Source organism: Flavobacterium difficile (assembly GCF_011392115.1).
GTDB lineage: Bacteria > Bacteroidota > Bacteroidia > Flavobacteriales > Flavobacteriaceae > Flavobacterium > Flavobacterium difficile.
On the sequence record NZ_JAAJBT010000011.1, the window covers coordinates 1 to 45,979 of the forward strand.

Sequence of the window (45,979 nt, forward strand, 5' to 3'; positions counted from 1 at the left end):
GGAGTAATTTTCGGTATACATAAGTTTCCAGTCGTCTGTATTTCCAGTAAAACCTTTGCTTTTTTGGTTGTGACGTATGATTCGTTCTTCTAAGTCAGAAGTGTAACCAATATAAAATTTGTTCTTAGCAGAACTGTAGATGATGTAAACGATAAATGGCATATAAATATAATTTTGGCATAAAAAAACTCCTTAATTTCTTAAGGAGTTAAATTGGTGGGCGATTGCTTGTTCCGATATTTCGGAAAGGGGTTCGAACCCCCAACCCTCCCGATAAATCGGGATGCACTGAACCAGCAGAGCTATTTCGAATTAGAAATTAATTCTTGAATTTTAATTCGACTTTTCCAAGATTTGATTTGTTTTTCTCTCGCTATAGCTTCTGACTTGATGGAGTAATTTTCGGTATACATAAGTTTCCAGTCGTCTGTATTTCCAGTAAAACCTTTGCTTTTTTGGTTGTGACGTATGATTCGTTCTTCTAAGTCAGAAGTGTAACCAATATAAAATTTGTTCTTAACAGAACTGTAAATGATGTAAACGATAAATGGCATATAAATATAATTTTGGCATAAAAAAACTCCTTAATTTCTTAAGGAGTTAAATTGGTGGGCGATGAGGGGTTCGAACCCCCGACCCCCTCGGTGTAAACGAGGTGCTCTGAACCAGCTGAGCTAATCGCCCCAATAAATCGCGCTACTTCCGTATTGCGAGTGCAAATATACAGCAGTTTTTTGTAATTGCAAATAAAACTTCAAAAAAATTAAATTATTTCTGCAACTACAAATGTACTTCCGCCAATATAGATAAGGTCTTCTGAGTTAGAATTAGCTTTTGCTTTTTTATAAGCAATTGAAACAGAGTTGTATGTGTTTCCAATTAAATGATACACTTTCGCTTTTTCTTGTAAAATTTTTGCGTCTAAACCGCGCTGAACTTTTGGCTTACAGAAATAATAAATTGCATTTTTTGGGAATAATGGTAAAATAGAATCTAAATCTTTATCATTTACAACACCTAACACAATGTGTAAATGATTGAATTTTTCTTTTTTTAGTTGGTTCATTACAATTTGTAATCCATGCGCGTTGTGAGCTGTATCGCAAATTGCTTTCGGATTTTTTTGTAAAATTTGCCATCTTCCCTGTAAGTTGGTGTTTTTAACTACATTTAGAATTCCGTTTTTGATGTTTTCCTCAGTAATAATAAAATCCGAATTCAAATTTCTAAATGTTTCAATTACAGTTTTTTTATTCTTTTTTTGGTAATCGCCTAAAAGTCCACAAACATAATCTGGATGTATCTCGTCTTGGGCAAAATGAATATTCGAATGGTTTTGTTTTGCGATTTCTAAAAACACAGGTTTTGTTTCTGAAGTATATTCGCCTATAATTACTGGAATGTTAGATTTAATAATCCCAGCTTTTTCAAAGGCAATTTTTTCTAACGTATCACCTAAAAATTGTGTATGGTCTTTTCCAATATTCGTAATCACAGAAACTAAAGGTGTGATGATATTCGTAGAGTCTAATCTGCCACCCATGCCGACTTCAATAATTGCGATATCGACTTTCTTGTCAGAAAAATATTCGAATGCTAAGCCAACCGTCATCTCGAAAAAGCTTAATTGCGTGTTTTCGAAAAATGATTTATGATTCAATACAAATTGATGAACGTAGTTTTTCGATATCTTCTTTCCGTTTATCGTGATTCGTTCTCTGAAATCTTTTAGATGGGGTGAGGTGTATAATCCAACTTTATAGCCGGCTTCCATAAATACAGAAGCAATCATACTGCTAGTAGATCCTTTTCCGTTAGTTCCAGCAACATGTATGGTTTTGAAATTCTTTTCAGGATGTTTCAAGTGTTCTACTAGTAATAAAGTATTTGTTAAATCTTTCTTATAGGCAGAAGCACCTACATTTTGGAACATCGGTAACTGGTTAAATAGCCAATTTAAGGTTTCTTTATAGGTCATTTTGTACTTATTTTAAAGAATTTCGACTTCCCACAAAATAAAATCATCTTTTTTTAGTTTTATACTTTATAGAAAAATGTATCTTTAGTGCAAATTTCAAAAAATTAATTAAGAATAGTATTACTTATGATCGGATTTTTTTTACAAACTACTGTTGTTGATACGGTAGCACAAGCTGTAACTAATGCAAATGGTACCAATACACCAGCTCCTGCTGAAGGAATTTCAGTTTTGGAATTCATATTAAAAGGTGGTTTTTTTCTTATTCCAATTATTATATTGATGTTTTATACCATCTATTTAATAGTAGAACGTTACTTATATATTAGTAAAACTACCAAAAATGATGATTTTCTTTTGAAAGAAGTTCGTACACATTTAAATGGTGGAAATATGAATTTGGCTATCGGTGCTGCAGATAGAGTGAATAACGCTACAGCGAGAGTTGTGAAAGAAGGAATTTTAACTATAGGAAGACCTATTTCTGAAATTGAATCGAACATGGAACGTATGGCTCAAATTGAGTTAGGTGAAATGGAACGTAAAATGGGACAATTAGGTTTAATCGCAGGTATGGCACCAACGCTAGGTTTCGTTGGTACGATTGCTGGTGTAATTAAAATTTTCTATAGTATTTCTATTACCGAAAATATTAGTATTGGAAATATTTCTGGAGGTTTATACGAAAAAATGATTTCTTCTGGAGCTGGACTTATTGTAGGTTTAATAGCTTATGCAGGTTACCATTTATTGAATGGAAAAATTGACCATTTCATGTTGAATGTTCAAAAACAAGTGTTAGAATTTGTAAACATAATTCAGAGACCAAATGGCAATTAAAAGAAACAGACGATTTCATGCGGAAGTTCATGCGTCCTCTATGAGTGACATCATGTTCTTTTTACTGTTGTTTTTTCTGATCATCTCTACATTGGCAAACCCAAATGTAATTAAAATGACGTTGCCCAAATCGAAAACGAACGAAAAAACAAACAAACAATTTATAAGTATTTCCGTTACGGAAGACAAAGCGTTTTTCATTGACAAACAGCCTGTTAATTTTGACGAACTAGAAAAAGAACTGTTAGCTAAAATTGGTACGGATAAAGAACAAACGGTTGTAGTGCGAATTCCGTTTAATTTGCAAGTACAAGATTTAGTCGACGTGCTACAAATAGGAGTGAAGAATAACTTGAAATTTGTAATTGCGACTAATCCGAAGTAGTACATAAATTTATTGTCAATCTGAACTTGTTTAGCTTCGCTGAATCTTCGATTTCAGATTCTTTTTATCGTAAATGGAAACGTGTTATTTTTGAATTTTCAGAATAGCACGTTTTTTGTTTTACCCAATCTTCACTGAAGTCATACTCAACGAACCTGCCAATAATTTATCATTAAACAACTGAATATTTTCCGACTCGTTTTTCAAACCTAACGTATATAGTAAAGGTAAATAATGATCTGGCGTTGGTATAGCTAAATCAAACGCTTTTCCTTGTTTTTGATAGTTGATTAAATTCGCAAAATCGCCAGCAATAATATTTTTATTGATTTTTTCTCTGGCTTCAATCGCCCAATCAAAACCATAATTGTCTTTGTTAAAATTTGCCCAATCCACCATTCGTAAATTGTGCACAATATTTCCGCTACCAATAATTAAAATGCCTTTGTTTCGTAACGATTGTAATTTTTGAGCCAGTTCAAAATGCGCTTGACCAGTCAAACTATAATCAATACTCATTTGAATTACAGGAATATTTGCTTCTGGATACAAATGTTTAATCACACTCCAAGCACCGTGATCTAATCCCCAATCGTAGTCTAGTGAAGTTGCTGTTGGAAGGATTAATTCTTTTGTTAATTGTGCTAATTCTGGAGATCCTTTTGCTGGATATTGCACTTCAAATAACGCTTTCGGGAAACCGCCAAAATCATGTATGGTTTGCGGCATTTCCATAGCAGTAACTTTCGTGCCTTTTGTAAACCAATGTGCAGAAATACATAAAATTGCAGTTGGAGTAGGAATGGTTTTGGCAATAGTTCTAAAACCAGCCACGAATTCATTTTCTTCAATGGCGTTCATCGGACTTCCATGACCTAAAAACAAAACGGGCATTTTTGGTGTGTTAGGTAAAATGTCTTTATAACTAAATAATTCGTTTACTGTTCTCATCGCATATATTATTGGTGTCAAACTTAAAAGTCCTAAAAAATGTTTTCGGTTCATGACTTAATTAATATTTGTATATACAAATGTATGAAAATAAATTCAAATGATAGTTCAATTTCTAATTAAATCAATTTGGTAGCCTATACAATTTTAATTTCTGAAAATTTGTGTAATCTGTCTTTAAAAATTACTTTTGCATAACAACTCAACACACTATGTATAAATTACTTTTACGTCCCATTCTTTTCTGTTTCGATCCAGAAAAAGTGCATTATTTTACCTTTTCTTTAGTGAGATTTATTTCTAAAATCCCATTCGTAACTTCAATTATTAAAGCGATTTATGTAGTAGATGATAAGCGTTTAGAAAGGGAAGTTTTCGGATTGAAATTTAAAAATCCAGTAGGTTTAGCAGCAGGATTTGATAAAGATGCTAAATTGTTCAATGAATTATCTGATTTCGGATTTGGATTTATTGAAATCGGAACGCTAACACCAAAACCACAAGACGGAAATCCAAAGAAAAGATTGTTTCGATTGAAGTCTGATTCGGCAATTATTAACCGAATGGGATTTAATAATGGTGGAGTAGAAGCCGCAATTTTAAGATTAAAGAAAAATAATGGCGTTTTAATTGGTGGAAATATTGGTAAAAATAAAGTGACGCCAAATGAAAATGCTACCGATGACTATGTAATTTGTTTTGAAGCCTTGTATGATTATGTAGATTATTTTGTGGTAAATGTAAGTTCGCCAAACACTCCAAATTTGCGTGAACTTCAAGAAAAAGAACCGTTAACAAAATTATTGCAGACTTTACAAGATTTGAACAACACGAAAGTTAAAGTCAAACCAATTCTTTTAAAAATTGCACCCGATTTAACGAACGAACAATTAGAAGATATTATTGATATTGTAAACGAAACAAAAATCGCAGGTGTTATTGCTACAAATACTACTATTTCTCGTGAAGGGCTGACTTCTGAAAATAAAGTTGAGGTTGGCGGATTGTCTGGAAAACCATTAACCAAACGTGCTACGGAAGTTATTAGATTCTTATCAGAAAAAAGCAATAAATCCTTTCCAATTATTGGAGTAGGAGGAATTCACACCGCTGATGATGCTATCGAAAAGTTAAATGCTGGGGCGAGTTTAGTACAATTATATACAGGTTTTATTTATGAAGGTCCGCAGTTGATAAAAGATATTAATAAGAAGTTGTTGGTTTAATATGTCAATTCAACAATTAGTCAATATGACAATTTTGGTTTATCGGCACATTGAAAATTGACACATTGAAAATTAAATAATATGAAATTAGTCTTCGCATCTAACAACAAAAATAAAATAGCTGAAATTCAGCAGCAAGTCGGTTCGCAATTTGAAATTGTCTCTTTAGAAGATATTGGTTGTTTTGTGGATATTCCCGAAACGGCTGAAACTATTGAAGGAAATGCGATTTTGAAAGCCAATTACGTAACTGAGAATTACGGTTTGCCTTGTTTTGCTGATGATACAGGTTTGGAAATTGAAGCGTTGAATAATGAGCCAGGTGTATATTCGGCACGTTATGCTGGTGAACAAAAGAATTCAGAAGATAATATGAATTTGGTTTTACAGAAATTAGCAGATCAAACGAATAGAAAAGCACGGTTCAAAACGATAATCGCACTAAATATCAATGACCAACAATACTTGTTTGAAGGTGTTGTAAAAGGTGAAATTATTACAGAAAAGTCAGGAAATATGGGCTTTGGTTACGATCCGATTTTTCAACCAGAAGGTTATTCAACAACATTTGCCCAAATGACAATGGAACAAAAAGCTGTAATTAGTCACAGAGGAATTGCTGTTCAAAAATTGATAGATTTTCTTTCGCAAATTGGTTAAACTTCCAACTTCTGACTTCTATCTTCCAGATTGAAAATCCTAACTTTCTGAAAATCAATTACAAACAAATTAGTTTAATCCAAATTTTAATTCTACCTTTGCACCCAATTTAAAAATATATAATGAATAAATTTGAGCAATTAGGGTTAAACGAATCGTTGTTAAAAGCAATAAGTGATTTAGGATTCGAAACCCCGTCGGAAGTACAGGAGAAGGCAATCCCACTATTATTGGAAGATGACACAGATATCGTCGCTCTTGCCCAAACAGGAACAGGAAAAACCGCAGCTTTTGGTTTTCCGCTAATCCAAAAAATTGACCCATTCAACAAGCAAACACAGGTTTTAATACTTTCTCCAACAAGAGAATTGTGTTTGCAAATTACAAACGAGATTAAATTATACTCAAAATACATCGATGGTTTATATACTGTTGCAGTATACGGTGGCGCGAGTATTCATGATCAAGCGCGTGATATTAAGCGAGGCGCACAAGTAATTGTGGCGACACCGGGTAGAATGCAAGATATGATTAACAGAGGCATGGTGAATATTAAAAACATCAGCATCTGTGTTCTTGATGAGGCAGACGAAATGTTAAACATGGGTTTCTATGAAGATATTACAAGTATCTTATCAGACACGCCAAAAGACAAAAACACATGGTTATTCTCGGCTACTATGCCGCAAGAAGTAGCTAGAATCGCTAAAGAATTTATGAGAAGTCCGCAAGAAATTACGGTAGGTCATAAAAACTCTAGTTCAGTAAACATCTCTCACGAGTACTATTTAGTAAATGCACGTGATCGTTATGAGGCATTAAAAAGATTAGCAGATGCGAATCCAGATATCTTTTCGGTAATTTTTTGTAGAACTAAAAGAGATACACAAGCGGTTGCAGAAAAATTAATTGAAGACGGATATAATGCTGCTGCATTACATGGAGATTTATCGCAAGCACAGCGTGATGGCGTAATGAAATCGTTCCGTGGAAGACAAATTCAAATGCTAGTTGCAACGGACGTTGCAGCGCGTGGAATTGATGTAGATAACGTAACACACGTAATCAATTATCAATTACCAGACGAAATCGAAACCTATACGCACCGTTCAGGTCGTACAGGTCGTGCCGGAAAATCAGGTACTTCGTTTGTAATTATTACAAAAAGTGAAATTAGAAAAATTCACGCAATCGAGAGAATTATCAAAACTAAATTCGAAGAAAAACCAATTCCTTCTGGAATGGAAATCTGCGAAATTCAGTTATTACACTTAGCAAACAAAATTAAAGATCAAGAAACGGATCATGCAATCGATAATTATTTACCAGCTATTTTTGATATCTTAGGTGATTTAGATAAAGAAGAATTGATTAAGAAAGTAGTTTCTGTAGAATTTAATCGTTTCTTAAATTATTACAAAAAATCTAAAGATTTAGCTACTCAAAGTAGTTCAAGTGCTGCAATACCGTCTGATGGAACTGTGCGTTACTTTATTAACATTGGTGCAAGAGACGATTACGATTGGATGTCTTTAAAAGATTATTTACGTGATACGTTAGAAGTAGGACAAGATGATGTTTTCAAAGTAGATGTAAAAGAAGGTTTCTCTTTCTTTAATACGAATGCTGAGTTAGCAGAAAAAGTAATGGGTGTTTTAAATTCAGTTCATATTAACGGAAGAAAAATTAACGTTGAAATTTCTAAAAACGAAGGCGGAAGAAGTTCAGGAAGAAGAGATCACAACGGAAGAAGCGGCGGAGGAAGATCTGGCGGAAGCGGATTCTCTGGAAGACGTGAAGGTGGAAATTCTGCTAGTGGATACAGAGGAAATCGTGATGGTGGATTCAGAGGAAATCGTGAAGGAGGAAACCGAGAAGGTGGTAGCGGTTTCAGGTCAAGAACAGCGTCAACTGGTGGAAGCGACAGAAGAAGTTCAGATTCTCGCGATAGCGGAAGAAGAGGTGAAGGTCGTTCAACTGAAAGAAGAAGTTCTGGATTTGAAAGTGCTAGAAGAACGCCAAGAAGATCTAATGACTAATTTTTAGTTTAAGTATATTAATCCCGATTCGTTTTTTCGTTTCGGGATTTTTTTTGTTTTAAAATGAGCATCAAGATAAATACTAAGTTGTAGGTTAGCCAATTTTAGCACAAAAAAAAGTCCCGATTTCTCGAGACTTTCTTTACAAATAAATTAAATATTAAAAACAGTAATTATTTTCTGCGATTACTTTAGCGGCAATTTGCTCACGTAATTTCACTACGTTTGGCATGTTTACATATTTAGTATAACGGCGTAATCCCATTAACATCATACGTTGTTCGTCGCCTTCAGCAAAAGAAACAATACCTTCTTTTCCTTTTTGAGTTACCACGTCAACAGCATTGTATAAATATAACTGCGTCATAGCAATTTGATCTGCTACTTTATCTGCACCTAATTTCTTAGCCATTTTTTCCGTTCTTAATAAAGCACTTTCAGCCATGTAAATTTCGATTAGCATATCTGAAGCGGCCATTAGTAACTGTTGGTGACTTTCTAATTCTGGTCCGAATTTTTGAACTGCGGCACCTGCTACCATTAAAAAGGCTTTTTTCATTTTACCAACCATTTCTTTTTCTTCAGCTAATAATTCTGTATAATCCGGCACATCAAAAGATGGAATTCCCATTAATTCTTCAGCAACAGCCATAGCAGGACCTAATAAATCCACATGCCCTTTCATTGCTTTTTTTACTAACATACCTACAGAAAGCATACGGTTAATTTCGTTAGTTCCTTCGTAAATACGAGCAATACGAGCATCTCTCCAAGCCGCTTCCATTGGCGTATCTTCTGAGAATCCCATTCCACCGAAAATTTGAATACCTTCATCAGAACAATTTTGAACATCTTCTGAAACCGCAACTTTTAAGATAGAACATTCAATGGCGTATTCTTCCACTCCTTTTAATTCTGCTTCTTGATGCGTATTGCCTTCTGCTTCACGTGCTTCAATTCTGTTTTGAATGTCTCCAGCAGCGCGATAAGTAGCACTTTCATCTACATAACAATTCGTTACCATTTCAGCAATTTTTGCTTGAATCGCCCCGAATGAAGAAATTGGAGTATTAAACTGAACTCTTTCATTAGCATATTTTACGGCTGTAGAAATTACTCTACGTTGTGCATCTAAACAAGCAGCTGCTAGTTTAATACGACCCACATTCAAAGAGTTCATGGCAATTTTGAAACCTTCACCTCTACCAGCTAACATGTTTTCAACAGGAACTTTAGTTTCGTTAAAGAAAACTTGTCTTGTCGAACTAGCTCTAATTCCTAATTTATGTTCTTCTTCACCTAAAGTGATTCCGTTTAAGTTATCTCTGTCGTATTCTACGATAAATCCTGTAATGTTTTTATCATCTTCGATACGTGCAAAAACAATCATTACATTACAAAAACCAGCGTTAGAAATCCACATTTTTTGTCCTGAAATCAAATAATGCGTTCCATCAGCAGATAAAACCGCTTTAGTTTTTCCAGAATTCGCATCAGATCCCGCACCTGGTTCAGTTAAACAGTACGAACCAAACCATTCTCCTGAAGCTAATTTTGGTACATATTTTAATTTTTGTTCTTCAGTTCCGTACAAAGTAATTGGCATGGTACCAATTCCAGTATGCGCACCAAAAGCCGTAGAAAACGAACCTGTAGCTCCTGAGATGTAATCACAAACTAAAGCTGTGTTTACAAATCCCATTCCTAATCCGCCATAAGCTTCTGGAACAGCTACTCCTAAAAACCCTAAAGCACCTGCATTACGCATGGTTTGTTCCGTGTAAGCGTAATCTTTTTTCTCAAATTTTTCTTTATGTGCCCAAAGTTCTTTGTCTACGAATTCTTTTACAGAATCACGCATCATAATTTGCTCTTCGTTGAAATCTTCTGGTGTAAAAACGTTTTCACATTTTGTTTCTTTTACAAGGAATTGTCCTCCTCTAGTGATATCTTCCATTTTGTATATTATTTTAAAGTTTTTATTTTGAAACACAGATTCAAAAAATCAGAGAAATTTTTAAAATTTTATTAATTTCTCAAATCTGTGTCCCTTTAATTATTTTTACATCAATTCATAAATACCTGCAGTTCCTTGTCCTGTTCCGACACACATAGAAACAATTCCGTATTTTGATTTTCTTTGTTTCATTTCTTCAAATAATTGTACCGATAATTTCGCACCTGTACAACCTAGTGGGTGACCTAAAGCAATCGCTCCACCGTTTACGTTTATGATATCAGGATTTAATCCTAATTCGCGAGTAACTGCTAAAGCTTGAGAAGCAAAAGCTTCGTTCAATTCAATTAAATCGATATCTTTTAAAGTTAATCCAGCTTGAGATAAAGCTTTTGGAATTGCTTTTACTGGTCCGATTCCCATAATTCTCGGTTCCACACCTGCAGATGCGAAGTTGACTAAACGTGCAATTGGTTCTAAGTTTAATTCTTTCACCATTTCTTCACTCATTACTAAAACAAAAGCGGCACCATCACTCATCTGAGAAGAATTTCCTGCCGTAACTGAACCGTCAGCAGCAAAAACGGGTTTTAAATTCGCTAAAGCTTCAACTGAAGTTCCTAATCTTGGCCCTTCATCTTTAGAAACGACATACGATTTAGTCTCTTTTTTTCCGTTTTCGTTGATAAATGTTTGTTCGATATTTATAGGAACAATTTGGCTGTCGAATTTACCATCTGCTTGCGCTTTTAAAGCTTTCATGTGCGATTCGTAAGCAAATCTGTCTTGGTCTTCTCTTGAAATGTTGAATTGTTTGGCAACGGCTTCCGCAGTTAAACCCATTCCCCAATAGTAATCTTCATTACCAGCAGCTGCTACTTTATAATCTGGAGTAGGTTTGTAACCACCCATTGGAATATAACTCATGCTTTCTGCTCCACCCGCAATGATACAATGTGCCATTCCAGATTGAATTTTGGCTGTTGCCATTCCGATAGTTTCTAATCCAGAAGCGCAATATCTGTTAACTGTTACTCCAGGAACATCCGTCACTTTTAATCCCATTAATGAAATTAAACGCCCCACATTTAAACCTTGCTCTGCTTCTGGCATCGCGTTTCCAACCATAACGTCATCAATACGTGTTTTATCGAAATTTGGCAATTGCGCCATCATGTGTTCGATAGTTTCTGCCGCTAATTCATCAGGTCTTTTAAAACGAAATAAACCTTTTGGCGCTTTTCCTACTGCAGTTCTATATGCTGATACTATATATGCTGTTTTCATATTTTATATTTTTTATGGAACACGGATTGAAGAAATTCGAGAAATCAAAAAAAAATATTAAAATTGCTCTGATTTCTTTAATCTGTGTTTCGAAATTAATTTCTCAAAGGCTTCCCTTTAGTTAACATAAATTGAACACGTTCTAAAGTTTTTCTTTCTGTACATAACGATAAGAAAGCTTCACGTTCTAAATCCAATAAATATTGTTCAGAAACTAGAGTAGGTTCAGATAAATCGCCACCCGCCATAACGTAAGCTAATTTGTTGGCAATTTTTTGATCATGTTCTGAAATATATTGTCCGGCCACCATTTGGTCTGTTCCTACTAAGAACATTCCTAGTGCTTGTTTTCCTAATACTTTAATATCCGTTCTTCTTACTGGTTGCGTGTAGCCTTGATTGGCCATTTGAAGAGCGACTTGTTTTGCTGTAGCAATTTGTCTGTCTTTATTTACCACAACTATATCTCTTCCTTTTTGAAGTACACCGATATCGAAACCTTCATAAGCAGAAGTTGCGACTTTCGCCATACCAACGGTTAAGAAATATTCTTGTAAGACGTTTAATTCCACATCATTTTTTCTAAATAAATCGGATGCACGTAACGCCATTTCTTTAGAACCACCACCGCCAGGAATTACTCCAACTCCAAACTCTACTAAACCAATATAGGTTTCTGCTGCAGCAACCGCTCTATCTGAGTGCATCGTTAATTCGCAACCACCGCCAAGTGTCATCCCGTGAGGTGCAGCAATTACTGGGATTGAAGAATAACGGCAACGCATCATCGTGTCTTGGAACATTTTTATGGCCATGTTTAATTCGTCGTATTCTTGTTCAACGGCTAACATGAAAATCATAGCTAAATTTGCTCCAACAGAGAAATTTGTTCCTTGGTTACCGATTACTAAACCTTCGTATCCTTTTTCAGCCATATCGATAGCTTTATTGATACCTTGCAGTACACCAGCACCGATAGAATTCATTTTTGAAGTAAATTCTAAATTGATGATTCCATCACCTAAATCGGTAATAATACTTTCGCTATTATTCCACACTTTTTTGCTTTCGCGAATATTATTTAAAATGATAAAAGCATCCTGACCAGGAACTTTTTCAGATTCTTTTTTATCTATATTGTAGAAATAAGTTGCGCCTTCTTTTACAGAATAGAAAGATGTATTTCCAGAAGCTAGCATATCAGTAACCCAAGTTGCTGGTTGATAGCCTTCTGCTTGCATTAATTCAATTCCTTTTTGTACACCGATAGCATCCCAAATTTCAAACGGACCATTTTCCCATCCGAAACCAGCTTTCATCGCGTCATCAATTTTGTAAAAAGCATCTGTAATTTCAGGAATTCTGTTAGAACAGTAAGTAAACATTGAAGCGAAGTTTTTACGGTAAAACTCTCCTGCTTTGTCTTTTCCAGTGATTAACACTTTAAATCTATCAATTGGTTTTTCGATAGTTTTGGTTAATTCTAAAGTAGCGAAAGATGCTTTTTTAGCTGAGCGATATTCTAGTGTTTCTAAATCTAAAGACAAAATTTCTTTTCCTTCTTTTTTGTAGAAACCTTGATTGGTTTTGCTACCCAACCATTTATTTTCCATCATTTTGTTGATGAATTCTGGTAATTTGAATAATTCTAAAACTTCGTCTGTTTTACAATTCTCGTAAATTCCATTTGCTACGTGAACTAAAGTGTCTAATCCAACCACATCAACAGTACGGAAAGTGGCCGATTTTGGGCGACCGATAACTGGTCCTGTTAATTTATCTACTTCTTCAATAGTTAACCCCATTTCTTTTACTTGATGAAATAAGCTCATGATTCCGAAGATTCCGATTCTGTTACCAATAAAAGCAGGTGTGTCTTTAGCTACTACAGAAGTTTTTCCTAAAAACTTTTCTCCATAACCGTTAAGGAAATCAAGTACTTCTGTTGAGGTTTGTGGTCCTGGAATAATTTCGAATAATTTTAAGTAACGAGCTGGATTGAAGAAATGCGTTCCACAAAAGTGTTTTTGGAAATCTTCACTTCTACCTTCGCTCATAAAATGAATTGGAATTCCAGATGTGTTGGAAGTTACAAGAGTTCCTGGTTTACGGTATTTTTCAATTTGTTCAAATACTAATTTTTTAATATCTAAACGTTCTACAACCACTTCAATAATCCAATCGCAAGTAGCGATTTTTGCCATGTCATCAGTAGTATTTCCAGTAGAAATTCTACTTGCAAAACTTTGATGGTAAATAGGAGAGGGTTTAGATTTAAGTGCATTCGCTAGATGATCGTTTACCAATCGGTTTCGAACCGCTTTATTCTCTAAAGTCAATCCTTTTTTTGTTTCTGCTTCTGTTAATTCGTTTGGCGCAATATCTAAGAGTAAAACTTCTACTCCAATATTAGCAAAATGACAAGCAATTCCGCTTCCCATAATTCCTGAACCTATAACAGCAACTTTTTTGATATTACGTTTCATATATACTATATTGTGTTTATTTGTTTGATATGATATTTTTGTCGAAAATTTCTTTCTCCAAAATTTGTTCGTTTATGATTTCGGCAACTTCCATAAAGTTTTGAAGTTGAGCTTCTGTAATTTTAGATTTGATGACTTCATTAAACTGAAGTACAGTTTGCTTAGACAATTCGCGTTTTTGTTTTCCTTCTTCAGTTAAAAAGATTAAAACACCTCTTCCGTCTGCCGGATTTTTTTTACGAACTATTAGCCCGCGGTCTTCCATAGATTTTAAAGTTCTGGTTAAACTTGTAGCTTCCATTCCCATTCTCGGACCTAAAGCTGTTGAGGGAATGCCTTTATCTTTATCGATACTTAATAATGCAAATCCCGTAGCCATAGTTGCACCATATTTAGCCGCTTCTTCATTATACATTTTTGCAACAGTTTGCCATGTATATCTTAAAACGTAGTCAATTGTTTTATCTTGCATAGGATATTTTTTTCAAATATAGAAAAAAATACTATGCACGCATAGTATTTTTATAAAATTTTTCATTTATTTTAAAAAAAAATCATAATTGTAAATTTACATAAAAAACGAATGTAAAATGAAGTTGTCAAAATAATAAATTGTTAAATTATCGAAAACAATTTAAAATATGGGTTTTGGAAGTGGGTGAAAATAAAAAAAGGTAATCGAAAGATTACCTTTTTTTGAGCCAGTGGAGGGACTCGAACCCACGACCTGCTGATTACAAATCAGCTGCTCTAGCCAGCTGAGCTACACCGGCAAAAATTGCCTTATTGCAATATGATTATCCTTAAAAAAAAAGGAAAAAGGTAATCGAAAGACTACCTTTTTTTGAGCCAGTGGAGGGACTCGAACCCACGACCTGCTGATTACAAATCAGCTGCTCTAGCCAGCTGAGCTACACCGGCGACTCATATTGCGTTGCAAATATAGCCTTGAATTTTTAATTTGCAAAAAAAATTAAATGTTTTTTTTGGCTTTTTTTTAGTTTAATTCGTTCACTTTTGCAACAAATTGATTTGCAGCAACTTCGAATTCTTCTTTAACTAATTTGTAATGTGCTTTTTTATTTTCAACATTTTTTTGGTTTACTTTTACCATTAAAGCATCGAAAGTATCGTAAATATTTTCAACTAAAGCTTCAGATGATTCAGTTGGTTTTCCACCTGATGTCATTTCCCAAATGTATACTATGTTTAAGATATCTCCTAAAACGTAGTTTATTTCTTTTTTCAAGTTTTTAACGCTTGCCATTTTTGTTATTTTTAAAAATTATGGTGCAAAAGTAAACAATATATTGATACGCTGCTAATTAAATTGTAATTTCCAACAGAGAAGTTTCGCCTATAATTTCAAATTCTTTTAATACGGCTGGAATTAAAATAGTATCGCCTTTTTTAAAGTTTCCTTTAAAATTTTCGGAATTTAAAAGGAAACTTCCTTCTGTACACATAAATACAGTGAACGATTCCTTTTTCTTTTTCCATTGATACGTGCCTGAAATATCTAAAAGATTTGTTATAAAATATGGACAATCGACTAAATTCACGCTGTCGTTTGTTTTCTTGTTGTATTGAATTTTGGTATTTGTTTCTTCGTAATTGATAGCGTCAACCGCCAAATCGTTATGCAATTCTCTTCCAGCTCCATTTGAATCTATTCTGTCCCAATCGTATAATCGATAAGTGATGTCGCTAGTTTGTTGGATCTCAGCAATTAAAACTCCAGCGCCAATGGCATGAACTGTACCTGTTTCCAGAAAAAAAGTATCTCCTTTTTTTACAGTCGTTTCATTTAAAATAGTCAATAATGTTTTGTCTGCTAAATGGCTTAAGTAGTCTTGTTTGTTTGTTTTGCTTTTAAAACCAACTACTAATCTGGCATTAGTGTCAGCTTGCATTACATACCACATTTCTGTTTTGCCGAAAGAATTATGGCGTTGTTTAGCTAATTCGTCATTTGGATGTACTTGGATAGATAAATCTTCTTTAGCGTCTAAGAATTTGAACAAAAGGGGAAAATCTAAACCAAATTTTTCAATAGATTTTTCTCCTAAAATTTCATTTGGAAATTTTTCTATTAATTCGTTTAAATTTAAACCGGCAAATTCACCATTTGAAACTACACTAACATCGTTGGAAACTGTCGATAATTCCCAACTTTCTCCAATAGAATTTCCATCAAAAGATTTATTTAAATGTTCTTTCAATTTTGTTCCGCCCCAAATTCTTTCTTTAAAAATAGGTTCAAATGTTAGTGGATATAATTTCATTTATTCTCCTTTATAGCTTACGAAGTTTCTTGGTGTTTCATATAAAACTACTTCTAAATCTAGATTAGTTTCAATATAAACTCTTAATTTTTGCCAAATTACAACACAAATATTTTCTGCAGTTGGGTTTAAATTTTCAAAATCGGGAACATCTAAATTCAAATTCTTATGATCGAAAGCATTTTCAACATGTTCCTTTATCAAATCGGATAGAATTTTAACATCCATCACAAAACCTGTTTCTTGATCGATTTCACCAGTAACACTAACTATTAACTCGTAGTTATGCCCATGATAATTTGGATTGTTGCATTTTCCGAAAATGGCATTGTTTTTTTCCATAGACCAATCTTTACGGTATAATCTATGTGCGGAATTAAAATGTGCTTTTCTGCTTACTGTTACTCTCATATATCAATTTATAAATTTTCATCAAAATGATGATAAAATTCTTCAAAAATAATTTTAAACCATACGGTATACATGTCTGGATTTACAATCATGTCGTTTTTAACATCTTCAATTTTCATCCATTTCCAACTTTCTACTTCTTCTGGGTTAATTTTGGGAACATCATTGTAATAGCCTATCATTACATGGTCTAATTCGTGTTCGGTTAAACCATTGTCAAAAGGTGCTTTGTAAATAAAATGAAACATTTCTTTTAACTCTGTTTCAAAGCCCATTTCTTCTCGAAGGCGTCTTGTTCCAGCTTGAATATTGGTTTCGTTTTCTCGTTGGTGGCTACAGCAAGTATTGGTCCATAGTAAAGGAGAATGGTATTTATGATGTGCGCGTTGTTGCAACATCAGTTCTTTTTTATCATTCAAAATAAAAACAGAAAACGCTCTATGTAAAACCGCTTTTTCATGGGCTTCTAGTTTGTTCATTAACCCAATTGGATTGTCGTTTCTATCCACTAAAATAACTTTTTCTTCTACCACTCTGGAAAATTTAGATGTCAAATTTACAAAAAAAAATATTTTTATCGGCAAAGATATAACGAAATAAAGACTTTAACGCAATGTTAATAAAATTGGGTTGGTTATACCATAAATAATTGTATTTTTACGCTTCGAAAATTTTAAAAGAAAAAATGGGTAAAATCATTGCAATTGCCAATCAAAAGGGTGGTGTAGGAAAAACAACAACTTCTATAAATCTTGCCGCAGCATTGGGAGTTTTAGAGAAAAAAGTTTTATTAATTGATGCAGATCCACAAGCTAATGCTAGTTCAGGATTAGGAATTGATGTGGAAAGTGTAGAAATTGGTACGTATCAAATTTTAGAACATAGTAACAAACCTGAAGAATCTGTTGTTGTGACTTCAGCGCCAAACGTGTGGTTAATTCCAGCGCATATTGACTTAGTTGCCATCGAAATTGAATTGGTGGATAAGGAAAATAGAGAATATATGCTGAAACAAGCATTGTCTGAAATTAAAGAACAATACGATTATATAATTATAGATTGTGCACCGTCTTTAGGTTTATTAACTTTAAATGCATTAACGGCTGCCGACAGTGTAGTTATTCCGATTCAGTGTGAATATTTTGCGTTAGAAGGTTTAGGTAAATTGTTAAACACTATCAAAAGTGTGCAAAAAATACACAATCCAAGTTTAGATATTGAAGGGTTGCTTTTAACCATGTACGATTCTCGTTTACGTTTATCCAACCAAGTGGTAGAAGAAGTTCAAAAACATTTTAACAACATGGTGTTTTCAACTATTATTCAAAGAAATATCAAATTAAGTGAAGCGCCAAGTTTTGGAGAAAGCATCATTAATTATGATGCAACCAGTAAAGGAGCAACGAATTACATCAATTTAGCGGAAGAAATTATCAAGAAAAACACTATATAATGACAAAAGCAGTAAAAAAACCTGTATTAGGAAGAGGTTTATCAGCACTTTTAAGTGATCCATCAAATGATATTAAGTCGGTGGAAGATAAAGGTGCAGATAAAGTTGTAGGAAGTATCGTTGAACTTGATATTAATTTTATTGAAATTAATCCGTTTCAACCTAGAACAAATTTCAATGAAGAAACCTTACAAGAATTAGCCAAATCTATTCAAGAAGTTGGGGTTATTCAACCCATCACTGTCAGAAAATTAGAATTTAATAAATACCAATTAATTTCTGGTGAACGAAGATTGCGTGCTTCAAAATTATTGGGTCTTACAACTATACCCGCTTACATTAGACTAGCAAACGATAATGAATCGTTAATTATGGCTTTGGTTGAAAACATTCAACGCCACGATTTAGATCCTATTGAAGTAGCCCTTTCTTATCAACGTTTAATTGAAGAAGTTAATTTAACTCAAGAAGAAATGAGTGAGCGTGTAGGAAAAAAACGCTCAACGATTACCAATTACTTACGTTTGTTAAAATTAGATCCGATTATTCAAACAGGAATGCGAGATGGTTTCATTTCTATGGGACACGGAAGAGCTCTTATTAATATAGAAGATCAGGACGCGCAAAGTGATATTTACCATACTGTGGTTACTCAAAATTTATCTGTAAGAGATACGGAAGCTTTGGTAAAAAAATACCAAGAAGGCTTAAAACCAAAAACTGGAAAACCGGTTGCTACAAAATCATTTGAAATTGCGAGCGAGCAAAAGAAAACATTTGCTGACTTTTTTGGAGCAAAGGTTGATGTTAGTGTTGCGGCAAATGGTAAAGGAAAAATTTCTATTCCTTTTCATTCGGAAGAAGACTTTAATAGAATTATGAAACTAATTAATAACTAGTGAAGCAACTTCTGTACATATTTATTTTTCTTTTTTTAACTACTCAATTTTCGGTAGCTCAAAATAAAGAAATGAAAATTGAAACAAAAGAAACTGTTAAGGGCGACATCAATCCGTTATCGCCTGCTAAAGCCGCTTTCTATTCTGCTATTTTACCCGGTTTAGGACAAGCATACAATAAAAAATATTGGAAAATTCCTGTAGTATATGCTGCAATTGGTACTGGTGTTTATTTTACCATAGATAACAATAAAAAGTACAATCAATTTAGAAATGAATATAAAAAAAGGCTAAATAATGGTGGTTTGATTGATACATCTGACCCTACATATGGTAGATTAAGTACAGAAAGTGTTATTAGAGGTCAGCGTTTTTATCAAAAAAACAGAGATTTATCCGTACTTATTACCGCTGGTTTATACATACTAAACATTGTTGATGCTAACGTAGACGCACACTTACTACAATTTAATGTGAATGATGATTTGTCTTTGAAGCCAGATTTACAAACCAATCCTTATACTTTTAAACAAGATTTTGCATTTACCTTAACCTATCAATTTTAACATTGTTTTAGGTAACAATAACTTCAAAACAACAACTTATAGCATAATTATCTAGAAATGAAAATAGCATTATTAGGGTACGGAAAGATGGGAAAAGCAATTGAAAAGATTGCTTTAGAACGTGGTCATGAAATTGTTTTAAGAAAAAGAAGTGTTGACAATTTTGATGGCTTATTAGATGCCGATGTGGCTATCGAATTTAGCGTGCCAAGTAGTGCCATAAATCATATTTCAGAGTGCTTGAATCATACAATTCCTGTAATTTCAGGGACAACTGGTTGGTTGGAAAACTACGAGGACATGGTAAAGTTATGTCAAGATAAAAGCGGAAGTTTTATTTATGCTTCTAATTTTAGTTTAGGTGTCAATATTTTTTTCGAATTGAATGAATATTTAGCTAAAATGATGAAAAATCTTTCTGATTATAAAGTATCTATGGAAGAAATTCATCATACACAAAAATTAGATGCGCCTAGTGGTACAGCTATCAGTTTGGCAGAAGGCATTATTAAAAATACAGCATACACGAATTGGATTCTTGAAAATCCATCCGAAAAAGAAATTCATATTAACGCCAAAAGAATAGAAAATATTCCTGGTACACATTCAGTTTATTACGACAGTAAAGTAGATCAAATTGAGATTAAGCATACGGCTCATAGCAGAGAAGGTTTTGCCCTTGGTTCTGTGATAGCGGCAGAATGGATACAAGGAAAAAAAGGCATATTTACAATGAAAGACGTTTTAGGAATATAAAGAGCCAAGTAAAAAGTAAAAAGAAATAAGTAAAAAATAAGAGGATTTGAAAATTGACTCATTCCTCATAATAATAAAAATATGGAAATCACATCTTGGATTATAACAACATTAGCAATCAGTACATTACATGCTATTTGTACTTGGAAATTATATGTAAAAGCTGGTAGAAAAGCATGGGAGGCATTTATTCCAGTATACAATGGAATAGTATTGATGCAAATTATAAACCGCCCAAAATGGTGGATTTTTTTACTGTTTTTACCTGTAATTAACTTATTAATTTTACCAGTAATTTGGATTGAAACGTTACGTACTTTCGGGAAGAAAACTACAGCAGATATGTGGCTTGGTGTTATTTCTTTCGGAATATATATCGGATACGTAAATTACACGCAAGACGTTTCTTACGAAGCAAAACGTGATACCAAACCTGCTACTAAGGCTCTAGATACTTTAGGTTCACTAACTTTTGCATTAATTGTTGCAACCTTTGTGCATACTTACTTCATTCAACCTTTTGTAATTCCAACTTCTTCATTAGAAAAAACTCTTTTAGTGGGTGATTTCTTGTTTGTCAGTAAATTTCATTATGGCGCTAGAACTCCAATGACTCCAATTGCAGCGCCAATGGTTCACGATTCTATTCCTTTAGTCAAGAGTAAATCATATGTATCAAAGCCGCAGTTACCTTATTTTAGATTTCCTGCTTTACAGAATATTGAGAGAAACGATATTGTTGTTTTTAATTGGCCGATTGATACGGTTAGAATGTTTAGAGAAAATTCATTTGAAAAACAATATAAGCCTATTGATAAAAAATCAAATTACGTAAAACGTTGCGTTGGTATCCCAGGCGATAATATTGAAATTAAGAATAGCGATTTATATGTAAATGGTAAATTAGTTAGTTTACCAAGTAGATCTAAAGTTCAGTTTTCTTATAAAGTTAAATTTAAAAAAGATGCACAATTCGATATTAATCAATTGCTTCAAGATTTAAGTTCCACAGATAGTTATCTAATTGATGCCGATACTACTTATATCATTAATTCATTAACTAATGATAATGTTGCTAAATTGAAAAATTCTGGTTTAGTTGAAAAAATAGAAAAAAACCTTAGTGTTAATGATAAGGATAAAGATTATATTTTAACCATTGATACATCAAAAGATTGTTCAGATGTAGAAAATGCACTTAATAATTTATATCAAAATCGTGGCGGTGTAAAGTATAATAAAGATGAAGGTAGGGCAGTTGTATATCGAATTAATAATGAAATTTTAAATGCTTTTAAACAGTTTAAATCAGTAAAAAAAGCAGAGCCTATTTATGAGATTTTTCCAAATAGTAAAGAATATGCAAATTGGAACGTTGATAATATGGGTAGTGTAAAAATTCCTCAAGCTGGACAAACAGTTAGTTTAGATTTAAAAACACTTCCTTTTTATAAAATGGTAATTTCAGATTATGAAAATCATAAACTAGAAGTAATTGGGAATACTATTAAAATCGATGGTAAAGTAGCAACATCTTACACATTTGAAAAAGATTATTATTGGATGATGGGAGACAATCGTCATAACTCTGAAGATTCAAGATATTGGGGATTTGTACCAGCAGATCATATTGTTGGAAAACCAATTTTTATTTGGATGAGTTTTGACATAGATAATGTGTTCCATAAAAATTTCTTAGACCGTTTTAGAACAGAACGTTTTTTTACAACAGTAAGTGGAGAAGGAGAACCTCAATCGTATTTTAAATATTTTCTAATCCTTTTGGGTGCTTATTTCGTTTGGGATTGGTATAAAGGTAAGCAAAAGAAAAAAGAAGCAGATTTACTTTAAATATGTTAAGAGTTGTAATTAAGTTTGCAACTCTTTTTAATTACATCGATATTATGAATCAGAATGATATATTAATTTATCCCACTTATTTTCCGTCTATTAGTCATTATGTGGCTATGATACAGGCAAAATCGGTTACTTTTGAAATAGAAGATACTTTTCAAAAACAGACAAATAGAAATCGAATGTATATTTATAGTTCTAATGGAATTCAAATGTTGAACATTTCTGTTAAACATGAGGCTGGAAATTGTCGGTTTAAAGATGTTAAAATAGATAATCAATACAATTGGCAGAAAAACCATTTAAAGTCTTTAGAAGCCGCTTACAAAAATTCTCCTTTTTTTGATTATTTTGTAGATGATTTACAAACCTTGTTCGAAAAGAAACACGAATTTATGTTGGATTTAAATTTTGAGGTTTTTGAATTTGTAAATGAAGCTTTAGGCATTTCCATTCCATTTGAAAAAACAACAGAATATTTTCACCAAGTATCTGATAAAACGGATTTTCGCTATTTAGTTAATGGCAAAAAAGATACTACACAAATAGAGCCCTATACTCAAGTTTTCGATGATAAACACGGTTTCATTAATAATTTATCCATTTTAGATCTGTTGTTCAATGAAGGAAGATATGCTGTGGATTATCTGAAAAATCAACATTTGTAATTGATAGTCACTGACTCATTAAATTTTAAACAGTAATATTTGAATATTTATATCCTGAATATAATTCTAATAAAAAATGCCCTGAAGAATCAGGGCATTTTTATATAGTTATAACGAAACTTATACGTTGTGTTCTTCTTCAATTTTTTGTTTATCTGCTGCAGGCATAGTGTCTACTAATACTGGTGTTGCAATGAATAAAGAAGAATAAGTACCAATTATAATACCTATCAACATTGCGAAGATAAATCCACGAATTGAATCTCCACCAAAAACAAACATGATCGATAATACCATAATCATTGTTAATGATGTATTTAATGTTCGAGATAAAGTTGTGTTAACAGAATCGTTTACAATTTTATTGAAATTTCCGTGATGCGATTTACCACCTAAGAATTCACGAACTCTATCAAATACGATTACGGTGTCATTCATAGAATATCCAATAACTGTCAAGATTGCCGCAATAAAGTGTTGGTCAATTTCCATATGGAATGGCATGTATTTATATAATAAAGAATAAATTCCTAATACAAAAATAACGTCATGCGCTACCGCAGCAATTGCACCTAGAGAATATTGGTATTTTCTAAAAGAAACTACTAAATATAAACAAACTAATAACATAGCTCCTAAAACTGCCCAGTAGGCATTTGTTTTAATGTCATCAGCAATTGATGGACCAACTTTCATAGCTTGTAAAACACCGAATTTTTTACCTTCTTGTGTATTAGTAAACTCCTCATAAGAAATTTCTTTTGCGAAGAATTTTTTCAATCCACTATATAATTTTTTGTTTACTTCTTGGTCTACTTCTACACCTTGTCTTTCAATTTGGTATTTTGTAGTAATTTTTAACTGATTGTCGTTTCCGAAAGTTTTTGCTTCTGCTTTGTCAAAATATTCTGAAGTTGAAAGTATGTTTGATACTTCTTCTGGAGAAACCTTTTGGTCAAATTGAACTTGGAATGTTCTTCCTCCAACAAAATCAATACCTTGGTCGAAACCGTTAGTAAAGAAAGAAATGAAACTAACGATACAAACTACAAGAGAGAAAGCGTAAGTAAATTTCTTAATTTTTAAGAAATCGAAGTTAAATCCTGTAAACCAATTCTTAGTAATGTTTGTAGAGAATTGTAAACTTCTACCTTTTGCGATATCTGCATCGATAAAGAAACGCGCAATAAAGATTGAAGTGAATAAAGAAGTGAAGATACCAATTAATAAAGTGATGGCAAATCCTCTGATCATTCCTTCTCCAAAAATATATAAAATTGCACCTGTTAAGATGTGAGTTACGTTTGCGTCTATAATTGAACGCATTGCACCTTTCCATCCGAAGGCTGTAATTACTGCTTGTTCTAAAGATAAACCAGCTCTTAATTCCTCTTTGGCTCTTTCGTAAATAATGATGTTAGCATCTACGGCTGTACCCATTGTTAATACGATACCAGCGATACCAGGTAATGTTAGTACAAAACCAAAGTTAGCCATAGCTCCAAATAACAATACTAAGTTTAATAATAAAGCAACGTTAGCATACCATCCTGCTCTTCCATAATAGAAAACCATCCAGAATGATACTAATAATAAACCTATAATTGATGATAAAATACCATTATCAATTGCTTCTTGACCTAATGATGGTCCAACCACAGCTTTTTGAACAATATCTGCTTTCGCTGGTAATTTACCTGCTCTTAACACGTTTTCCAAATCGGCAGTTTCATCTAAAGTGAATGATCCTGAAATTTGAGTTTGACCACCAGAAATTGCTGCTTTAGCTGTTGCTGCAGAATAAACTACGTTATCTAAAACAATAGCTACTTGATTCCCATTCTTAGCAATATCTCCTGTCAACTGTTCCCATTTTCTTGCACCTGCTGGATTCATTTGCATACTTACAGCTGGTTTTCCAAATTGGTCAAAATCTGCACTAGCGTCAGTTAAAGCACCACCTAATAAAGGAGCAACACCATCGTTCGTTCCTTTAAGTACATATAATTCTGTGATGTCTGCAGATTTTGCAGTCGTTTTTCCCCATGCAAATTTAGAATTGGCTATCGAAGCTGGTAATAAAGCTCTAACGTCAGCTCTTTTTAAATAAGAATTTATTTTAGCTGTATCTTTTACGTTATAAGCAATTAATCCAGAAGGGCTAGGAATTGCGTTTTCAAATAATGGACCTAAATCTTTAGTCTTGTCTTTAGCAGCGTCTTTTTTGTCGCCTAATAAATCTTCTACTTTTGATTTAGCATCTTTTACTTTAGTTGTATCTACTTTTGCAACTGCAGGAGTAGATTTTTTTTCTGTAGTTTTTAATAAATCGTTTGCTGCAGTATAGAAATTACCTAATTCTTCTGGTTTTACAGTTTCCCAAAATTCTAATTGTGCAGTTTGAGAGATTAATTTTTCTACTCTATCTAAATCTTTAGCACCAGGTAATTCTACTAAAATTCTACCTGTTTCACCAATTTTTTGAATATTTGGTTGTGCAACTCCGAATTTATCGATACGCTTAGTTAATACTTTAAAAGCACTTTCGATAGATTCTGAAACTTTTTTCTTTAATATCACTTTAACCTGATCATCAGTCATGTTTAACTGAATTTCTTCAAAAGTTCTGTTGTAAAATGCTTCAGCAGAAGCCATTTTTATTGTACCATTTGATTCTGCAGCAAAAGCATCAAAAAAGGCATCTAAATAATCTTGATTACCTTGTCTTTCTCTTGTAGCTCTTTCTAAAGCTCTATTGAAAGTTGGATTTTTAGAGTTGTTTGATAATGTTTTTAAAACGTCTTTAACTGAAACTTCTAAAGTTACGTTAATTCCACCTTCTAAGTCTAAACCTTTATTAATTTGTTGTTTTTCAACATCTTCATAAGTAAAACCTAAAAAAACATCTTTTTTCTTTAGCGATTTTAAATAATCTAATTCTTTTTGAGAATCTCCTTTTGCAAATTCTTTTGCTTCTTTCGCAATGTTATTAGCAACAAACGTAAATGAAAGTTGATAAATACATGCCAGTGTAAAAATGATAGCGAAGAATTTAATTAGTCCTTTGTTCTGCATTATAATTAATTTAAGTTATTTTCTTTAAAAACGGACAAATATATCATTTCATAAAGGATAAAACAATTTTATTTTCGTCTAAAATTGATTTTTTATTAATATTTAATCAACATTCTTATGAATTAAAAGTTTTTTTGACTTTAAGTTGCTCTAAATAAGAAGTATAAAAAAAGCGCTGAAAAAATTCAACGCTTTTAAATTATTATTTATTTTGAAATTACATATGTGCAATTGTCGATTCGGCAATTTGTTTATACGTTCCGTTTTCTAATTTTTCACGAATCGCTTCAAATGCAGTTAATGTTTCTTCAATATCTTCTAAGGTATGAGTTGTAGTAGGAATCATTCTTAGTAAAATCATCCCTTTTGGAATTACAGGATATACAACGATAGATAAGAAAATACCATAATTTTCTCTTAAATCGTTTACCATAATCATTGCTTCAGGGATACTACCTTCTAAATATACTGGAGTAATACAAGTATTTGTATCTCCGATATTAAATCCTTTTTCTTTTAATCCATTTTGTAAAGCATTTACATTCTCCCAAAGTTTATCTTTAATTTCTGAAGAATTACGTAACAATTCTAAACGTTTTAACGAACCAATTGTTTGAATCATTGGTAACGCTTTGGCAAACATTTGAGATCGTAAATTGTATTTTAAGTAATCAATTACATCTTTATCCGCCGCCACGAAAGCACCAATATTAGCCATTGATTTAGCAAAAGTTGAAAAATACACATCAATTCCATCTTGACAACCTTGTTCTTCACCAGCACCAGCACCAGTTTTACCTAGAGTTCCAAAGCCATGAGCGTCATCAACTAATAAACGGAAATTGTATTTTTTCTTCATTTCTACAATTTCTTTCAATTTACCTTGTTGGCCTCTCATTCCAAAAACACCTTCTGTAATGAATAAAATTCCTCCGCCTGTTTCCGTAGCAATTTTTGTGGCACGTTGTAGGTTTTTTTCCATGCTTTCAATGTCGTTATGACGGTAAGTAAAACGTTTACCCATATGCAAACGAACTCCGTCAATAATACAAGCATGTGCGTCTACATCATAAACAATTACATCGTTTTTGGTTACTAAAGCGTCAATAGTCGACATGATACCTTGGTAGCCAAAATTTAATAAATAAGCCGCTTCTTTCATTACAAATGCCGCTAATTCTTCTTCTAATTGTTCGTGATATTTAGTGTGCCCACTCATCATTCGAGCTCCCATTGGATAAGCCGCACCATACATAGCCGCAGCTTCAGTATCTGCTTTACGAACTTCTGGATGATTTGCCAAACCTAAATAGTCATTCAAACTCCAGTTTAATATATTTTTACCTTGAAATTGCATTCTTGGACCTAATTCACCTTCCAATTTTGGAAATACGAAATATCCTTCTGCTTGTGAAGCCCATTTACCTAATGGTCCTTTATTTTGTTGTATTCTTTCAAATAAATCTTTAACCATAATACTATACTTAATTTGTGGTGCAAAAGTATAAATAAAAAAACGTTTTTAATAATTTTTTTTATGGAGTACCCTCATGTACATTTTATTAGATACTCTTTTCCTTTTTTAAAGCTTTAGAAAAAAAACATATTTGCAAAAAATAAAGTTTTACTTATCTTTGACATTCTTATGACAGCAATTAAAATTATCGAATGTCCGCGTGATGCTATGCAAGGCATCAAGACTTTTATTCCAACGGAAAAAAAAGTGCAATATATTCAATCGTTATTACGAGTTGGGTTTGACACAATTGATTTTGGAAGTTTTGTGTCTCCAAAAGCCATTCCACAAATGCAAGACACTGCTGAAGTTTTAGCACAATTAGATTTGTCTCAAACTACCAGTAAGTTACTTGCTATTATAGCTAATACTCAAGGTGCAGAAATTGCCGCTAAGCATAAAGAAATTCAATATTTGGGTTTTCCATTTTCTATTTCGGAGAATTTTCAAATGCGAAATACTCACAAAACAATTGCAGAAGCGCTTGTTAGTTTACAAGAAATTTTAGAAATCGCTGATCAATCTAATAAAGAGGTGGTTACCTATATTTCAATGGGATTTGGTAATCCGTACGGTGATCCTTATGATGTTGAAATCGTTGGAGAATGGACAGAAAAATTAGCCAATATGGGCGTGAAAATTTTATCGCTATCAGACACTATTGGTTCTTCTACACCGGAAGTTATTGATTATTTATTTAGAAATTTGATTCGAAAATATCCGAATATAGAATTTGGTGCGCATTTGCATACTACACCAGATACTTGGTTTGAAAAAGTCGATGCAGCCTATAAAGCTGGATGTGTTCGTTTTGATGGTGCCATAAAAGGCTATGGTGGTTGTCCAATGGCTAAAGATGATTTAACCGGAAACATGCCAACTGAAAAATTACTGTCTTATTTTACAGCTGAAAAAGCGAATACCAATTGTCATCCCATTAGTTTTGAAAGTGCCTATAATGAAGCATTAAAAATATTTAATGCCTTTCATTAATTTATTTAAAAATCTAATGTTTATTTCTACAAAAAAGAATAGTAAATTACTATTTTTTCACTAAATTTGCTCGCAATTTAACTACAATTGCAGCATGAAAGCACACAACTCTAAAATTATTGGTGAAGGACTAACTTATGATGATGTTCTTTTAATACCCAATTATTCCGAAATACTTCCTAGAGAAGTTTCTATTCAATCTAAATTTAGTAAAAACATTACCTTAAACACACCTATTGTTTCCGCAGCTATGGATACAGTTACGGAAAGCGCTATGGCTATCGCTATGGCACAAGAAGGTGGAATTGGTGTGTTACATAAAAACATGTCGATAAAAAAACAAGCCGCAGAGGTTCGTAAAGTAAAACGTGCAGAAAGTGGCATGATTATCGACCCAGTTACGTTACCCTTATCAGCTAATGTTGGTGATGCGAAAGAAGCGATGCGCAAATATGGAATCGGCGGAATTCCAGTTGTAGACGAAAATGAAATCTTAAAGGGAATTGTAACCAATAGAGATTTACGTTTCGAAAAAAATAGCGACAGAGCCATTACAGAAGTGATGACTTCAGAAAATTTAATTACTGCCCCAGAAGGAACAACGTTATTTCAAGCTGAAGTGATTTTACAAGGCAATAAAATTGAAAAATTACCAGTTGTTAATTCAGAGAATAAATTAGTTGGATTAATTACTTTCAGAGACATCACTAAACTTACTCAAAAACCTAACGCAAATAAAGATAAATTTGGTCGTTTGCGAGTTGCTGCTGCCTTAGGTGTAACTGCTGATGTTTTAGAACGTTGCGAAGCGCTTGTGCATGCAGGGGTAGATGCTGTTATTATTGATACTGCACACGGACATACAAAAGGAGTAGTGGATGTATTGAAACAAGTTAAAAATAAATTTCCAGAGATTGATGTAGTAGTTGGGAATATTGCTACACCAGAAGCGGCTATTTATTTAGCTGAAAATGGTGCAGATGCTGTAAAAGTTGGAATCGGACCCGGATCTATTTGTACTACTCGAGTTGTTGCAGGTGTGGGATTTCCTCAATTTTCAGCAGTGTTGGAAGTCGCAGCAGCTTTGCAAGGCACTGGAATTCCAGTAATCGCAGATGGTGGTGTGCGTTATACCGGTGACATCCCAAAAGCTTTAGCGGCTGGTGCATCAAGTGTAATGTTAGGTTCGATGTTAGCTGGAACGAAAGAATCACCAGGTGAAACTATTATTTTTGAAGGAAGAAAGTTCAAATCATATAGAGGAATGGGTTCTGTTGAAGCTATGAAAGAAGGTTCGAAAGACAGATATTTCCAAGATGTAGAAGATGATGTGAAAAAATTAGTGCCAGAAGGAATTGTGGGACGTGTACCATATAAAGGAGAATTAAACGAAAGCATGCAACAATTCATAGGTGGTCTTCGTGCTGGAATGGGTTATTGTGGTGCTAAAAACATAGAAACATTACAAGCTACTAGCCGATTTGTAAGATTAACTTCTAGTGGAATTAGCGAAAGTCACCCACACAATGTTACGATAACTAAAGAAGCTCCGAATTACTCGAGATAGTTTTGAGTAAGCAGTCTCAGTTTTGAGTGTTCAGTATAAAAAAAATCCATTTCGACCCATCGGAATGGATTTTTTTATTTTTTTCCAAAAACCTGAACTACGTAAATTTTAGTTTTAGACTTATTTAACGCAAATCCAAAACCAGTGTAATTATACTCAGTATTCTTAATGTTTTTAAAATGATTGGAAGATTTTACCCAAAGTAACTTCATCTTTTCAGCTAACAGATCAGAATCGATAGTTTGCATTGAAATTGTTGTAAACAGTAAATTTTCTGCAACTTTGCTATACTCACTTTTACAGAAAAAATTTACCCTATCTATAAGCTTTTTTGTTTTGGGATTTTCATTCTGAACATGATCTAAAACTTCTTTACTTGCGATATATTCCGCCTGATTACTTGCGGCTTGATTTAAATTCACATCAACTTTTAACTTAGAACATTTATTCTCAACACGAATACTATTAATTTTATCAAATAATTTCGAATCGATTTTTTCTAACTCAACATTTTGTTGAAAACTCCAAACAAATAACAATAAGACCCAAAAACTTTTCATTTATCACTTTTCATTAAAACGTGACATAGTGTAATTTATTTTAATTGAAAGTAATAAAAATAAAAATCCTACTAAAATAAATTAGCAGGATTTACTGTATACTTATAACTGAGACTGAGAACTGAATTATATTCCCAAATAATTACTTGGTGTAATGGCTTTTAATTCTGCTTTAATAGCATCAGAAACCTCTAACGTTTCAATAAACGCATGAATGGATTCTTTATTGATAACAGTATTAGTTCTAGTTAAATCTTTTAGTGCTTCGTATGGATTTGGATAACCTTCTCGACGTAAAATAGTTTGAATAGCTTCTGCTACAACCGCCCAGTTTTTCTCTAAATCTTCTGCAAATTTTTCTTCATTTAATAATAACTTATTTAAGCCTTTTAAGGTGGCTTCAAAAGCAATAAGTGTATGACCAATTGGCACACCAATATTACGTAAAACCGTACTATCCGTTAAATCACGCTGTAAACGTGAAATTGGTAATTTTGCTGATAAATGTTCGAAAATCGCATTCGCAATTCCTAAATTTCCTTCTGAATTTTCAAAATCAATCGGATTTACTTTATGTGGCATGGCTGAAGAACCAATTTCTCCTGCTTTGATTTTTTGTTTGAAATAATCCATAGAAACGTATGTCCAAATATCTCTATCTAAGTCGATTACTATGGTGTTGATACGTTTTAAAGCATCGAAATACGCTGCAAAATGATCATAATGTTCAATTTGAGTGGTTGGAAACGAATGGCGTAATCCTAAAGTTTCTTCAACAAATTTTGTTCCGAAAGCTTTCCAATCGTGGTTTGGATAGGCAACTTTGTGCGCGTTGTAATTTCCAGTTGCTCCACCAAATTTAGCTGCAAAAGGCACATTAAATAACAAACGCATTTGCTCTTCGATACGTTCTACGAAAACTAAAATTTCTTTTCCTAAACGAGTTGGAGAAGCTGGTTGTCCGTGCGTACGAGCTAATAACGGAATATCTTTCCATTCTGTCGACAATTCTTTTAATTTTTGAACAATCGCAATTAAGCTTGGTAAATACACATTTTCAAAGGCTTCTTTCGCAGAAAGCGGAATCGCTGTATTATTAATATCTTGAGACGTTAATCCGAAGTGAATGAATTCTTTAAAAGCTTCTAATCCGAATTCGTCAAATTTCTTTTTGATAAAATACTCTACCGCTTTTACGTCGTGGTTCGTAGTTTTCTCCGTTTCTTTGATCCAAAGTGCCTCTTCAGTTGAAAAATTTTCATAAATACCTCTCAATTTTCCGAAAAGGTTTTTATCTACACCTTTTAATTGTGGTAGGTTATTTTCACATAAAGCGATAAAATATTCTACTTCAACTAAAACTCTATATTTAATTAAAGCTTCTTCAGAAAAATAAGCGGATAACGATTTGGTTTTACCTCTATAACGACCGTCAATTGGCGATACGGCATTTAATTCAGTTAGTTGCATGATGTTGTGTTGTTTTTTAAAGGTGCAAATTTAGTGATTAGTGATTAGTTATGAGTAATTAGTTTGGAGTTTTTTTTATAACACAGATTGAAAAATTATATTAATTATTAAAACTTCTCTTATTTCTCTAATCTGTATTCTTTAACTTATAATTTCTCTTTTAAAATCTCCATTCCTTCACTGGCACTCATAGGTAAAACTTCTAATGGATTTTTTAAATCATAAATGGTTGCTGGATTTGGATCGATGTAATAAACCGGAACGTGCGATTTAGCATAATGCATCAAGCCAGCAGCAGGATAAACTTGCAAAGAAGTTCCAATGATTATAACAATATCAGCAGATTGCATGTGAGGAATCGCAAAATCAATCGCAGGAACTTGTTCACCAAACCAAACAATATCAGGTCGAAGTTGTTCTGCATTTTCGTTTACATCACCTAAATTTATGTCGTTTTCCCAGTAAATACTTTCCTCATCCGAAAACTCACCACGCACTTTTACCAATTCGCCATGCAAATGCAAAATATTTGAACTTCCTGCACGTTCATGTAAATTGTCTACATTTTGAGTAATAATTTGCACATTGAAACTTTGTTCTAATTCAGCTAAAATTTCATGGCCTCTATTGGGTTGTACTTCTTTCAATTGAGCTCTTCGTGCATTATAAAAATCTAAAACCAATTTAGGATTTTTCTTCCAACCTATTGGAGAAGCCACATCCATAATGTCATGATTTTCCCAAAGTCCATTCGAATCTCTAAAGGTAGAAATTCCGCTTTCTGCACTCATTCCAGCACCAGTTAAAACTACTATTTTCTTTTGCATAAATTTTGTTACTTTGCAGTAAAATTAAGAAAATGTCCAAAAACAAACTTGCTTTATTAGAATATTTAGAGAACTTCATGTCTGAAAATAGAAAAAACAGATTTATTGAAGTCTTAAAAAATAGAACCAATCATTTTACAATTGCTGTAGAAGATGTATTTCAATTACATAATACAAGTGCGGTAATGAGAAGTTGTGAAGTTTTTGGTATTCAGAATTTGCATGTTATAGAACAGCGTTATGGTAAATCCATTGACAAGCAAATTGCTATGGGTGCTGAAAAATGGGTAGACATCAATAGATATGATAATATAAAGAATTGTATCGCTACTTTAAGAGCACAAGGTTATCAAATAATTGCTACAACGCCACATAATGATTCGTGTATGTTAGATGAATTTGATGTGACTAAAAAATCGGCAATCTTTTTCGGAACTGAAATTGATGGCCTTTCGGAAGAAGTGATAAAAGAAGCGGATGGTTTTATTAAAATTCCAATGGTGGGTTTTACAGAGAGTTTAAACATTTCCGTTTCGGCAGCTTTAGTCATTCAGGATATTACGAACAGAATGCGTCATTCCGATATAAATTGGCAATTAACCGAAGACGAAGTTTTAGAAAAACGTTTAGATTGGACGCGAAAAACGATTAAAGATATAGACTATATTGAGAAGCAGTTTGTGAAAGAAGATCCAAGTAAAAAGTAAAAAGTAAAAAGAGCCAAGTAATAACTTACTGACTCTTTCTTTTTTTTTAAATATTACTTGTTTTTATTTTCTTTTCAATACTTTATAATCATTGTATGAAGTTGCTAAGGCATCTAAAACTTGTAAATCTGTTGCCGTTGTAATGAAAGCTCTAGAGTAATTGCATTTTTCTAGTATCTTTTCAATTTCATTCTTGTTCATTTGTAAAAGCATAACTAGCGATTCTCTGTCGGTATTTTTGCTTAATATGGCAGCGAAATTGGCATCATTTTTTAAATCTAACGTTTTTTTCAATTCTTTTTCTTTTCCATTAAATAAAGAATATACCAAATCAATTGGGTTTGATAAAGCCGTTAGTAAATTTTCAGTAGCATTTTTTGCTTTCATCCCAGGTTCGTAACCTAAATTTAAGCCAGCAATATTATATCTGTAATTTTCGTTAACAGGAATAAGTTTCGTGTCGATAACCAAATAACCAGTTAAAGTATAGCTGGTTACGACCACAGTTTCAATTTCGTTTATTTTTTCAATTAATTGAATGGTTTTATTTCCAGATAGCCATTTTTGGTTGACTTCTATTTCTACATAATTATAGCCTAAATGAGAGAATAATAATTTATCATTAATATTGGCATTTATTTCAAATTCACCATTTTCTGAAGCCAAAACTACAGCGGAGTTGTTTTTATTTAAAACAGTAACTCTTCCAATAGGTGTTTGGTTTTTTATATCTAAAATTTTACCTCTAACTTTTACTAATGTAGAGTCAGATTGAGAAAATCCTAAAATAGCAAACAGATATATTAATAAGTAGATTACTTTTTTCATTATGAAAAATATTTGTACAAAAATAAGATTTAATTTGTAATGTAGATTGGTGTTAACATAAGATTATAAAAAGTTTGTTTTTGTTTAGCTCCATTACTCTTGTTGTTTGTTACTCATTTTTAGGTTTTTAATGTCAATTTCTTTTTTGTCAGCGTAGCGATATAAACCTTAGTGCCATTATAAAAGATTTTTAGTTTTCAAATACATTTGTCCTATTAACATTGCTAAACCAAAACTAATTAATGTTCCTATTAATATGTATTCGGTTAGTTTAATTTCTTTATGTTCCTTTAAGTCTCCAAATCTGAAAATTGATTTTGCTGCTAACAGAAATCCAATTCCTTCCCAAAAATCTGCAATTATAAAAGTGAAGATAAATAAGCGTTCTAACATTCCAATGTATTTGCCTGCATCTTCAATTCCGTCATTTGGTAATGGATAATTAAATATCTCCATGATTTTTTTTATTACCACAGAAGAAAAAAATGTAATGCCAACTAAAGCAATTATTAATAAGTAGTTTTCAGGATTAAAAATGGACTTATATGCGATATTATATTCATGAAAATAGTTTATAAATACTGCAATTGTAGAGAAATGAAGTAACTGATCTAACAAGAAGTTAATTAGGTGATTAATTTTATTTTTGAGAATAATTTTTGTTAATATATCTATAACTAAGTGTGAAATTGATAGTAAGATTGCAGGAAAAATGTACTGTTTTTCAAATCCAGTTAGCGTTAGTAGTAGTGTGAGATGAATCAATACATGTAAGTACAAATATTTCGATTTAATTTTTTTGTTTTCAATGCCATCAACCATGGTTTGGGTTTGAAATACAAAATCACCCAAAAGATGTGCTAATATGACTTTTAATATTAGTTCTCCCATTGTTGCGTTTCTTTTGAATACAAGTTGATTATTTCTACAATTTCTTCATAACCACCTCTTTTTAGAGCTTTGTTTATTGTGGTTTTGTCTTTTGATAATTTTTCTGCTATTTCTTTTTGCATTAAGTTTCTGTTGTTTAAAGCAAACAAGATTGTTTCTGCTGTTACGGGCTTCCAATTATTTGCAATAAAACTTATGAGTTTTAACATCGGATTAAAATATTTGTCAAATTCCTCATTTGGACTTTTTAAAATTAAGCTGCTATTTTTAATTTTTTCAAAACTTTCTCCCGAGTTAACATAAGCCGTTCCGTTTGATTCGGTTACTTTTGCTCCGTTAAAATTTTTTTCACCTATACCAATCGACATTCTTACATCTGTTTTGCTGTTAGATTTTATTAATGCTTTTATACTTAAAACAATTTCTAAAGCCTTTTCTGTAGCTACTTCAATTTGAAAGCTGTCGCCTCTGTATATTTCCCATTTTTCTTGTTCTATTATATGTTCGGATAAATATTCTTTTAGTTTTGGTAACCAAGTTTCCGAATTTACTTTTCTTGAATTTATTATATCTCCTGTAATTATTGCTATCATTTTTTAAAGTCTTGTCTTACAAATGTATATAAAAATAGGCTAAAAAAAGCCTTTTTTTAAAAAATGCCTCTTTTTAGCCTATTCTGTATTTGTTTTTTTGATTAAATAGGTTTATTAAAGCCTATTTGTTATAGTTGACTTTAAAAAGCCAACTTGTAAAACTAAAGCGAATCGATTAAGTATTCATCTCTAAGTCTTTAATATATTCTTCATGTTCATAAAAGAAACGCTCAAAAGCATCCATTTTGTCATAAAAGAAATTGAAAATAGTTTCCCAATCGGATTTTCGGTTCAAACTTACTTCTGAGAGTTCTACCCAGATACGACTGATTATTTTTCCACTTTCTAAATAATGTTCTCTATCGAAAATGACATCAGGTAAAAATTCCTCTATCAAAATATCCTTTAACGATTCTACTTTTTCAAAATAAATTTTTCTTTTGTTTTCGTCTTTTGGTTCAATATCCAGCATCACATAGGCTTTTTTGTTGTCAACATTAAATTTAAAAGTAACGTCTTTAATTTTAGTATTATACAACAACCATTTTCGTGGATATTCGTTTCCAAAAGTAGACCAGAATTCTTTTTTTATTAATTGTGCCTCGGCTTTACTATACATTTTTGTAAATATTTTTTGTAACTTTATCAAATAGAAAACTCAAAATGGAATTCAGTCGTTTTATAAATAATATTGCAAATTTAAAGAAAGAAAAGTTGTTAGCCTCAGATGCACACATAAAAATGGCACCTTTGGAACGAATAACTTATCTTAAAGACAAATCGTATACCGAAAAGAAACCCAGAAATGCTGCGGTTTTAATGTTAGTTTATCCGAAAAATGATGTCGCACATTTGGCCTTGATTGTTCGAAATACCTATCCAGGTGTGCATTCTTCACAAATTAGTTTTCCAGGCGGAAAAGAAGAAATCGAAGATGCAACTCTAGAAAATACAGCACTTAGAGAAACAGAAGAAGAAGTTGGAGTAGCGATGCATAAAGTTGAGGTAATCCGACAATGTAGCGAAATTTATATTCCACCAAGTAATTTTTTGGTCACACCGTATTTGGGTTTTTCTACAGAGAATTTAGAGTTTACTCCTAATCCAGATGAAGTGAAAAGGGTTTTAGAATTACCTATCCATCAATTACTTAATGATGAAATAATCGTACAAACAAAAATGACTACTTCTTACGCTACAAATATTGATGTTCCTGCTTTTCAAGTGGAAAAATATGTGGTTTGGGGTGCTACCGCAATGATGCTCAGTGAGTTAAAAGAGTTGTTTAAAAATGCAATCAAATAGTATAAAATTGCTAAATTTGCAACCCTTTTTTAAATGTAAAACTTATGGGATTATTTAAAAGAAATCCATTCGGACATATATTGTTTATCAAAAAATGGTTGATTCGTATTTTTGGTGCAATTACACATTCTAGATATAGAAGTTTTAATAGCTTACAAATTGATGGTTCTGAAATTATCAGAAGTTTGCCAGATAGAAATGTGTTATTTATTTCGAATCATCAAACCTATTTTGCAGATGTAACAGCCATGTTTCATGTTTTTAATGCTGCTTTAAAAGGTAGAGAAGACAATATCAAAAATGTATTTTATTTGTGGCAGCCTAAGCTAAATATTTATTATGTAGCTGCTAAGGAAACTATGACAGAAGGTTTGTTGCCTAGAATTTTAGCTTATATTGGAGCAATTACTGTAGAAAGAACTTGGCGTGCAGAAGGTAAAGATGTGCAAAGAGAAGTGAATCCGAACGATACCGAGAATATTAAAATTGCTTTAGAAGACGGTTGGGTAATTACCTTTCCACAAGGAACAACTCGTTCATTCAAACCCGTTCGTAAAGGAACAGCACACATTATCAAACAACATAAACCTATTGTAGTTCCTATCGTAATCGATGGCTTTAGAAGATCGTTTGACAGAAAAGGTTTATTTGTAAAGAAAAAAGGTATTTTACAATCGATGGAAATTAAACCACCTTTAGAAATCGATTACGAAAATGATTCTGTTGAAAAAATTGTAGAACAAATCGAATACGCCATTGAACAACACCCTTCATTTTTAAAAGTAATTCCTCAAGAAATTTTAGAGGATTCTGTGAAATTAGACAAAGAGCGTCAATGGAAATATTAAAAAAAAGTCCTGATATATTTATCAGGACTTTTTTTTAATACTCTATTTTTTGTAGTTCGTTATAATTGCGTTTTAGTCTTCTAAGTAATATTCCGTATATTAATCGGTAAAATAACCAGACAAAAAACATGACTACAATTGTAATTACAAAATAAATACCAAAAACTATAATGTAACCCTTGTTAGAATCTCCTCCAATATCGTGAATTAGTTTTACAATCTTCGGTTCATAAATAGCTTGTGAACCAAAAACTATAAAGAACAAAACTACGCCCATTGATAAATTGTATGTGATGTAATGTTTCACTGTTTTGCGCGTGTCAATTATATTTTTTAATAAATGATTCACAGAATCTGTGGCATTAATTCTCTTATAATTCGTATAAAATTTATAAATGAAATACAAAATAACAGTATAATTAATAATGCTAAAAATTAAGATGACAGTTTTTAAATGATATCTTTCTAACATCAAGTTGTATTCTTTACTGCTTAATAAGATGCCTAATAAAGGTCCTAAAAGCAATTCAATAATACTAATAATAAATATCCATTTTACAATAGAAGACGAACTTTTGTGCAACATGCCATAAATTTCATTTTCTGAAACTTGTTTAAATTGCCCGTCGTTTTTCTTCCAATCTTTTTTTAATAATTCTAATTCATCCATAGTTACGGATTTAATATTTTTTTAAGTTTCCCTTTAATTCTGTTCATTTTCACTCGTGCATTCACTTCACTTATTCCCAGTGTTTCTGAAATCTCCGTGTAATCTTTATCTTCTAAGTATAAAAATATCAAAGCTTTGTCGATGTCATTCAACTCAGCTATGGCTTTATACATTAATTTTAATTGTTCTTCTTCCTCAAAATTGTATTCATCTGTTTTTATTCTGTGAAATTCTGTGTCAAAAGGTGTGGTTTCTATACTTCTTTTCTTCTTTCGATATAAGGTAATAGCGGTATTCAATCCAACGCGATACGCCCAAGTAGTAAATTTCGATTCGCCTCTAAACTTCGGGAAAGCCTTCCATAGCTGAATGGTAATTTCCTGAAACAAATCGTTATGTGAGTCTTGGTCAGAAGTATACAGTCTACAAATTTTGTGGACAATATTCTGATTAGCTTTTAATTGTTTAACGAAACTTTCTTCTGATTCAGATCTCATATTTAATAAGTAGCAGTGTTTTGATTTTTGTTACAAAGATTATTAAAAAAAGTAAAAAGCGGAAAGTAAAGAGCCAAGTAAAAAGAGCCAAGTAAAAAGAGCCAAGTACAAAGAGCCAAGTACAAAGAGCCAAGTACAAAGAGCCAAGTTAAAAGTTAAAAGTAAAAAGTATAAAGTGATTAGTGAAAACATTTGACTTTGCGAACCTTGCGAAAAATCTTTGCGAACTTTGCGGTTTCAAAAAATAAAAGCTTAATATATGTTTCAAAAGATTTCATTTTTCATAACTATAGGAACTATTTAAAGCGAAGCGCCTTTTACTTAGATCACCAAAATAAAATATGTGTTTCAAAAAAAACGTATATGACTTATATGTTTTAAATAATATAATGAGATTGATTTTTATGAACATAAAGATTTTTTAAATTTCTCTAATCTGTGTTCCAAAAAACTAAAATATAACTTAAATTTGTACATAAACACTTCAAAAATGAACATACCAGATTCTAGTTTAAAAAGAATTGTAATTATAGGTGGCGGTTTTGCCGGAATATCTTTAGCTAAGAAATTAAGAAATAAAAACTATCAAGTGGTAATGATGGACAAACATAATTATCACACCTTTCAGCCTTTATTATATCAAGTAGCAACTGGTGGTTTAGAACCAGATTCCATTGCCTATCCGATTCGTAAAGTGATTAAAGAATATAAAGATTTTTACTTCAGATTAGCAGATGTGAAAGAAATTGATGCAACAAATAATAGAATTATTGCAGATATTGGTCCTTTACATTATGATTATTTAGTAGTAGCCACAGGTACAAAAACCAACTATTTTGGAAATAAAGAAATTGAACGAAATAGTATGTCGATGAAAACTATTCCGCAATCATTAAATATTAGAAGTTTAATTTTAGAAAGTTTCGAAGCCGCTTTATTAACTGACGACGAATCTGAACGTGAAAGTTTAATGAATTTCGTTTTAGTTGGTGGCGGACCAACAGGAGTAGAGTTAGCAGGTGCTTTAGCTGAAATGAAAAAAGCCGTATTACCTAAAGATTATCCTGATTTAGATATCAATAAAATGCAAATTCATTTGGTTCAAAGTGGCGAAAGAATTTTAGACACAATGACAGAAAAATCTTCTGAAGCGGCAGAAAAATTCTTGGTTAAATTAGGTGTCAATGTTCATAAAAACGTTAGAGTTACAGGTTATGATAGCGTTGTGGTGACTACTAATGCAGATTTAGAATTTCATTCTTCAACCGTAATTTGGACGGCAGGAGTGTCAGGAAAATTAATTAGTGGTTTAAATAAAGATGCCATTTTTGAAAGAATTGATAGAATTAAAGTCGATGCCTATAATAGAGTAAAAGGATACGAAAATATTTTTGCCATCGGTGATATTTGTATCATGGAAACGGAAAAATATCCGAAAGGACATCCACAAATGGCACAACCGGCTATTCAACAAGGAAGTTTGTTAGCAGAAAATTTAGTGAACTTACAAAATAATACACCTTTAAAAGCGTTTGAATATAACGATAAAGGTTCAATGGCAACTATTGGTAGAAATAAAGCAGTGGTTGATTTACCAAAATTTCATTTTAGTGGCGTATTTGCTTGGTTTGTTTGGATGTTTATCCATCTGATTTCCTTAATTGGATTTAAAAACAAAGCGGTAGTTTTCTTAAATTGGGTTTACAATTACATTCGTTTTGATAGAGAAGCGCGTTTGATCATACGACCTTATAAAAAGAAAATGCTACAATCATTTACCACTGATGAGGTATAATTAGTCAATTATTTGGTATGTCAATGTGCCAATTAAAAATACAATAAATAAAATTTCTTAGTGATTTAGTGCCTTCGTGGCTAAAAATAAAAAATATGATTACAGAACAACAATTTCAAAACGAATTAAATTTAATTATTTCCAATGCCATTAGAGAAGATGTTGGCGATGGCGACCACAGTTCATTGGCATGTATTCCAGCATCAGCACAAGGAAGTGCCAAACTTTTAGTAAAAGATAGCGGAATTATCGCTGGTGTTGAATTCGCAAAAATGGTTTTTAATTATGTAGACTCCAATATGAAGGTAGAAACTTTTATTAAAGATGGTACGGAAGTAAAATATGGCGATGTGGTTTTTCATGTACATGGAAGTTCGCAATCGATATTAAAAGCCGAACGTTTGGTGTTAAATAGCATGCAAAGAATGAGCGCTATTGCTACAAAAACTAAAAATTATGTAAAATTAATTGAAGGAACAGGTGCTAAAATTTTAGATACTAGAAAAACTACTCCAAATTTCAGGGCTTGTGAAAAATGGGCTGTTAAAATTGGTGGTGGCGAAAATCACCGATTCGCGTTGTACGATATGATTATGTTAAAAGACAATCACAACGATTTTGCGGGAGGAATAACCGCTTCAATTGCTAAAACGAAACAGTATTTAAAAGATAACGCCAAAGATTTAAAAATAATTGTAGAAGCTAGAAACATTGAAGAAGTGGAAGAGATTTTAGCAGCTGGAGGTGTGTATCGTATCTTATTAGATAATTTCGATTTTGAAACCACTAAAAAAGCTGTTGAAATTATTGGTCAGCAATGTTTAACGGAATCTTCTGGAAACATTAATGAGAAAACAATAAGAGAATATGCATTATGCGGAGTGAATTACATTTCATCAGGCGCTTTAACACATTCGGTTTATAATATGGATTTAAGTTTAAAAGCGTTATAAAAACAACTTTGTGTCTTAATGCCTTTTTGGCTTAAAAAACTATGAAATTCAATAAAGAAACTATCAAAAATCTACCCGTAATTAAGCAATTGATTGTTTTGTTACAGCAAATTCAATTTCCAAGTTTGCAAGGCAGTTCCTTATATGATATCATTAAATTGTATCTATCAGGAATTATTTCTGGCGGAGTAACCCATCGTGCTAGTGCGATTGCGTTTAGTTTTTTTATGGCCTTGTTTCCTTTTGCGCTTTTTCTACTGAATTTAATTCCATTCATTCCATTAGAAAATTTTCAAGATGATTTTTTAACATTCGTATCGCAAAGTGTGCCGCCAAATACCTATGATGCTGTGGAAGCTATTTTAAAAGATATTTTAAATAATAGTTATAACGGCTTACTTTCATCAGGTTTTTTATTGTCAATTTTCTTAATGTCTAACGGTATCAATGCTTTATTAGACGGATTTGAAATGTCTAAAAATATTAGTGTAAAAAGAGGCTATTTTCGACAGTATGCCATTGCAATTGCTTTGTCGTTAATCATTGCGTTTTTATTATTACTTACTGTAGCAACTTTAATTTTTGTAGCAGTTTTAATTCATCAAATAGAAACCCAGAGTGGTTATGTGTCAAAAATTCCTTTGCTAGAAACCATAAGATATGCTTTTGTGTTTTTAATGATTTTATTAATTACCTCTACTTTGTATAAATTCGGAACCAGAGAAACTAGAAAAATTTCGTTTATAAGCTACGGTTCTGTAATGACTACAGTTTTGTTTGTTTTGACTTCTTTTTTGTTTGGTATTTATGTAGAAAAGTTTGCAAGGTACAATGAGTTGTATGGTTCTATTGGCACACTTCTTGTAATGATGTTTTATGTGTGGTTAAATTGCATTTTGGTCTTGCTTGGTTTTGAATTAAACGCTTTTATTTTTCAGTTGAAAACTATTGGTGAAAAAGTAAATCCAGATTCGAAACAAGATTAATTGTAAAAAACAATTATTTAATTGGACAAAACAAAAATATAACTTAACTTAGCAATAACTAAATTTTAATATACTATCATGAAAAAACAAATTCTTACATTATTTATTGCTTTAACAGCAATTTTCGCTTCAGCACAGAAAACAGTTGGAGATGTTAAAGTAGATGCTAAATTAGCAGTTGAAGGTCAAAATCTAACTTTGAATGGGGCAGGAGTTCGTGAAAAAATGTTCATGGACATGTATGTAGGTTCGCTATATGTATCAAAAAAATCTACTGACGGAAATGCTATTTCAGCGGCAAATGAAGCAATGGCTATTAAATTGAATATTGTTTCAGGTTTAATTTCTTCTGAAAAAATGACAACAGCAATCACGGAAGGTTTTGAGAATTCTACTGGTAAAAAAACAGCACCATTAAAAGCTAAAATCGATAAGTTTAAAGGTTTCTTTAAAGAAAAAATTAATAAAAAAGACATTTTTATTATAGTTTACGTGCCTGGTGAAGGTGTTTCTGTTTACAAAAATGGAACTAAAAAAGGAACTATTGATGGTTTAGATTTCAAAAAGGCATTATTCGGAATCTGGTTAGGGAACAAGCCTGCTGATGACGATTTAAAAGCAGGAATGTTAGGAAAATAAATTCTATTATAAAAATAAAGAAATCCCGATTCTCATCGGGATTTTTTATTGTATTTTTTTTGAATTATCTTCATTAGTTATTTAATTCTTCTTAGCCGTGGTATACTCTAGAAAAAATAATTTTGCCATCTCTAATATCTAAAACTTCAGCCACAAGCATTTCTTCTTCGTTTTCCACCTGACGAATATATTCCATAAACACTCTGTCACTATTTGCAGTTAACGAAGTTACTTTATAAAATAATGTTGGTAATCTATCAAATGCATCCTGCCACCAAACGCGTAACGCATTTTTTCCTTTAATTAAACCTTCTGTTTCTGGTTTTCTAATTTTTAGTTTTGGACTAAAATGAAGGGCTTGTTCATCATACAAACTTAATAACTGTTCCAAGTCATGTGCATTAAAAGCTTCAAACCATTTAAAGGCTATCGATTGATTTTGTTGTGCGATCATTTTTTTTATAAGAATAAAAAAACCAAGTCGAAACCTGGTTTTAATTTATTTTGAAATTTGTTATTATCTAAAATATGAGAAATCGTGATTGTTTTCTAACTTCAATAGTGTTTCGTATATTAATTTAATCACATTTTCTACATCTTCTCTGTGAACCATCTCTACAGTAGTATGCATATAACGCAAAGGTAACGAGATTAGAGCACTTGGTACGCCACCATTACTATAAGCAAAAGCATCGGTATCTGTTCCAGTAACTCTTGAAGTAGCATGGCGTTGAAATGGAATTTTCTTTTCTTCAGCGGTATCTGTAATTAAATCTCTTAATTTATTTTGAACTGCAGGGGCATAAGCAATAACTGGACCTTTCCCCATTTTCAAATCACCTTGAATTTTTTTATCTATCATTGGTGTAGAGGTGTCGTGGGTAACATCTGTAACAATAGCAATGTTAGGTTTAATGCTTTGTGTAATCATTTCTGCTCCACGTAAACCAATTTCTTCCTGAACTGCATTAACAACATACAAACCAAATGGTAATTTTTTCTTATTTTCTTTTAAAAGACGGGCTACTTCAGCAATCATAAAACCGCCCATTCTGTTATCTATGGCGCGACAAACAAATTTGTTTCCGTTTAAAATTTCAAAACCATCAGGATATGTAATAACACAACCAACATGAACGCCTAAATCTTCTACTTCTTGTTTCGTACTACAACCACAATCAATAAAAATATTTTCTACTTTGGCTGTTTCTTCTTTTCCAGCAATTCTAGTATGAATGGCTGGCCACCCAAAAACACCGCGAACAATTCCCTTTTTTGTATGGATGTTAACACGTTTTGAAGGCGCTATTTGATGATCACTTCCTCCATTTCTTATCACATATATTAAACCATCATCAGTAATGTAGTTTACATACCAAGAAATTTCATCACTATGTCCCTCAATGACTACCTTAAATGGTGCGTCTGGATTGATAACGCCAACAGCTGTTCCATAATTATCTGTGATGAATGTATCTACATAAGGTTTCAAATAATCCATCCACAATTTCTGACCTTCGCTTTCATATCCAGTTGGAGAGGCATTATTTAAATAGGTTTCTAAAAACGCAATCGAACTGTCTTTTAATATACTTTTCATTTATATGATATTTTTTTGCTAAAATAAAAAATTGGCATTGAACTTGCTAATAAAATTTATAATTTTACACTTTAATATATATAGGTATGAAACGCTTTTTTTTACAGTTAGTTTTTTTATTTAGTTTCACTTTGCTTTCCGCTCAAGAAGAAGAAGGTTCAGGGGTGTCAGATACAATTGTGTATATTCAAGATTCAGATACTATAAAAGAAATTATAATCGAAGAAGTTTCTATTACAGATGAAAGTAAAGTCAAACTTACCAAAGAAGAACGCGAACAAATTAAATTATTAGAGCGACGCGTTCGTGTTGTGTATCCTTATGCAAAATTAACTGCAGAAAAATTAACACAGATTAATGCCACAATGGCGAAGTTAAAAACTCAAAAAGAAAAGAAAAAATATTTCAAGTTAGTCGAAAAGTATTTAAATGAAGAGTTCGAACCCAAACTTAAAAAACTATCTCGTAAACAAGGACAAATTTTGGTAAAGCTCATCAACAGGCAAACCGGTAAAACAACTTTTGACTTAATTAAAGACTATAAGAGTGGTTGGAAAGCTTTCTGGTCAAACAATACCGCGAAATTGTTTAATATAAATTTGAAAGAAATTTACGATCCAATGGAAGTTCCAGAAGATTTCTACATAGAAACCTATTTACAACGTTGCTTTGATGAAGGTAAACTTGCCAAACAAGAAGCAAAAAAGCCTATTTCAGAAAACCAATTAATTTTAAATTGGTCCATAAAGAATAAAGAAAAAGTAAAAGCGAGTAATTAAATTCATACTTCATTATATAGGTATAATTTTTTTTAGTAGCTTTAACCTGCTCTCCGCTATATTTTTTACAATCCCACCCGAAAGTTTAATAACCTTTCGGGTGTTTTTGTAAAAAGATGCCGCTACTATCAGGGCTATGGGTTTTGTTTTTAGAATAAAATTTAGTTTTAAAAGGCTGT

46 protein-coding genes and 4 tRNA genes are annotated in these 45,979 nt (G+C 32.3%); 21 read left to right on the forward strand and 29 right to left on the reverse strand.

Annotation, left to right across the window (positions count from 1 at the left end):
* The 5 genes from G4D72_RS13595 to G4D72_RS12755 form a co-directional block, all read right to left on the reverse strand.
* A partial coding sequence (locus G4D72_RS13595) for a GIY-YIG nuclease family protein (protein WP_166078114.1) occupies positions 1-162 on the reverse strand: 162 nt, incomplete at its 3' end.
* Positions 163-239: 77 nt separating this feature from the next.
* A tRNA-OTHER gene (locus tag G4D72_RS12740) sits at positions 240-312 on the reverse strand.
* The gene (locus G4D72_RS12745; RefSeq protein ID WP_166078115.1) at positions 303-554 is read right to left on the reverse strand and encodes a GIY-YIG nuclease family protein; all 252 of its coding nucleotides are present in this window, start codon (positions 552-554) and stop codon (positions 303-305) included. The genes G4D72_RS12740 and G4D72_RS12745 overlap by 10 nt, the downstream gene beginning before the upstream one ends.
* A 52-nt stretch (positions 555-606) precedes the next feature.
* Positions 607-684 (reverse strand) — tRNA-Val (locus tag G4D72_RS12750).
* Between the two features lie 79 nt (positions 685-763).
* The gene (locus G4D72_RS12755) at positions 764-1,978 is read right to left on the reverse strand and encodes a bifunctional folylpolyglutamate synthase/dihydrofolate synthase (RefSeq protein WP_166078116.1); all 1,215 of its coding nucleotides are present in this window, start codon (positions 1,976-1,978) and stop codon (positions 764-766) included.
* A 126-nt stretch (positions 1,979-2,104) separates the two neighbouring features.
* On the opposite strand from G4D72_RS12755, the gene G4D72_RS12760 reads away from it, so the two are divergent.
* Both G4D72_RS12760 and G4D72_RS12765 read left to right on the forward strand, forming a co-directional pair.
* A complete protein-coding gene (locus G4D72_RS12760; RefSeq protein WP_207784912.1) occupies positions 2,105-2,818 on the forward strand; it encodes a MotA/TolQ/ExbB proton channel family protein in 714 nt (237 codons plus the stop codon).
* Positions 2,808-3,203, forward strand: coding sequence for an ExbD/TolR family protein (locus tag G4D72_RS12765; RefSeq protein ID WP_166078117.1), 396 nt, complete (start codon positions 2,808-2,810; stop codon positions 3,201-3,203). Before G4D72_RS12760 ends, G4D72_RS12765 begins: the two co-directional genes overlap by 11 nt.
* 120 nt (positions 3,204-3,323) lie before the next feature.
* On the opposite strand, the gene ygiD is transcribed toward G4D72_RS12765, so the two are convergent.
* Positions 3,324-4,154: a 4,5-DOPA-extradiol-dioxygenase gene (gene ygiD / locus G4D72_RS12770; protein WP_235922507.1), complete on the reverse strand. Its 831-nt coding sequence runs from the start codon at positions 4,152-4,154 to the stop codon at positions 3,324-3,326.
* Positions 4,155-4,366: 212 nt separating this feature from the next.
* Between ygiD and G4D72_RS12775 the strand changes: the two genes are divergently transcribed.
* The 3 genes from G4D72_RS12775 to G4D72_RS12785 all read left to right on the forward strand — a co-directional run bounded on the left by G4D72_RS12775 (position 4,367) and on the right by G4D72_RS12785 (position 8,079).
* Positions 4,367-5,380, forward strand: coding sequence for a quinone-dependent dihydroorotate dehydrogenase (locus tag G4D72_RS12775; protein WP_166078119.1), 1,014 nt, complete (start codon positions 4,367-4,369; stop codon positions 5,378-5,380).
* 81 nt (positions 5,381-5,461) lie between these two features.
* Complete coding sequence (locus tag G4D72_RS12780; RefSeq protein WP_166078120.1) at positions 5,462-6,040, forward strand: non-canonical purine NTP diphosphatase; 579 nt, start codon at positions 5,462-5,464, stop codon at positions 6,038-6,040.
* Between the two features lie 122 nt (positions 6,041-6,162).
* Positions 6,163-8,079 (forward strand): DEAD/DEAH box helicase, encoded by a 1,917-nt coding sequence (locus tag G4D72_RS12785; protein WP_166078121.1) that lies wholly within the window; start codon positions 6,163-6,165, stop codon positions 8,077-8,079.
* A 160-nt stretch (positions 8,080-8,239) separates the two neighbouring features.
* Here G4D72_RS12785 and G4D72_RS12790 read toward each other — a convergent pair whose 3' ends face one another.
* The 10 genes from G4D72_RS12790 to idi all read right to left on the reverse strand — a co-directional run bounded on the left by G4D72_RS12790 (position 8,240) and on the right by idi (position 17,038).
* On the reverse strand, positions 8,240-10,036 hold the full coding sequence (locus G4D72_RS12790) for an acyl-CoA dehydrogenase family protein (RefSeq protein ID WP_166078122.1): 1,797 nt from the start codon (positions 10,034-10,036) through the stop codon (positions 8,240-8,242).
* A gap of 105 nt (positions 10,037-10,141) precedes the next feature.
* Positions 10,142-11,323 (reverse strand): thiolase family protein, encoded by a 1,182-nt coding sequence (locus G4D72_RS12795; RefSeq protein ID WP_166078123.1) that lies wholly within the window; start codon positions 11,321-11,323, stop codon positions 10,142-10,144.
* Positions 11,324-11,418: 95 nt separating this feature from the next.
* Positions 11,419-13,809, reverse strand: a complete 2,391-nt coding sequence (locus G4D72_RS12800; protein WP_166078124.1) for a 3-hydroxyacyl-CoA dehydrogenase/enoyl-CoA hydratase family protein — start codon at positions 13,807-13,809, stop codon at positions 11,419-11,421.
* Positions 13,810-13,825: 16 nt separating this feature from the next.
* A complete protein-coding gene (locus G4D72_RS12805; protein WP_166078125.1) occupies positions 13,826-14,281 on the reverse strand; it encodes a MarR family winged helix-turn-helix transcriptional regulator in 456 nt (151 codons plus the stop codon).
* A gap of 227 nt (positions 14,282-14,508) precedes the next feature.
* Positions 14,509-14,582, reverse strand: a tRNA-Thr gene (locus G4D72_RS12810).
* Positions 14,583-14,656: 74 nt separating this feature from the next.
* Positions 14,657-14,730 (reverse strand) — tRNA-Thr (locus tag G4D72_RS12815).
* A gap of 76 nt (positions 14,731-14,806) precedes the next feature.
* Positions 14,807-15,076 carry a hypothetical protein gene (locus tag G4D72_RS12820; RefSeq protein WP_166078126.1) on the reverse strand — a complete coding sequence of 90 codons (270 nt, stop codon included), beginning with the start codon at positions 15,074-15,076 and terminating at the stop codon, positions 14,807-14,809.
* Positions 15,077-15,134: 58 nt separating this feature from the next.
* A complete protein-coding gene (locus G4D72_RS12825; protein WP_166078127.1) occupies positions 15,135-16,094 on the reverse strand; it encodes a type I phosphomannose isomerase catalytic subunit in 960 nt (319 codons plus the stop codon).
* The gene (locus G4D72_RS12830; protein WP_166078129.1) at positions 16,095-16,505 is read right to left on the reverse strand and encodes a 6-pyruvoyl trahydropterin synthase family protein; all 411 of its coding nucleotides are present in this window, start codon (positions 16,503-16,505) and stop codon (positions 16,095-16,097) included.
* Positions 16,506-16,513: 8 nt separating this feature from the next.
* The gene (idi, locus tag G4D72_RS12835; RefSeq protein WP_166078161.1) at positions 16,514-17,038 is read right to left on the reverse strand and encodes an isopentenyl-diphosphate Delta-isomerase; all 525 of its coding nucleotides are present in this window, start codon (positions 17,036-17,038) and stop codon (positions 16,514-16,516) included.
* Between the two features lie 152 nt (positions 17,039-17,190).
* On the opposite strand from idi, the gene G4D72_RS12840 reads away from it, so the two are divergent.
* The 6 genes from G4D72_RS12840 to G4D72_RS12865 all read left to right on the forward strand — a co-directional run bounded on the left by G4D72_RS12840 (position 17,191) and on the right by G4D72_RS12865 (position 22,701).
* Positions 17,191-17,958 (forward strand): ParA family protein, encoded by a 768-nt coding sequence (locus tag G4D72_RS12840; RefSeq protein WP_166078130.1) that lies wholly within the window; start codon positions 17,191-17,193, stop codon positions 17,956-17,958.
* Positions 17,958-18,857 carry a ParB/RepB/Spo0J family partition protein gene (locus G4D72_RS12845; protein WP_166078131.1) on the forward strand — a complete coding sequence of 300 codons (900 nt, stop codon included), beginning with the start codon at positions 17,958-17,960 and terminating at the stop codon, positions 18,855-18,857. The genes G4D72_RS12840 and G4D72_RS12845 overlap by 1 nt, the downstream gene beginning before the upstream one ends.
* Positions 18,858-18,928: 71 nt before the next feature.
* On the forward strand, positions 18,929-19,423 hold the full coding sequence (locus G4D72_RS12850) for a DUF5683 domain-containing protein (protein ID WP_166078132.1): 495 nt from the start codon (positions 18,929-18,931) through the stop codon (positions 19,421-19,423).
* Positions 19,424-19,480: 57 nt separating this feature from the next.
* Complete coding sequence (dapB, locus tag G4D72_RS12855) at positions 19,481-20,179, forward strand: 4-hydroxy-tetrahydrodipicolinate reductase (RefSeq protein ID WP_166078133.1); 699 nt, start codon at positions 19,481-19,483, stop codon at positions 20,177-20,179.
* Between the two features lie 81 nt (positions 20,180-20,260).
* A complete protein-coding gene (lepB, locus tag G4D72_RS12860; RefSeq protein WP_166078134.1) occupies positions 20,261-22,030 on the forward strand; it encodes a signal peptidase I in 1,770 nt (589 codons plus the stop codon).
* Between the two features lie 53 nt (positions 22,031-22,083).
* On the forward strand, positions 22,084-22,701 hold the full coding sequence (locus tag G4D72_RS12865) for a WbqC family protein (RefSeq protein WP_166078162.1): 618 nt from the start codon (positions 22,084-22,086) through the stop codon (positions 22,699-22,701).
* Between the two features lie 120 nt (positions 22,702-22,821).
* Here G4D72_RS12865 and secDF read toward each other — a convergent pair whose 3' ends face one another.
* Positions 22,822-25,776: a protein translocase subunit SecDF gene (gene secDF, locus G4D72_RS12870; protein ID WP_166078135.1), complete on the reverse strand. Its 2,955-nt coding sequence runs from the start codon at positions 25,774-25,776 to the stop codon at positions 22,822-22,824.
* 217 nt (positions 25,777-25,993) lie between these two features.
* Positions 25,994-27,250 carry an aminotransferase class I/II-fold pyridoxal phosphate-dependent enzyme gene (locus G4D72_RS12875; RefSeq protein ID WP_166078136.1) on the reverse strand — a complete coding sequence of 419 codons (1,257 nt, stop codon included), beginning with the start codon at positions 27,248-27,250 and terminating at the stop codon, positions 25,994-25,996.
* A 171-nt stretch (positions 27,251-27,421) separates the two neighbouring features.
* Between G4D72_RS12875 and G4D72_RS12880 the strand changes: the two genes are divergently transcribed.
* Together G4D72_RS12880 and guaB are read left to right on the forward strand one after the other, a co-directional pair.
* Entirely contained in the window at positions 27,422-28,285 is an 864-nt protein-coding gene (locus G4D72_RS12880; protein ID WP_166078137.1) for a hydroxymethylglutaryl-CoA lyase, read from the forward strand.
* 94 nt (positions 28,286-28,379) lie between these two features.
* A complete protein-coding gene (gene guaB / locus G4D72_RS12885; protein ID WP_166078138.1) occupies positions 28,380-29,852 on the forward strand; it encodes an IMP dehydrogenase in 1,473 nt (490 codons plus the stop codon).
* A 74-nt stretch (positions 29,853-29,926) separates the two neighbouring features.
* On the opposite strand, the gene G4D72_RS12890 is transcribed toward guaB, so the two are convergent.
* From G4D72_RS12890 to G4D72_RS12900, 3 genes are all read right to left on the reverse strand, one after another.
* On the reverse strand, positions 29,927-30,412 hold the full coding sequence (locus G4D72_RS12890) for a CAP domain-containing protein (protein WP_166078139.1): 486 nt from the start codon (positions 30,410-30,412) through the stop codon (positions 29,927-29,929).
* Positions 30,413-30,538: 126 nt separating this feature from the next.
* Complete coding sequence (gene purB / locus G4D72_RS12895; protein ID WP_166078140.1) at positions 30,539-31,882, reverse strand: adenylosuccinate lyase; 1,344 nt, start codon at positions 31,880-31,882, stop codon at positions 30,539-30,541.
* A gap of 146 nt (positions 31,883-32,028) precedes the next feature.
* Positions 32,029-32,709 (reverse strand): SIR2 family NAD-dependent protein deacylase, encoded by a 681-nt coding sequence (locus G4D72_RS12900; protein WP_166078141.1) that lies wholly within the window; start codon positions 32,707-32,709, stop codon positions 32,029-32,031.
* A 32-nt stretch (positions 32,710-32,741) separates the two neighbouring features.
* Between G4D72_RS12900 and G4D72_RS12905 the strand changes: the two genes are divergently transcribed.
* On the forward strand, positions 32,742-33,416 hold the full coding sequence (locus G4D72_RS12905) for a TrmH family RNA methyltransferase (RefSeq protein WP_166078142.1): 675 nt from the start codon (positions 32,742-32,744) through the stop codon (positions 33,414-33,416).
* A 63-nt stretch (positions 33,417-33,479) separates the two neighbouring features.
* Here G4D72_RS12905 and G4D72_RS12910 read toward each other — a convergent pair whose 3' ends face one another.
* From G4D72_RS12910 to G4D72_RS12925, 4 genes are all read right to left on the reverse strand, one after another.
* Positions 33,480-34,244: a carboxypeptidase-like regulatory domain-containing protein gene (locus G4D72_RS12910; protein WP_166078143.1), complete on the reverse strand. Its 765-nt coding sequence runs from the start codon at positions 34,242-34,244 to the stop codon at positions 33,480-33,482.
* Positions 34,245-34,421: 177 nt separating this feature from the next.
* Positions 34,422-35,135, reverse strand: a complete 714-nt coding sequence (locus G4D72_RS12915; RefSeq protein WP_166078144.1) for a DUF3307 domain-containing protein — start codon at positions 35,133-35,135, stop codon at positions 34,422-34,424.
* A complete protein-coding gene (locus tag G4D72_RS12920) occupies positions 35,123-35,728 on the reverse strand; it encodes a SatD family protein (RefSeq protein WP_166078145.1) in 606 nt (201 codons plus the stop codon). The genes G4D72_RS12915 and G4D72_RS12920 overlap by 13 nt, the downstream gene beginning before the upstream one ends.
* A 175-nt stretch (positions 35,729-35,903) precedes the next feature.
* Positions 35,904-36,347, reverse strand: a complete 444-nt coding sequence (locus G4D72_RS12925; protein ID WP_166078146.1) for a DUF4268 domain-containing protein — start codon at positions 36,345-36,347, stop codon at positions 35,904-35,906.
* A 44-nt stretch (positions 36,348-36,391) separates the two neighbouring features.
* Between G4D72_RS12925 and G4D72_RS12930 the strand changes: the two genes are divergently transcribed.
* Both G4D72_RS12930 and G4D72_RS12935 read left to right on the forward strand, forming a co-directional pair.
* The gene (locus G4D72_RS12930; RefSeq protein ID WP_166078147.1) at positions 36,392-37,033 is read left to right on the forward strand and encodes an NUDIX hydrolase; all 642 of its coding nucleotides are present in this window, start codon (positions 36,392-36,394) and stop codon (positions 37,031-37,033) included.
* Between the two features lie 44 nt (positions 37,034-37,077).
* Positions 37,078-37,881, forward strand: coding sequence for a lysophospholipid acyltransferase family protein (locus G4D72_RS12935; protein ID WP_166078148.1), 804 nt, complete (start codon positions 37,078-37,080; stop codon positions 37,879-37,881).
* A 34-nt stretch (positions 37,882-37,915) separates the two neighbouring features.
* Here G4D72_RS12935 and G4D72_RS12940 read toward each other — a convergent pair whose 3' ends face one another.
* Together G4D72_RS12940 and G4D72_RS12945 are read right to left on the reverse strand one after the other, a co-directional pair.
* Positions 37,916-38,551, reverse strand: coding sequence for a hypothetical protein (locus G4D72_RS12940; RefSeq protein ID WP_166078149.1), 636 nt, complete (start codon positions 38,549-38,551; stop codon positions 37,916-37,918).
* A gap of 2 nt (positions 38,552-38,553) precedes the next feature.
* Positions 38,554-39,048, reverse strand: coding sequence for an RNA polymerase sigma factor (locus tag G4D72_RS12945; protein ID WP_166078150.1), 495 nt, complete (start codon positions 39,046-39,048; stop codon positions 38,554-38,556).
* Positions 39,049-39,538: 490 nt separating this feature from the next.
* Between G4D72_RS12945 and G4D72_RS12950 the strand changes: the two genes are divergently transcribed.
* The 4 genes from G4D72_RS12950 (at position 39,539) to G4D72_RS12965 (ending at position 43,421) form a co-directional block, all read left to right on the forward strand.
* A complete protein-coding gene (locus G4D72_RS12950) occupies positions 39,539-40,843 on the forward strand; it encodes an NAD(P)/FAD-dependent oxidoreductase (RefSeq protein WP_166078152.1) in 1,305 nt (434 codons plus the stop codon).
* Between the two features lie 95 nt (positions 40,844-40,938).
* Complete coding sequence (gene nadC, locus G4D72_RS12955) at positions 40,939-41,796, forward strand: carboxylating nicotinate-nucleotide diphosphorylase (RefSeq protein WP_166078153.1); 858 nt, start codon at positions 40,939-40,941, stop codon at positions 41,794-41,796.
* Positions 41,797-41,837: 41 nt separating this feature from the next.
* The gene (locus G4D72_RS12960; RefSeq protein WP_166078154.1) at positions 41,838-42,782 is read left to right on the forward strand and encodes a YihY/virulence factor BrkB family protein; all 945 of its coding nucleotides are present in this window, start codon (positions 41,838-41,840) and stop codon (positions 42,780-42,782) included.
* 78 nt (positions 42,783-42,860) lie between these two features.
* Positions 42,861-43,421 (forward strand): chalcone isomerase family protein, encoded by a 561-nt coding sequence (locus G4D72_RS12965; protein ID WP_166078156.1) that lies wholly within the window; start codon positions 42,861-42,863, stop codon positions 43,419-43,421.
* A gap of 91 nt (positions 43,422-43,512) precedes the next feature.
* Here the strand turns inward: G4D72_RS12965 and G4D72_RS12970 are convergent, their stop codons facing one another.
* On the reverse strand, positions 43,513-43,875 hold the full coding sequence (locus tag G4D72_RS12970) for a nuclear transport factor 2 family protein (protein ID WP_166078157.1): 363 nt from the start codon (positions 43,873-43,875) through the stop codon (positions 43,513-43,515).
* Between the two features lie 63 nt (positions 43,876-43,938).
* Entirely contained in the window at positions 43,939-45,021 is a 1,083-nt protein-coding gene (locus G4D72_RS12975) for a M42 family metallopeptidase (RefSeq protein ID WP_166078158.1), read from the reverse strand.
* An 86-nt stretch (positions 45,022-45,107) separates the two neighbouring features.
* Between G4D72_RS12975 and G4D72_RS12980 the strand changes: the two genes are divergently transcribed.
* Positions 45,108-45,800, forward strand: a complete 693-nt coding sequence (locus tag G4D72_RS12980) for a DUF4294 domain-containing protein (protein ID WP_166078159.1) — start codon at positions 45,108-45,110, stop codon at positions 45,798-45,800.
* Positions 45,801-45,979 lie beyond the last annotated feature (179 nt).

What these genes read in the sequence shown, in the direction of transcription:
- G4D72_RS12925 (WP_166078146.1), bottom strand. Translation starts at nt 36,347, where the DNA reads ATGTATAGTAAAGCCGAGGCACAATTAATAAAAAAAGAATTCTGGTCT.
- G4D72_RS12945 (WP_166078150.1), bottom strand. Translation starts at nt 39,048, where the DNA reads ATGAGATCTGAATCAGAAGAAAGTTTCGTTAAACAATTAAAAGCTAAT.
- nadC (WP_166078153.1), top strand. Translation starts at nt 40,939, where the DNA reads ATGATTACAGAACAACAATTTCAAAACGAATTAAATTTAATTATTTCC.
- G4D72_RS12900 (WP_166078141.1), bottom strand. Translation starts at nt 32,709, where the DNA reads ATGCAAAAGAAAATAGTAGTTTTAACTGGTGCTGGAATGAGTGCAGAA.
- G4D72_RS12790 (WP_166078122.1), bottom strand. Translation starts at nt 10,036, where the DNA reads ATGGAAGATATCACTAGAGGAGGACAATTCCTTGTAAAAGAAACAAAA.
- lepB (WP_166078134.1), top strand. Translation starts at nt 20,261, where the DNA reads ATGGAAATCACATCTTGGATTATAACAACATTAGCAATCAGTACATTA.
- G4D72_RS12930 (WP_166078147.1), top strand. Translation starts at nt 36,392, where the DNA reads ATGGAATTCAGTCGTTTTATAAATAATATTGCAAATTTAAAGAAAGAA.
- G4D72_RS12875 (WP_166078136.1), bottom strand. Translation starts at nt 27,250, where the DNA reads ATGGTTAAAGATTTATTTGAAAGAATACAACAAAATAAAGGACCATTA.
- G4D72_RS12960 (WP_166078154.1), top strand. Translation starts at nt 41,838, where the DNA reads ATGAAATTCAATAAAGAAACTATCAAAAATCTACCCGTAATTAAGCAA.
- G4D72_RS12800 (WP_166078124.1), bottom strand. Translation starts at nt 13,809, where the DNA reads ATGAAACGTAATATCAAAAAAGTTGCTGTTATAGGTTCAGGAATTATG.
- dapB (WP_166078133.1), top strand. Translation starts at nt 19,481, where the DNA reads ATGAAAATAGCATTATTAGGGTACGGAAAGATGGGAAAAGCAATTGAA.
- G4D72_RS12950 (WP_166078152.1), top strand. Translation starts at nt 39,539, where the DNA reads ATGAACATACCAGATTCTAGTTTAAAAAGAATTGTAATTATAGGTGGC.
- G4D72_RS12890 (WP_166078139.1), bottom strand. Translation starts at nt 30,412, where the DNA reads ATGAAAAGTTTTTGGGTCTTATTGTTATTTGTTTGGAGTTTTCAACAA.
- G4D72_RS12910 (WP_166078143.1), bottom strand. Translation starts at nt 34,244, where the DNA reads ATGAAAAAAGTAATCTACTTATTAATATATCTGTTTGCTATTTTAGGA.
- G4D72_RS12830 (WP_166078129.1), bottom strand. Translation starts at nt 16,505, where the DNA reads ATGAGAGTAACAGTAAGCAGAAAAGCACATTTTAATTCCGCACATAGA.
- G4D72_RS12880 (WP_166078137.1), top strand. Translation starts at nt 27,422, where the DNA reads ATGACAGCAATTAAAATTATCGAATGTCCGCGTGATGCTATGCAAGGC.
- G4D72_RS12920 (WP_166078145.1), bottom strand. Translation starts at nt 35,728, where the DNA reads ATGATAGCAATAATTACAGGAGATATAATAAATTCAAGAAAAGTAAAT.
- G4D72_RS12975 (WP_166078158.1), bottom strand. Translation starts at nt 45,021, where the DNA reads ATGAAAAGTATATTAAAAGACAGTTCGATTGCGTTTTTAGAAACCTAT.
- G4D72_RS12915 (WP_166078144.1), bottom strand. Translation starts at nt 35,135, where the DNA reads ATGGGAGAACTAATATTAAAAGTCATATTAGCACATCTTTTGGGTGAT.
- G4D72_RS12840 (WP_166078130.1), top strand. Translation starts at nt 17,191, where the DNA reads ATGGGTAAAATCATTGCAATTGCCAATCAAAAGGGTGGTGTAGGAAAA.
- G4D72_RS12970 (WP_166078157.1), bottom strand. Translation starts at nt 43,875, where the DNA reads ATGATCGCACAACAAAATCAATCGATAGCCTTTAAATGGTTTGAAGCT.
- G4D72_RS12765 (WP_166078117.1), top strand. Translation starts at nt 2,808, where the DNA reads ATGGCAATTAAAAGAAACAGACGATTTCATGCGGAAGTTCATGCGTCC.
- G4D72_RS12805 (WP_166078125.1), bottom strand. Translation starts at nt 14,281, where the DNA reads ATGCAAGATAAAACAATTGACTACGTTTTAAGATATACATGGCAAACT.
- G4D72_RS12850 (WP_166078132.1), top strand. Translation starts at nt 18,929, where the DNA reads ATGAAAATTGAAACAAAAGAAACTGTTAAGGGCGACATCAATCCGTTA.
- G4D72_RS12865 (WP_166078162.1), top strand. Translation starts at nt 22,084, where the DNA reads ATGAATCAGAATGATATATTAATTTATCCCACTTATTTTCCGTCTATT.
- G4D72_RS12820 (WP_166078126.1), bottom strand. Translation starts at nt 15,076, where the DNA reads ATGGCAAGCGTTAAAAACTTGAAAAAAGAAATAAACTACGTTTTAGGA.
- G4D72_RS12980 (WP_166078159.1), top strand. Translation starts at nt 45,108, where the DNA reads ATGAAACGCTTTTTTTTACAGTTAGTTTTTTTATTTAGTTTCACTTTG.
- ygiD (WP_235922507.1), bottom strand. Translation starts at nt 4,154, where the DNA reads ATGAGAACAGTAAACGAATTATTTAGTTATAAAGACATTTTACCTAAC.
- G4D72_RS12760 (WP_207784912.1), top strand. Translation starts at nt 2,105, where the DNA reads ATGATCGGATTTTTTTTACAAACTACTGTTGTTGATACGGTAGCACAA.
- G4D72_RS12935 (WP_166078148.1), top strand. Translation starts at nt 37,078, where the DNA reads ATGGGATTATTTAAAAGAAATCCATTCGGACATATATTGTTTATCAAA.
- G4D72_RS12755 (WP_166078116.1), bottom strand. Translation starts at nt 1,978, where the DNA reads ATGACCTATAAAGAAACCTTAAATTGGCTATTTAACCAGTTACCGATG.
- G4D72_RS12905 (WP_166078142.1), top strand. Translation starts at nt 32,742, where the DNA reads ATGTCCAAAAACAAACTTGCTTTATTAGAATATTTAGAGAACTTCATG.
- purB (WP_166078140.1), bottom strand. Translation starts at nt 31,882, where the DNA reads ATGCAACTAACTGAATTAAATGCCGTATCGCCAATTGACGGTCGTTAT.
- G4D72_RS12780 (WP_166078120.1), top strand. Translation starts at nt 5,462, where the DNA reads ATGAAATTAGTCTTCGCATCTAACAACAAAAATAAAATAGCTGAAATT.
- G4D72_RS12825 (WP_166078127.1), bottom strand. Translation starts at nt 16,094, where the DNA reads ATGAAATTATATCCACTAACATTTGAACCTATTTTTAAAGAAAGAATT.
- G4D72_RS12795 (WP_166078123.1), bottom strand. Translation starts at nt 11,323, where the DNA reads ATGAAAACAGCATATATAGTATCAGCATATAGAACTGCAGTAGGAAAA.
- G4D72_RS12965 (WP_166078156.1), top strand. Translation starts at nt 42,861, where the DNA reads ATGAAAAAACAAATTCTTACATTATTTATTGCTTTAACAGCAATTTTC.
- G4D72_RS12845 (WP_166078131.1), top strand. Translation starts at nt 17,958, where the DNA reads ATGACAAAAGCAGTAAAAAAACCTGTATTAGGAAGAGGTTTATCAGCA.
- G4D72_RS12775 (WP_166078119.1), top strand. Translation starts at nt 4,367, where the DNA reads ATGTATAAATTACTTTTACGTCCCATTCTTTTCTGTTTCGATCCAGAA.
- G4D72_RS12940 (WP_166078149.1), bottom strand. Translation starts at nt 38,551, where the DNA reads ATGGATGAATTAGAATTATTAAAAAAAGATTGGAAGAAAAACGACGGG.
- G4D72_RS12785 (WP_166078121.1), top strand. Translation starts at nt 6,163, where the DNA reads ATGAATAAATTTGAGCAATTAGGGTTAAACGAATCGTTGTTAAAAGCA.
- secDF (WP_166078135.1), bottom strand. Translation starts at nt 25,776, where the DNA reads ATGCAGAACAAAGGACTAATTAAATTCTTCGCTATCATTTTTACACTG.
- G4D72_RS12745 (WP_166078115.1), bottom strand. Translation starts at nt 554, where the DNA reads ATGCCATTTATCGTTTACATCATTTACAGTTCTGTTAAGAACAAATTT.
- guaB (WP_166078138.1), top strand. Translation starts at nt 28,380, where the DNA reads ATGAAAGCACACAACTCTAAAATTATTGGTGAAGGACTAACTTATGAT.